This is a genomic window from Psychroserpens sp., from assembly GCF_047633235.1.
Classification (GTDB): domain Bacteria; phylum Bacteroidota; class Bacteroidia; order Flavobacteriales; family Flavobacteriaceae; genus Psychroserpens.
The window spans coordinates 115,344-156,185 of record NZ_JBLIET010000001.1; the positions used below are offsets into that span (position 1 = coordinate 115,344).

Consider the following 40,842-nt stretch of genomic DNA (forward strand, 5'->3'; position numbering starts at 1 on the left):
GGAATTCTGGATCACATCAACTTTCATTTTATAAAGGTGTAGTAATTTAAATATTTCACTGATATTTTCTTCAACGATATAACTAAAATCTAGCGATGATAAAGAAATCAATACTTGATTCTTTTTCACGATGAAGCAGGGCACGTTTGGTTCTATGCCTACCCCTTTGCCCACGCGTGTTCCTGCGTCTATAGGGTTTAAAAACGATTTCACAAACAAAGGAATTTCTTTTTGCTGTAAAGGTTGTAAGGTTTTAGGGTGAATTACTGAAGCGCCATAAAATGCCAATTCTATAGCCTCTCTATAAGAAATAGTATTTAGTAGTTGTGCGTTTTCAAAATAACGTGGATCGGCATTTAAAACACCTGGTACATCTTTCCAAATGGTGACACTTTCAGCATTTAAACAATAGGCAAAAATAGCGGCTGAGTAATCACTTCCTTCTCGTCCTAATGTCGTTGTGAAATTATTGGCATCGCTACCTAAAAAGCCTTGAGTTATATTTAGGACCTTAGTATCTAAGTTGGTTTTTATATTGTTTTGTGTTTGTTCCCAATCCACATTAGACCTGCGATAATAATCATCGGTTTTAATAAATTCACGCACATCTAACCACTTGTTTTTTAAACCAACCTCATTAAGATAAGCACTTATAATGGTGGTGGATGTTAATTCCCCAAAACCAATGACTTGGTCATAAACAAAATTATAATCTGGAGATTTATTCCGAAGAAAAAATCCGTCTAAATCTCCAAAAATTGAAGATACTTTTTTAAATGCAGGATGTTGTACATTTTCAAAAAGGTCTAATAAAATCTTGTTATGGAACTGCTTAATCTCTTGAATTGAGCTTTGTAATTCAGATTTATTTTCAAAATAATTTTTTATAACCAACTCAAGTGCATTAGTCATTTTGCCCATTGCAGAGACAACGACTAATGTGTTTTCATAACCAACTTGCTGTAATACACGAGCTAGGTTTTTTACACCTTCAGCATTTTTAACTGAAGCTCCTCCAAATTTGAATACTTGCATGTTATATATTTGATATATAATTTTTTATGGCGTCTTCATTAAGATGAACAACATCCCAATCACGTTTGACATCTGCGCCTTTCTTTTCGTAAAAAATAATAGCAGGCTCGTTCCAGTCTATAACCTCCCAGCTTATGCGTTTAACACCTAAATTATGACCGTATTTTACAACCTCATCTAAAAGTGCAGTGCCTAACCCTGAACCTCTTTTATTTTGGCTCACAATCAAATCTTCTAAATGTAAGATAGATCCTTTCCAAGTAGAAAAACGATTATAAACCAAAGCGATACCTTCTATAATACCTTCGCTTTCTGCAACAAAACAAACAAACTGTTTTGGATTTTCAAAGGCGGCTTGTTCTAAATCCTTTACAGTAACTTCTACAGCGTGAGGTTCTTTTTCAAAAACTGCTAATTCAAGGATGAGTTCTAGTACTCTCGGTAAGTCTTTTTTTGTGGCTTGGCGAATGGAGAAAGGCATATTTTTTCTTTAGCCCAAATATAGTTTAAACTATAGTATTACAGGATACAATAATTGCACGAAAACGTTGTAGTTGAACAAAAAAATAAGATATTTGTAAAAACAAACACATTATATGTCTCGACAAAACCAAACGCTAGGTGAATTCATTATTGAAAATCAATCCTCTTTTAAATATACGTCTGGTGAGTTATCCCGACTTATAAATTCTATTCGTTTAGCGGCAAAAGTTGTTAATCACGAAGTTAATAAAGCAGGACTTGTAGATATGATTGGTGCTGCAGGAGACACCAATATTCAAGGCGAAGACCAACAAAAGCTAGATGTATATGCTAATGAAAAGTTCATCCAAACCATGACTAAACGTAATATCGTTTGTGGTATTGCCAGTGAAGAGGAAGACGATTTTATTGCGATTAACAGCCAAGATGAGAACAATCAAAATAAGTATATTGTTTTAATAGACCCTTTAGATGGCTCCTCAAATATTGATGTGAATGTTTCTGTTGGAACCATTTTTTCTATTTATAGACGCGTGACTCCTGTTGGAACACCGGTAACTATAGATGATTTCCTTCAAAAAGGGAATCAACAAGTAGCTGCAGGGTATATTGTTTACGGGACGTCAACTATGATTGTATATACAACGGGTTATGGCGTTAATGGGTTTACACTAAATCCAGCTATTGGTACATTTTATTTATCGCACCCAGATATGCGCTTTCCAGACGATGGCAAGATTTACTCAGTAAACGAAGGTAATTATATTCACTTTCCGCAAGGGATAAAAAATTATATCAAATATTGCCAACAAGAAGAAGGGGATCGTCCATATACAAGTCGTTATATTGGGTCTTTAGTATCAGATTTTCATAGAAATATGATTAAAGGCGGTATTTATTTATATCCAAAAAGTTCAACGAATTCTAACGGGAAACTTCGTTTACTCTATGAGTGTAATCCCATGGCATTTATAGCAGAGCAAGCCCAGGGTAGGGCTAGTGACGGCTTTACGAGAATTATGGATATTGAACCTACAGAGCTCCATCAACGTGTCCCATTTATTTGCGGAAGTAAAAACATGGTAGAAAAAGCTGAGGAGTTTATGCGTGATGCAGCGGTTTAAAGATTTTTTTCCCTGCCTGCAAGTAGGTTTGGAAATTAGAAGTCTTACAAGGTTTTGGAGCGTTAAAATGATTTTAGTTTTACACGATATCCTGCTGGTGACGGTCTATGGCATGTGTTTTTAAATACTGCATTTAAAGAGTATATTGACAAATCAAATTATATTTCATAAAAAAACAGCTGCTATTTAAGTGGCTGTTTTTTTTTAATTTTTAAAATGTTCAATAGATAAACAAGTTATTATTGATTCATGGTTTTAATTTCCGCCATAAATGTATCTAAATCTACACCATTACTCACCAAAGTTAAAGCTTTATCAACCACATATTTTACGTTTTTCGAAGAGAAACCTAATCCAATAGCAATTTTACATAATACAATCTCTTCGTGGTCTCCCTTAATATGATCTACATAAACCATACGCGCTAAATCATATAAACGTTCTAAACGGTTATCATAAGATGTTGGTGGGTTAACAGGATGTGATTTGTAGTTTTTTAAGATCTCAGCATAATTATTTTCACCAATTTCTAAACGTTTCGCTGTACGGTCTAAAAACGCTTTTTCTTCTTCTGTAATAATTCCATCGTCCATGGCAACTCTAACTATAGAGGCAAAGTGGTCTTCGTTTCTTTTTTTGAATCCGCTATCAAATAAATCTGAAAATGACATAATTTTTTTTTAAAGTGGCACAAATATAGTTTTATTAATACATTTTTACGATGAACTTATCTTGACTTTTTGGATTTAATCAAAAATACAGTAAAATTTTGTCTACATGAGTTACTTTACGAACGTAAGAGCACCTCTATGCTTAAAAAAAAGCAACAAAAAAAGGGCGAATTATAGCTATTACTTCCAGCAGGTATTGAAGTATTAAGAAATAGAAAAAGTCAAGATGAGTTCACTAGGAAGTAAGACAAAAAATTTATCTTTGCACAAAATAAAATGTTTTGAGTAAATCCATTCTCTCGCAAACGTATGTAAAGGTTTTGCAAATGCAAAATCTACACGCTGCTATTGCCAATTCCCAAAACAAAGTACATCTTAAAGGTCTTGTTGGGTCATCATTATCACTGGTTATAAGCGAAAGTTTTAAATCTGCAGAGCTTCCATTTCTACTTATCTTTAATGATAAAGAAGAGGCTGCTTTTTACCTTAATGATTTAGAAGCGTTATTGAGCGATAAAGATGTGCTTTTTTATCCAGGAAGTTATAGAAGACCATATCAAATAGAACAAACCGATAATGTCAACGTTTTACTAAGAGCAGAGGTGTTAAACCGTATTAATTCACGTAAAAAACCATCAATAATCGTAACCTATCCAGATGCGCTTTTTGAAAAAGTAGTCACGCGTCGTGAGCTAGAAAAGAACACGTTAAAAATTGCAGTTGGTGACGAACTTTCATTAGATTTTGTTAACGAGGTCTTATTTGAGTACAAATTTAAGCGTGTAGATTTTGTAACTGAACCTGGAGAGTTTTCCGTTCGTGGTGGCATTGTAGATGTCTTTTCATTTTCAAATGATGAGCCTTATCGTATTGAATTTTTTGGTGATGACGTAGATAGTATTAGAACTTTTGACGTAGAGACTCAATTATCGACAGAGCAGATTAAAAAAATAAGTGTTATCCCTAATGTAGCCAATAAGTTTTTGGATGAAAATAGGCAGAGTTTCTTGAAATATATCGCTCAAAAAACGGTGATATTCTCTAAAAACACAGACCTTTTCTTCTCTAGAATTGATGATTTCTTCGGAAAAGCCGAAGACACATTTAAAAATCTTTCTTCGGAAATTAAACATGCGTCACCAAAAGAACTCTTCTGTAGCTCTGAAGAACTAAAACGTCAATTATTGGGGTTTAGTTTGGTTGAATTTGGGACGTCGGCGAATTTCAGTAAAAATAAATCAAAGAGTTCTGTCACATCGAGCGAAGTCGAGATGCACAACAAAGAGTTTCTCGACTCCGCTCGAAATGATAGTTACGTTATAACATTCAATACAACTCCTCAACCATCCTTTAATAAACAGTTTGATTTATTAATTGAAGATCTTAATTTGCATCATGATAGAGGATACACTAATTATATAGCGTGCGCAAGTGAGCAACAAGCCAAGCGTTTTCATGATATTTTCGATGACGTAGAACAAGATGTGCATTACCAAACTATTGTTTTGTCCTTATATCAAGGATTTGTAGACCATAATCAAAAAATCACCTGTTATACAGACCATCAAATTTTTGAACGTTACCATAAATTTCATCTTAAAAATGGTTATGCTAAAAAGCAGGCGATTACTCTTAAGGAACTCACTAATCTTGACATTGGAGATTATGTTACGCATATTGACCATGGGATTGGAAAGTTTGGTGGACTCCAAAAAATTGATGTTGAAGGCAAAAAACAAGAAGCCATAAAATTAGTCTATGGAGAGCGTGATGTGTTGTATTTAAGTATTCATTCGCTACATAAAATCACTAAGTTTAATGGTAAGGATGGGAAACCACCAAAAATCTATAAACTAGGGAGTAAAGCATGGAAAACTCTTAAGCAAAAAACAAAATCTAGAGTTAAAGAAATTGCTTTTAATTTAATTCAGGTTTATGCCAAACGTAAATTAGAAAAGGGTTATCAATATAAACCAGATAGTTATTTGCAGCATGAGTTAGAAGCTTCATTTATCTATGAAGATACTCCAGATCAAATCACGTCTACTGCAGATATAAAAGCAGATATGGAAAACGAGCGTCCAATGGATCGTCTCGTATGTGGAGATGTAGGTTTTGGTAAGACAGAAGTTGCTATTCGAGCGGCTTTTAAAGCTGTAGATAACGGGAAGCAGGTGGCTGTTTTAGTGCCAACCACTATTTTGGCGTATCAACATCATAAAACGTTTACTGAACGTCTCAAGGATTTCCCAGTAACTGTAGATTACTTAAATCGCTTTAGAACAGCAAAAGAAAAACGAGAAACTCTTGATAAATTAGAAAAAGGTCACGTAGATATTATTATTGGAACTCATCAATTGGTCAATAAAAATGTTAAATTCAGTGACCTAGGGCTGCTTATCGTTGATGAAGAACAAAAGTTTGGCGTAGCTGTAAAAGAGAAACTAAAAACGCTTAAAGATAATGTGGATGTGTTGACATTGACTGCAACACCAATTCCAAGAACCTTGCAGTTTAGTTTGATGGCAGCACGTGATTTATCCGTGATTACAACGCCACCTCCAAATCGTTATCCTATCGAGAGTCATGTGATTAGGTTTGGTGAAGAAATTATTAGAGATGCTGTGAGCTATGAGATTGAGCGAGGCGGACAAATCTTCTTTATCCACAATCGCATTGAGAATATAAAAGAGGTTGCCGGTATGATTCAACGATTAGTACCTGATGCTAAAATTGGGATTGGTCATGGGCAACTAGATGGTAAAAAATTAGAAACGCTAATGCTAGCTTTTATGAATGGTGAGTTTGATGTACTTGTAAGTACAACCATTGTAGAAAGTGGATTGGACGTGCCAAATGCGAATACAATTTTTATTAACAATGCGAATAACTTTGGATTGAGTGATTTGCATCAAATGCGTGGACGTGTAGGTAGAAGTAATAAAAAAGCGTTCTGCTATTTTATCACACCTGATTATTCTGCTATGACTGATGATGCAAGAAAGCGTATTACAGCATTAGAACAATTTACTGAATTAGGTAGCGGATTTAATATCGCTATGAAAGATCTCGAAATTAGAGGTGCTGGTGATTTATTAGGAGGTGAACAAAGTGGATTTATCAACGAGATTGGATTTGATACATATCAAAAAATTCTTAATGAAGCCATTGAAGAACTTAAAGACAATGAATTTAAAGACCTCTATCAGGATGATGGGAAAGAAAAAGAGTATGTCAAGGACATCACTATTGATACTGATTTTGAATTGCTCTTTCCAGATGACTACGTCAATAATATTAAAGAACGCTTAAATCTGTACACCAAACTCAATACATTCAAAACCGAAGAAGAACTTCAGAAATTTGAATCTGAAATCATAGATCGTTTTGGAGAATTACCAATTCAAGTGGTTGATTTGTTAAATAGTGTGCGTGTTAAATGGATTGCTGCAAAAATAGGGTTAGAGAAAATCATTATGAAGAAAGGGCGTTTTGTAGGCTATTTCATAAACGATCAAAACAGTGCGTTTTATCAAAGTCCTAATTTTACAAAGGTGCTTAAATATGTGCAAACGCATCCTGGGCAATGTAAAATGAAGGAAAAGCAAACGAGGAACGGGTTGCGTTTACTCTTAACATTTGAACAAATTAGATCTGTAAAACAAGTGCTGAGTAAATTAGAGGGCATATGAAAGATGCACATCTAAAGCATGTGCTATGGTTAACGTTAGCCACAATATGTATTAGTACTTCTGGAGCTTTAGGCAAATATATAGATATGCCAACACCAGTTATTATTTGGTGGAGATCTGCTTTTGCAGCTTTGTTTTTGTTCATGTATTGCAAATTTAAGGGGGTTTCATTGAAGGTTAATACAGGTCAGGATAAACTTACGTTCTTTTTAGGTGCACTTTTTTTAGGTGCACATTGGATTACTTATTTCTATGCGTTAAAGCTATCTAGTGTTGCGATTGGCATGTTGTCTCTTTTTACGTTTCCAATAATCACAGCTATTTTGGAACCTTTGTTTTCTAAAGTAAAATTTGATCCTATTCATATTGTTCTCGGAGTTTTAGTATTGGTAGGAATTTATTTTTTAGCACCAGATTTTGATTTAGAAAGTTCTCAACTTAAGGGCGTTTTGTTTGGATTGTTTTCGGCAATCTGTTACGCTATTAGAACATTGATGTTAAAACAGCACGTTTTAGTGTATAATGGCAGTACGCTTATGTTTTATCAGGTTTTAATTTTGGCTATAGTCCTATTGCCGGCGCTACCAATTCTTGGAACCTCTGAGATTAAAACTCAATTCCCATATGTGATTGTACTTGCATTATTAACGACTGCTATTGGTCATACGATGTTTATCCATAGTCTTAAATACTTTCAAGTAAGTACAGCTAGTATCATAAGTAGCACCCAACCAATTTTCGGAATTATTATTGCGTTTGTATTCTTAAACGAGATTCCAACATGGAATACATTTGTTGGAGGATCACTTATCATTTCTACGGTAGTTATCGAAAGTATAAGATCAAAAAGCAAAATGAAAGAATAAAATTCAGATATTTGATTTGATATTTTAAAATCTTATCCTAGAAGGTTTTCGAAACTTTGCAGGTTTGAAATCTAATATAACCCTTCACCTTGATGAAGATGAAAATAAAATTTTGATGAAAAAAATATTGTTTTTACTGGCCTTAATTCCATCATATATTGTTGCTCAACACAGTATAGGTGGTACGTTCACTCCTGTAGAAGAGTACTCTTACGCATTTTTATATCAAGCGACTCCAACGGGTTCAAATTATATAGATAGGGCACAATTGGACGAAGACGGAAGTTTTAGTATTCCTTTTGATTCTAAGTCCACACCTGGGGTTTATAAGATTGTTTATGCGCTTCCATCAGAAGATAATAACTTCGATTTTATTTATAATGGAAAAGAATCGGTTGTATTCTCGTTTAGTGTAGACGATGGCTTAGAATTTAAAGACAGTAATGAGAATAAATTGTGGGCCTCTTATATTAAAAGTATGGAAATGGTGAATAGGACCATAAGTAGCTTTTATGCCCAAGAGAGTGTCGATAAGAAAGGGTATTTAGAAATTATCAAAACATTGAGCGACACTCAAGCTGCCTATGAGGAGTCTTCAGAAGGAACAGTGGCTTTTGTGTTTATTAAGGCTAATTCACCTTATGTGCCAAAGGGATTTGAAGATTTGTCAACCTATTCAAAAAACTTAAAACATACGTATTTAGAGCATGTTGATTTTGGTAGTTCACTATTACAGAGTTCAGATTTTCTTGTTGATCGTGTTATGGCGTATATCTTCGGAATGTCTGCAAATACTAGTAATGAAATCTATAAAAGGGATATTGACGGATTGATGACAAGAATTGGTGACGGAAACCTAGAAATAAAAACCTTTCTATTCGAAATTGTTTGGAGACGTTTTAAAGGGATGGAGAATCCGGAACTTGCTAATTACGTTACAGATAAATACCTGTTACAATTGACAGAGCTTACTAAATACGATACGCTAAATGAGCAGTTGCTCGTGTATAAAAATAATACAGTTGGTAATACAGCGTCAAATTTTGATTTGTCATATGTAAAGGATGGAGAGACACTTACTTCTACATTGTATGATCTGGATCTTACAGATCAATATTTAGTGATTTTTTGGAGCAGTACCTGTGGACACTGCCTTGAAGAGTTACCTAAGGTGAAACAAATTGTAGAAGAGAAAAAAGAGCTCACAGTTATAGCGATAGGTTTAGAGGATGATGTTGAGAACTGGCAAAAAATGACTGCCAACTATCAAAATTTTATTCATGTTTTAGGATTAGGTAAATGGGATAACCCAATCTCTGGTGCTTATGGTATAGAATCAACACCTTCTTTTTTCTTATTAGATAAAGACAAGACTATCATTGCAAAACCTTACGATGCTGATGCTTTAAGAAGCCTTTTGAAATAAGGTACGCTTGATTGAATTGAGCTCATTTCCGAAGAAAATAAATTGACATATTTTAATAATAAAATCCTTTACTACAATTGAAAGGCTCTTTTTCCCACATTTAAAGTGTGACTTTACTGCTGGTTTAGAGTGATTATATCTTCAACATCACTCTCTTTGTCTCTAAATTTTGTTTGCAACTACATTTTTGATTTGATGGATAGAAAGAATAATCATTACAATTAGGGTAAAATTATTAATGTGCTATATGCAAATAGGACATTGGGGCCTATGCTAGGTTACATCTTCGTGAGTAATTAATTCAACGAAGAAGACTAAATCACTGTAGTGTATCAAGATGGTGTTAGAAAGTAAGTCTATAGTCTTCTTTTGCTGGAGGTTAAATACTAATTAGTAAAATTTTTAACAATATGTTAACTTTTTTAACATTTTTTTATGATATTTGAATACATTTAAGACATTTAATTAGGATAATTTAAAACAATCAATATTATGAACTACACTTTATCATTAAAGTTGTTTTTGTTTACATTTATTTTTATTCCGTTACTAACGTTTGGTCAAAACGTTACGGGTAAGATAATGGATGGGGCATCTAATCAACCTTTACCTGGCGCCAATGTTGTTATAAAGGGAACATCCACTGGTGCAAATACAGATTTCGATGGAAATTTCTCTATTAATATTGACAACTTCCCTGCAACACTTGTAATTTCCTCTATTGGGTTTGAAACTGTTGAAGTTGTCTTAACTGAAGCTCGAGAAGTGAATGTGTCATTAAAAGAATCTGCGACAGGCCTAGACGAGGTCGTTATTTCAGGTTTCGCATCTACTGTAAAAAGGACAAACGCAGCAAACAGTGTCGCTAGTGTTAGCGCTGAAGGTTTAGCTGGTACAACACCACCACAAACTCTAGATGGTGCTTTAGCAGGGAAATTCACTGGAGCATTAATTACTTCTAATTCTGGTGCGCCAGGTGGAGGTTTATCTGTTCGATTAAGAGGTATAACGTCAATTAACGGTAATTCTCAACCTTTATATATTATTGATGGGGTTTATATAGACAACAGTAGTATTTCTTCTGGAGGTTTAAATACAGTGTCTGCAGCAGCGGGAGGCGGAAGCCCTTCTTCTCAAGATAATGCAACTAATAGAATAGCAGATATCAATCCAGATGATATAGAAAATATTGAAATCTTAAAAGGCGCATCGGCCTCTGCAATATATGGATCTCGTGGTGCTGCAGGTGTAATTATTATTACAACTAAAAAAGGTAAAAGAGGTAAAACAAGATTGAATTTTTCACAATCTGTAGGGTATAATCAAGTTATTAATTTACAAGGTCAAAGAAATTGGACCGAAGAATTGGCTGAAAGTGAATTTGGAGAAGGAGCTCTTTACGCTGCCGCAGCAGCAAATGGTACTTTACGTGATTATGAAAAAGAAGTATTTGGGGAGAAAGGTTTTATAAGCAATACCAATTTGAGTATGTCTGGAGGATCTGAAAAAACAACATTTTATGCAGGATTGTCTAGGAATCAAGAGGATGGGATTGTTAAAAGAACGGGTTATGATAAAACTTCATTACGGTTAAATGTAGATCATAAATTCACAGATAACGTCAAATTATCATTAACGACTAACTATATTAACTCGTCTGCAGATAGAGGGTTTTTTAATAATGATAATTCGGGAACAACAATTGGAGTTGCGCTAACAGCGACACGTCCTTGGGATTTTTTATTACCTGATGCTAACGGTAATTATCCAGATCATCCAAATAATTCGTCAAATCCATTACAGACGAGAGATTTAATGACAAATAATGAAACCACAAAAAGATTTATAACTGGTGGAGCTTTGGATATTAACTTATATAGGGGTGAAAATTCTGATTTAAAATTTGTGGCGAAGGCTGGTGCTGATCATTATACGCTAACAGGTACTGTGATTTTTCCAAAAGAGTTACAATTTATGCGACCAGATCAAGGTGGACTCAACGGGGTCTCTGCTATTTCTAACACTACAAATACAAATTCTAACTATTCAGCATTTTTAGTTCATAATTATAAAACTCAAAATGATTTAAATTTCACAACTCAAGCTGGTGTGACTAATGAGCAGTTCTCACAAAATGTGGTTAGGGTTATAGCGTCAGATTTAATTGCTTCAGAAACTAACACAGATCAAGCAGCGAATCAAACAATAAATCAATTTAGACTAGAGCAAGAAGATTTCGGATTTTATGTCCAAGAGATGGTTAACTATCAGGATAAATTAATTGGTACTGTTGGAATTAGAGGTGATAAGTCAACAAACAATGGGGATATTAATGAGGTGTTTTATTATCCAAAGGCTTCACTTGCCGCTAACCTTCATAACTTTGGCTTTTGGGGAGATAATAGCACAATAAACAGATTTAAACCACGTATAGCTTATGGTGAAGCTGGTACTTTTGCCGCATTTGGTTCTCTTTATACTATTTATGGAAGCTCTTCTATTGATGGAAATGTAGGTATTTCAGTTCCTGTGATAAGAGGAAATGCAGATATAACGCCTGAAAGACAAGGAGAATTAGAGATGGGTATTGATGCTGGTTTTTTAAACGATAGGGTATCTCTCGAGCTAACCTACTATAAGAAAACAGTTGAAAATTTATTACTGCAAGCCAATATAGAGCCCTCTGCTGGTTTTGGTAGAGAATGGGTTAATGCTGGTACTTTAGAAAACAGAGGTGTTGAAATTGGAATTAATGTTTCAGCATTTGAATCTGAAGACTTCCAATGGGATTCAGGAATTAGTTGGTTTAAAAACACGTCTGAAATGACGGAATTAAATGTTCCTACTTTCAATCTTGGTGGTTTTGGAAATAGTTTAGGACAGTTTCAAATTGAAGAAGGTAAAAGTGTTACACAAATTGTTGGTACAACTGGACCAGGAACACCTGTTTCTGTTTTGGGTGATGCAGAGCCTGATTTTCAAATGATGTTTACTAATAAGTTTGTTTACAAAAACTTTGCTCTTTCCTTCCTATGGCATTGGAAAAAGGGAGGTGATAATATTAACCTAACAAAATTATTATCTGATTTTGGAGGTACAAGTGCAGATTTTGACGGGTTTGATGTTGATCCAGAAGGATTAATTAGAAACGGAGATTATAGAATTAATAATGGTTTATTTGCTGGTAATGCAAGACCCTTTGTTGAAGATGCATCTTATTTACGATTACGTGAAATAGGGTTGTATTATAATATTCCAAGTACAAGTTTAGATCAATGGTTTAAAGGGGCCGTGTCAAATGTGAAAGTTGGATTTTCTGGAAATAACTTAATAAATATTTTTGATTATAACAGTTATGATCCTGAAGTATCTAACTTTGGAGGTTCTGGTTTATCTACTGGCGTAGAAGTAACACCTTTTCCATCTTCTAAAAGATATATGTTCCATTTATCAGCTCAATTTTAAAATAAAAAACTAGAAAAATGAAAATATTAAGAAAATTTTATATTATAATTTTAACCATTAGTATCACGGTATTTACGTCTTGTGAGCTTGAAGGTGGTGAAAGTTTGAATGGTGCAAGTACAACCTCTATATCAGACGATTTGTCTAGAGGCGAATTACCACAAGCTATATCTGGTGTGCTTTCAGATATGAGAGGTAGATTAAATACACAAATTGATGTACTCAGTATTTTTGGCAGAGAGTATTACTACTTTACAAGTTCAGATCCCAGATTTGAAGGCGATGTAGTGACGGGAAATCTAGATAACAATACGTTTTATACCACTGGGCCTTGGGGTTCTAGGTATGCAGCGGTTAAGGATATTAATTTAACGTTGATAGGTTTAGAAAACACGACTTCTGATTTTTCTGTGGAAGAAATATCAGCTACAAGAGGTGTTTTAAATACGCTTAAAGCACATGAATTATTAGTGGTAGCAAATAATCAATTTGCTAATGGTATTAGAACAGATGTTGCTGATCCAGACAATTTAGGTCCTTTTGTTACGTATACAGAGGCTTTAAATACGATTAATGATTTATTAGTTTCTGCAGCAATAGATCTAGCTGCTGGTGGAAGTAGCTTTCCGTTTGCATTATCTTCTGGTTATGCTGGTTTTGATAGTCCAGATGGATTTTTACAGTTTAATAAAGGTTTGAATGCTAGAGTTGAAGCTTATAGAGGGAATTATGCTAATGTATTAACGTTACTTAATGGTTCTTTTTTAGACTTAAGCGGAGATATGAATACAGGTGTTTATCACACATTTTCTCTGTCTGGTGCAGATTTGGCTAATCCACTTTTTATAGCTTTAAATCAAGAGGCTAATGTTAGAGTTTCACATTCAAGCTTTGTGGAAGACGCGCTTACTGATGATACAAGAGTAAACAAAGTTGTTCTGAGAGATAGTCCAAGGGAAGCATCAGGTCTAGTAGGAACTTATGATGTTTGGATTTATCAATCTAATGTTGATAACATTCCTATAATGAGAAATGAAGAATTAATTTTATTATATGCCGAGGCCAATATTGTTATTAATCCAGGAGAAGCAGAAGCGGGTATAAATGTCGTAAGGAATATCGCAGGTTTAGGCGATTATGACGGACTTACAACTTCAGATGCCCTAGAAGATGAAATTCTTTTTCAAAGGCGTTATTCACTGTTTGGTGAAGGTCATAGATGGATTGATGTAAGAAGATTTGATAGAATTAGTGAGCTGCCTAATGATAGGGCAGGTGATACTGTTCCTGAGTCTGTTCCAGTTCCTGCAAATGAAAACCAATAAAACATAGGAGTACATATAAATGTAAAAAAGCCTCGATTTATATCGAGGCTTTTTTTTGCTATCAATCAAACCCTTAAAGAGGTCGTTCTTCATTTTAAGAATCCATAAAAGGTTTTGTTTGTATTTGATGTTCTGTAACAACCGCTTCTTTATTAAATTTTGTTCGCACCCACATTTTTAGTTTCATGGATAAAAAGAATAAAATAGGAACCACAATCAAGGTTAAGAAGGTCGCTATAAATAATCCGTAGATTACTGTCCAAGCTAGAGGCCCCCAAAATATTACATTATCTCCACCCATATAAACATTGGCATCAAAATCTGCAAATAGTGTAAAGAAATTAATGTTAAGTCCAATAGCTAAAGGAATTAATCCTAAAATAGTGGTAATCGCAGTTAATAAAACAGGACGTAAACGTGCTTTTCCAGCTTTGACGATGCTTTCAAAAAGATCTTCATTACTTAGATAATCCACTTTTTCTAAATTTAAATCATTCTTTTTTCTATCAATTAGTAGTTGTGCATAATCTAAAAGAACCACTCCATTATTAACGACAATACCTGCGAGGGAAATAATCCCAACCATGGTCATCATAATAACAAACGCACTTCCAGAAATAACGATGCCTCCAAAGACACCAATAAAACTTAAAAAAATAGCAATCATGATAATGGTTGGTTTCGAAACCGAATTAAACTGAAATATTAAAATAAAGAAAATCAATCCTAAACCTGTAAAAAAGGCACCTATTAAAAAGGCCATTTGTTTGTTTTGCTCTTCAATTTGTCCCGTATAATCGATATGAATATCCTCAGGTAATCCTTCGTAACTTTTCATTTCATTTTGAACTTGAGTCACAATTGCGCCAGCATCGGTAAAACCAGGAGCTAAAGCAGAATATACGGTTACGACACGCTTGGTTTCTTTATGTTTAATTGCACTAAAACCAGAGTTATTTTTTTGCTTAGCAACCGTAGACAAAGGGACTTCCTTAATTTGTCCTGTATTATCACGAAACGTAATGTTTTGATTAAATAAGGCGCTGGTATTGTATCTATTCGCTTCATTAAAACGCACATAAATATCATAATCATCACCATCTTCTTTGTAAATACCCGCTTTAGATCCAAAGATAGAATTACGTAATTGCTGTCCAACTTGAGAGGCTGTAATACCTAGCTCTCCAGCTTTTTCCCGATCAACTTCAACTTGCATTGTTGGCTTGCCTTTATTGACATCTATCTTAAGTTCGGCAATACCAGCAATATTTTTAGAATTGATAAATTCACGCATTTTCTCTGCAGTAGCTATCAACGCATTGTAATCTTTTCCTTCAATTTCAATATTAATTGGCGATCCCGCAGGTGGACCTTTAACATCTTTTTCTACGGAAATAAGCACACCTGGGTAAATGCCTACCATGGCTTCTTGAACTTTTTGTCTCAAAGCTTCACTATCTTCGCCACGTCTGTACTTATATTCACGCATAGACGCTGTGATTTTTGATTTGTGAGGCATTTCGGCAGCAGAACCACCATCGGTTTGCGGGTTTCCAGCACCCTCACCAACTTGTGATACAGCACTTTCTACTAAGAAATTTCTATCACCATCCATATATTGTTCTTGGTTGATGATGTCGTATACACGCTTTTCAATTTTTTTAGTAATAGCGTTTGTTTTTTCGATGGCAGTCCCTTCAGGATATTCTATGTAAACAATGATCTGGTTAGGATTATTATCTGGGAAGAACTCAACTTTTGTTCGTTTCGTATCTAGAGAAATTCCGAAGGCAATAAAAGAAGCTATCAGTAATAAAAACGTACCAATGCTCAATATGTAGGGACGGTTTTTAGAAAGAGCTTTTCTCAATTGACGTTCATACCAATTTTCTAATTTTACTAAGGTGCTGTTTTGAAAATTATTTGCCCATTTTCTAATAAAGAAGCGATAAGCCCAAAGCATAATCGCAGTGAAAATCATAACGGTTCCTAATCCGCGATATGCTCTTCCAAAAATTAGAATAAGCACACCTATGGAAGCTACAATAATAGTGGTTTTAATGATTTGCTTTAAAGGCATATCTTTATCCTCAATGGTCATAAATCGAGAAACTAAAACCGAATTAAAAAAGATAGCAACTACCAACGAAGACCCTAAGACAATGGATAAAGTGATTGGTAAAATCTTCATAAATTCTCCCATTATCCCTGGCCAAAGTCCTAAAGGCATAAAGGCAGCAACCGTTGTTGCTGTAGATATAATAATAGGGAATGCAATTTCTCCAATACCTTTTTTGGCGGCTTCAATCCTGCTCAAACCTTCATCTTCCATTAATCGGTAAACGTTTTCAACAACTACAATACCGTTATCTACAAGCATTCCTAGTCCCATAATTAAACCAAAAAGGACCATAGTATTTAGACTGTAACCAAGGAGGTTTAAAATCATGAGAGACATAAACATTGACATTGGTATAGCAAAACCAACAAATAGTGCGTTTTTAAATCCTAAAAAGAACATCAAAACAGTGACAACCAAGATGACACCAAAGATGATGTTGTTGACCAAATCGTCAACTTGACCAATGGTTTTTTCAGATTGGTCATTAGTGATCGTAACCTCTAGGTCTGCTGGAAATTCATTGGCAATTGCCTTTTCAACAATGATTTGAATTTGCTCAGCAGCATCTACCATATTTTTACCTGCACGTTTTTTAACATCAAGCATCACCACGGGTTTACCAGACTTTCTTGCAAAAGTGGTATGATCTTCTTCTTTAAATGATACGCTTGCAATATCTTTTAGGTAGATGGCATTACCGTTTTCAGCTTTTACGACGAAATTTTCTAATTCTTGAGGATTTTCTATTTCTCCTAATATCCTAATGGTACGTCGTTGTCCGCTAGTTTTTAAATTACCAGCAGACATCGTTACATTGCCGCCATTTATTGCGCCAATAATATCATTGAATGTGACTTTTGAAGACATCATTTTATAGATATCTACAGCAACTTCAACTTCTTTTTCTTGGGCGCCTCTAATGTCTGCTTTCTTTATTTCCTGTAGATCTTCAATTTCATCTTGCAGGTATTCTGCATATTCTTTTAATTTACCAACAGGATAATCTCCAGAGATATTAATATTTAATATCGGAATTTCTTCGGAAAGGCTCAGTTCAAAAACATTGGGTTCTACTTTGGCGCCATTAAACGTCGGCCAATCTTCACTTGCCGTTTCACTGTCAACCTCGTCCTTTACTTTTTGTTTGGCTTGCTCAACTGTAATATTCTCATCAAATTCTACAATAATCATAGAGTAATCTTCTTGGGATGTTGAGCTGATCTCAACTTTATTACTCACGATATTGAGTTTATCTTCAAGAGGGTCTGTGACTAGTTTTTCAATGTCTTCTGCAGTGTTTCCAGGATAAATTGTACTTACGTAAATTTTGGTTTCGTTCACCTCAGGGAAATCTTCTCTCGGCATTTCAAAAAAGGCAGAAATACCCAAATAGAAAAATACAGCAATCAAAACATACATAGTTGTTTTGTTGTCAATGGCCCACGATGATAAGCCAAACTCTTTGTCTATGTTTTTTTTCTTTTTACTTTTCATTAACTTTGGTGTCTTCATAATTAATTACCTCAACAGATTGGTCGTCTCTCACACTTCGAGCACCTTCCTTGATGATTTCTGCACCATCCTTCAATCCTTTGAGAACTTCAATAATATCGCCTTGTGTTCTGCCTGTTTCTATAATCATGCGTTTTGCTGTACCAATACCATTGGAGTTTTTATCTATTATAATATAAACATATTGTTCGCCTTCTGCATTTTCTGAAATAACACTCTGTGGAATTAGAAGCGCATTTTCATTGGTATAATCGTTTATTTTTAGTCGTGCAGTTAAATTTGGTTTAATAGTTTTATCCTTGTTGGGTACCTCAATTTCCGCTTTAAATGTGCGATTGGCAGGATTTATAAAGTCACTGGTTTGACGTACTTTAGCATTAATCGTTTTTCCTAATACAGGAAGATCAACGAATACACTTTTACCCTTAACAACGTTAGAAACATAACGCTCTGGCACTTCGGTCTCAATGTACATGTCATCTAGATTTACAATACGCATTAGTTGAGTTTGACCAGCAGCAACAACACTTCCCTGTTCTGTAATTACATCGTCAATAGTGCCGGTAAAAGGCGCTCTAACAATTGTTTTAGAAATTTGCTGGTTCATTTGATTGACCGCTTCCTTTTGTGATTCATAAGTTGATTGCGCTTGTAAAAATTGAATTTCACTACCAATCTTTTGATCCCATAGTCTTCTTTGACGTTCAAATGTTGTTTTGGCTAATTCTGCTTGAATTTTAAATTGTGCTAACTGTTGACTCAATCCGCCACCATCAATTTTAGCTAAAATTTGGCCTTTAGTTACATTTTGGCCATCCTTGACGTATACATTGGTTAAAATTCCGTTATATTCTGGAGTGATCGTCAATAAGTTTTTTGTAGTGACATTCCCTTGGAGTTCTAAAACATGTTTAAAGACTGTAGGATTGACCTTAAATGTTGTGATTAACGGGATATTTTTTGTGGTATCTAGAGTTTTTATTTTTTTATCTAAAAGTTTGATTTGATCACTAAGTGTTTGTTGTGAGTTCACAAGTTCACCACGCTTTTTTCTAATAGTTTCAATATTTTCGCTTTTTAAAGCTTTTTCCACTGAGTTTTTTTTATTTCCGGAACAGGAAACAAGAAGAAGTGCTATTAATAGGATGTGATAGATATATTTCATGTACTCTTATTTTTAATTGTTGATTGGTGTGTTTAGGACGGTTTCAAGTTCTGCTTTAGAATTCACCACATCAAGCATGGCTTGCAATAACTCCTGTTGTGCAGTATATAATTGAGTTTGTGCCTGTCTCAGTTCAAAACTAGAACCTATTCCTTCAAAAAATTTAGTTTGATTTTTGTTTTCAATACGCTCTGCAAGTGCTAAGTTTTCTTTCTTATTTTCATAATCTTCAATGGCGAATTGATAATTGCTTTTTGCCGAAGCAATTTGAAGTTTAATTCTTTGTTCAGTCTCTATTAAATTTATTTTTGATTTCTCAAAGTTTATTTTAGCGCGCTGCGTAGCGGCACTTCTCATTCCAGAACTAAAAATCGGAATATTTAAATTGATTCCAATTAGTGAAGATCCAAACCAATCTTGACTACTGTTTGTAAACGTAAATTGGTCACTAAAGGCCGAATAACCTCCATTAATAAAGGCCTCTAAAGTTGGTAATGCCTTACTTTTTTCAAGTTTCATCATTAAGCCTTTAGCCTCGGTATCATTTTCTGCAATTTGATAATCGACATTGTTTTGAGGATTCCCTTCTATATCTAAGAGACTGAGGGACATATTATTTTGTGCTAATGTTTCTAGAGTATCAGTTAGTAGCAATGGATTATAAACATCTAAGCCTAAAGTGATATTTAGCATCTGATAAGCCAACGTTTTTAACCTGCTTGTATTATTAAGCATACTTTGTACGCTAGATAAGGTGATTTGGAGTTGCTCAACACTTTCTTCCTCACCTAAACCATTTTCATAAATTTTGGTAGTTTCGTAAAGGTTTTTTTCTAATACAGCTATGTTTCTTTCTAGTATGATGACACTTTCTTCTGCTAGAAGCACATTTCCGTAGGCATCAATAACGGCTTTCCGGACTTCTAGATCGGTTTTAGTTTTTGCGTTTTTAGAAATCTCTAAAAATACTTTTGCAGATTGGAGACCAACTAAATAAGAACCATCAAATATTTTTTGATTTAATATAGCAAAGGCATTGATACTTTGTTGAGTTCCAAAAACGACCTCTGCGAAATCTCCAGGATTACCTCCAAAAAATTCGGCAGGTATCACTTGAACTTGTTGCTTTAAAAAATTTTGGTAATCAATTTTAGCGCTAATTTGTGGTAAGCCAGAAGCCGTGGCTTCCCACTTTTGTTGTTTTGCAGCCTCTATATCACGTGTTGCATTTTGTGCCTGTCTATTATTCTCTAGAGCATAATCTATAGCTTCTTGCAAACTAAAACTCGATGTTTGCTGTTCTTGAGTAAAGCTAAAACTAAAACTTAAGAGTAATAGTATTAATGAAATATGTCGCATTTTTAAGATTGATTTTTAATAAAATTATTTAGTATGGTCATTCCTTGGTCAGATACGATAGCGCGCAAATGATATTCTAAGTAACTTTCCATCAAGTATTCCATTTTATAGTTTTCTGGAGGAAAAAACATATTGTCTTTAATCCCAGTCATACCTGTAAAGTACATACGCGAAATAAAATCAACATCAATGGTGTTTCTGAAAACATCAGTTGATATTCCATGTTCTAAACTTTCTTGAACAGATTGGTGCATTTTTTCAAACTGTTTAAATTGCAATACACCATATATTTGAGGATAATATTTCTTTAATTGATAATGAGGTGAAGACGTTTCATTTTTTAGGTGATGCATCACAAACATTTTTATGGAATACAGTTCTTCAATAGGATTCGCTGCCTTTTCGCAAATGTCATCAATACCAGAGCAGATTGTATCAAAAAGGTTAAACGTTACCGCTTCTACTAATTTTGTCTTATTAGGAAAATGAACATATATTGTTTTTTTAGAGATAGCCATTTCACTAGCAATGTCATCCATGGTGACGCTTTTAAACCCAAGGCTTAAAAATAATTCTGCCGATTTATCTATAATTTTTTTTCTCATAATGAAGTGCAAAAGTACAACAGGAAACTTTAAAAACAAAAATAGTTTCCAAAGTTTTAATGATTTTTTAACATTGCGTTAAAGTGTTGCGGTAGGTTTATTCATTTACATTATTTTTGTACAATGCAACACATTTCATCATATCGAAAGGCATTTGTAGATTATTTGAATGCCTACATAGAACTTAAAGAACCCCTAAATCTTTATGAACCTATTAATTATATTTTACAACTTGGTGGTAAGCGCTTACGACCTGTCTTAACTCTTATGACTGCAGAGATTTTTGCTTGTGATTATAAAAAAGCTTTAGATGCTGCACTTAGTGTTGAGGTGTTTCATAATTTTTCATTGGTTCACGATGATATTATGGACGATGCACCTCTGCGACGAGGTCAAATAACAGTTCATGAAAAATGGGATATTAATACTGGGATTTTATCTGGTGACGCAATGCTCATTATGGCCTATCAATTATTTGAAAATTATGAGCCTAAACAGTTTTTGGACTTAGCTAAGTTATTTAGCAAAACAGCTTTAGAGGTTTGTGAAGGGCAACAATATGATGTTGATTTTGAGACTCGTGACGATGTGACGATTCCAGAGTATTTAAAAATGATAGAATATAAAACGGCAGTTTTAGTTGGAGCTGCTATGAAAATGGGAGCGATCGTAGCCAACGCGTCGCAAGATTGTCAAGATTCTATTTATAACTTCGGAAAGTATTTAGGAATTGCTTTTCAACTTCAAGATGATTATTTAGATGCTTTCGGGGACCCACAGACTTTTGGCAAACAAGTAGGGGGTGATATTATTGAGAACAAAAAGACCTATTTGTATTTAAAAGCTTTAGAGTTTTCTAACGATGAAGATAAATTGCAGCTCGAACGTTTATATAGTGTCAACCCTAATGATCCTAGTGATAAAATTGATACCGTGAAACAGCTATTTGTAGCTAGCGGTTCGGCGGAAGCCACAAAAAAAGAAATTGAAAATTACACTAAAAAAGCCTTTTCGGTCTTGGACTCACTTAAAATTTCAGAAGAAAACAAAAACGAACTGAAAACTTTTGGGAATGATTTAATGAATAGAAACACGTAATGCAAGTACCCGCAAATTTTGAAGAACTCATCTCGAAAACCGAAGAATTAGAGCTCTATTCAAAGTTGATAATTCAGATTAATAAAGACTTCTTATTGGCCAATATTGATCTCGATTTTGATGAGGCTATTTTGCCGTCAAGTTTAAAATACTTACTTCACGAAGTTGTTTTTAAATTGATACAAGAGAAATTTGCGGAGTACTTAAACCTACTTTATATCGTGGATGTTTCCGAAGAAAAAATCAGAACATTAGATATTTGCGACACATTGAAGTTGTCTGAGCAGGTTACTTTTTTGATTTTACAACGCGAGTGGCAAAAGGTTTGGTATAAGAATCAATATTCATAAGAAGATACAAATAGACGCTTCTCTATTGGCGTGAAACTAGTTCCAAAACCTGAAGCTAATGGGGTTTTAAACGGTGTTGTTTAGCTTGTCTAAATTAGAAAAAAACGGTTATAAAAGGGGAAATCGGATTTGCATAAACACTTTTGTTTTCATTGTATAAGACATCATACCGTAAGCTAAAAATAATATTGTTTGTTCTATATACTAATCCAACAAAAAGTGCTGGTACCCAATAGCTTTAATCTTGAAATGCACGATCACTAAATTTTTGATTTACGTTTGAATATTCAAATTCAACTGCCGCCTGAAGTTCATATATAGGGTTAAAGATACTTATTACGCTTGCTCCTAAAATTGTGGAGCTATATGATTTTTTTAGTCTGTTATACGTTCCGTTCACTCTCATTCTAAACCCAAAATCTTCATTAAATTGGTATATTGCATCAGGGGTGAGTGTGCCACTAAACAAGCCATCACTCAAACTCAAGCCAATAGCTGCATTAAATCTCACATGTTTCCAAAACTCATTTCCAGAAGCTTCGTCTTGTGAAAATGATTGAAAGGGGCTTAGGGCACATAGACTTATTAAAAGCAGGTATTTAAACTTTAAATGCTTTCAAATTTTTATAATTCTAAATTTGAGTTAAAAATGGCCCATAAATATACCAAAAACACATCTATTTTTAGTAAATGTTGTATTTTTGAATAAACTTTGTTGAAGCGAAAACGACAGCACCCATTTTATGGATAAATATTCTTTTTTAAACGCAGCACATACAGCATATTTTGCTGATTTATACGACCAATACTTAAAAAATCCCGATTCTGTTGAACCAAGTTGGAGAGCCTTTTTTCAAGGTTACGACTTTGGTAGCGAAAGCTATGGCATGGATGGAGATACTGTAGAAAGTGTTTCTGTACACAATAAGACGGAGTATGTACAAAAGGAATTTCAAGTTGTTAAATTAATTGACGGCTACAGAAATCGCGGTCATTTGTTTACCAAAACTAATCCAGTTAGAGATCGCAGAAAATATGAACCAACTCTTGATTTGGTTAATTTTGGTCTGTCAGAATCGGATTTAGATGAGACTTTCAGCGCTGGTGAAATTCTAGGGATTGGTAAACAATCACTCAGAGAAATCATTAGACATTTAAATAGTATTTACTGTGATTCTATTGGTGTCGAATATATGTATATTAGAAAGCCTGAAGAAATTCAGTGGATTCAAAATAAGCTTAATGTCAACGATTTTCAGCCTAATTTCTCTTCAGAAGAAAAAAAACATATTCTAAAAAAATTAAATGAAGCAGTCTCTTTTGAGAGCTTTCTTCATACTAAATACGTAGGTCAAAAACGGTTCTCTTTAGAAGGTAACGAGTCGTTGATTCCTGCTCTGGACTCTTTAATTGAAAATGCGGCACAGCATGGTGTTAAAGAATTTGTCATGGGAATGGCGCATCGTGGACGTTTGAGTACATTAACAAATATATTCGGAAAAAGTGCTAAAGACATATTTAGTGAGTTTGATGGAAAAGATTACGAGCAAGAAGTTTTTGATGGAGATGTAAAATATCACTTAGGTTGGACAAGTAATCGCAACACTGAAGGTGGACATAAAATTAATTTAAGTATTGCTCCAAATCCATCACACTTAGAGACCGTAGGCGCTGTAGTTGAAGGAATTGTAAGAGCAAAGCAGGATGATAAATATCCAGAAAATCCTTCACAAGTATTACCAATAATAGTTCATGGTGATGCTGCAATTGCAGGTCAGGGAATTGTTTATGAAGTTGTGCAAATGGCACAATTGGATGGATACAAAACAAATGGTACTATTCATATTGTTGTGAATAATCAAATTGGTTTTACCACAAATTATTTAGACGCTAGATCGAGTACGTACTGTACAGATGTTGGTAAAGTAACATTGTCACCAGTACTTCATGTTAATGCAGATGATGCAGAAGCTGTGGTACATGCGATGTTGTTTGCATTGCATTTTAGAATGAAATTTAAGCGCGATGTATTTATTGATTTGTTAGGGTATAGGAAATATGGCCATAATGAAGGCGATGAGCCTCGCTTTACACAACCAAAATTATATAAAGCTATTGCTAAGCATAATAACCCTAGAGATATTTATGCTGAAAAGTTAATATCAGAGGGGATTATTGATGGTAATTATGTCTCTCAATTAGAAAAACAATACAAAGATAAACTCGAAGAAAATCTTGAGGATTCTCGCAAAACAGATAAAACGGTTATCACACCATTTATGGAAGATGAATGGGTAGAGTATCACAATGTGATTGAAGATAAAATGCTTCAAACTATTGATACAACCTATTCAAAGGAGGGATTAGCTAGGATCACAAAAGTGATTTCAAATTTACCAAAGGATAAAAAATTCATTCGTAAAATTGAACGTTTAGTGCAGTCGCGTCAAAACATGTTTGATGAAGACAAATTGGATTGGGCAATGGCAGAGCATCTTGCTTACGGTACATTGTTAGAGGAAGGTTATGATGTTAGGTTTTCTGGTCAGGATGTGGAGCGTGGAACATTTTCACATAGACATGCCGTAGTAAAAGTTGAAGATAGTGAAGAAGAGATTTTGTTACTTAATGAATTAAGTGATCAACAAGGGAAATTCTTTATTTATAATTCTTTACTTTCAGAATACGGTGTTGTTGGTTTTGATTATGGTTATGCTATGGCAAGTCCAAAGACGTTAGTGATTTGGGAGGCACAATTTGGAGATTTCAGTAATGGAGCTCAGGTCATGTTAGACCAATATATTTCGGCAGCAGAAGATAAATGGAAACTTCAAAACGGATTGGTAATGTTATTACCTCATGGTTATGAGGGTCAAGGTGCAGAGCACTCATCTGGTAGAATGGAGCGTTACTTACAACTATGTGCAAAAGATAATATGTTTGTGATGGATTGTACAACACCTGCCAATATGTATCATTTGCTACGTAAGCAGATGAAGGCACAATTTAGAAAGCCATTAATCGTCTTTACTCCTAAAAGTTTATTACGCCATCCACTAGTCGTGTCATCTGTAGATGAATTTGCTAACGGAAGCTTCCAAATGGTCATTGATGACAGTACAGTAAAAGTAGATAAGGTTAAAACTTTGGTATTTGTTACTGGTAAATTTTATTATGACTTATTAGAACAACGCCAACAACTAGAAAGAGATAATGTTGCTTTGGTGAGAGTAGAACAATTATTCCCTGTACCAGAAAAGCAAATAAAAGAAGCTATTGCTAAATATAAAAACGCAGATGATCATGTTTGGGCTCAAGAAGAACCACGGAATATGGGGGCTTATAGTCACATGCTAATGAATTTAGATGCAGCTAAAACGTTTAGAGCAGCAACACGAAGACCTTATGGAGCACCTGCAGCAGGAAGCAGTGTTCGCTTTAAAAAACGTCATCAAGAAGTTATTGATTATGTATTTGATAAATCAAAAAATAACCAACGATAAATAAAAGAAGATTACCTTCCTTTAAAGGAAGATTTTATAAGAAATATAAACGGATACAAACGCTTAAAAATAAAATTTCAGAACGATGATTTTAGAAATGAAAGTTCCTTCACCAGGAGAATCAATCACAGAAGTAGAAATTGCAGAATGGTTAGTTGCCGATGGTGATTATGTTGAAAAAGATCAGGCCATTGCAGAAGTTGATAGTGATAAAGCTACATTAGAGTTGCCTGCAGAAGCAAGCGGAACAATCACACTCAAAGCCGAAGAAGGCGATGCTGTTGCCGTTGGAGCTGTAATATGTTTGATTGACACTAGCGCAGAAAAACCAGGAAGTGGAACTGCTAAGCCAGCTAAAGAAGAGAAAATTTCGACAGACTCGGCTAAAAAAGAAGAGGCTCCAAAAAAGGACGTATCACAACCTGCTGCAATTGAAACTAAAACGTATGCTGCAGGAGCAGCTAGTCCCGCAGCTAAGAAAATTCTAGATGAAAAAGGAATGGATGCAGCATCTGTTTCTGGAACAGGAAAAGATGGTCGTATTACTAAAGATGATGCTGTAAATGCAAAACCTTCTATGGGAACTCCAACTGGCGCAAACCGCGGAAGTTCACACAGTAAAATGTCAATGTTACGTCGTAAGGTTGCAGAGCGTTTAGTAGAAGCTAAAAATACGACGGCAATGTTAACGACATTCAACGAGGTTGATATGTCTCCAATTTTTGAACTGCGCAAACAGTATAAGGAAGACTTCAAAGCGAAGCATGGTGTGAGCCTTGGCTTTATGAGTTTCTTTACTTTGGCAGTTGTGAGAGCGCTAAAGATGTATCCAGCTGTGAACTCAATGATTGATGGCAAAGAAATGTTAACTTACGATTTTGTGGATATTTCCATAGCCGTCTCAGGTCCTAAAGGATTAATGGTACCAGTAATGAGAAACGTAGAAAACTTGAGCTTTAGAGGAGTAGAGTCTGAGGTAAAACGTTTAGCGATTCGTGCTCGTGACGGACAAATAACCGTTGATGAAATGACAGGTGGAACATTCACGATTTCAAACGGAGGTGTGTTTGGAAGTATGTTATCAACACCAATTATCAATCCTCCTCAAAGTGGGATTTTAGGAATGCACAATATTGTTGAGCGTCCCGTAGCTATTAATGGTCATGTAGAAATTAGACCAATTATGTACGTTGCTTTATCTTATGATCATAGAATCATTGATGGTAAAGAATCTGTAGGTTTCTTAGTTGCTGTTAAGGAAGCTTTAGAAAATCCAGCAGAATTATTAATGGACAACGATGTGAAGAGAGCATTAGAAATGTAATTATTTCTTTTTTTCTTCGGAAATATTAAAACGAGCGCAATTCATTTTTTGGATTGCGCTTTTTGTTTGGATTCACTTGTCGTTAGCGCTCGACTCTAAGGAGTGCTTGATTGATAACGTTTATGTATCATAACAGTTGCGGGTTTGCTTGCGAAAATTTTTTGGATGAAAATTAGTTGAAAAAAACACATAATGGGCTTTTTTTGAGGACTAAACTAGAATTATTTTTATAAGGGATTGTACCTGATTTTTGTTTTTCAGAGTATGGTTTAGCAAAATAGTATATCAAAAATATAGTCAAGATGATGATTAATATTAAAGTGGTTAAGGCAATGATTATTCTTTCCTTTTTTCGTTCTGACTCCGCTTTTCGTTTAATTCTTTTTTTAAGATGAATAAGTTCATGCTTTGAAACTTTTTGAAAAATTTAAATCTCTATTATTAGACTTAAATTTTGGCTTTTTTGAAGCTTTCATAGAACGATTTTGTTTCATTCTATTGTTCATATCCGCAATATGTCCAGCGCCTCCGCTCATTTTATAAATATTTTATTTCTTATTTAGTTTTACTAATTCAGTTTGACTTTCTCAAATGGCATACATATAATAGATATTCCTTCTGTTAATAACTGATAAAAGTTGCTCATAAGCCGACTGTCATAAAAGGTTTTACATTAACAAAACAACCGACAGTGTTTTCTTTAGTCGTGTAAATTAATGGTATTTGGTCTATAGGGTTTTGACATTGGTTATGGTTGCTATTACGACTAGTGAACAATAAAAGTGCAATACAAAATAACTGTGGGTGTTTTATTGAGGTTTGATTTGAATATAAAGTTATAGGTTTTTCTTTTAGGAAGAGTGAAAGTATCGTAAAGTCTATAGAGTTATATCGCATTTTATTAAATTGATAATACAAAAAAGCGCAATTCAAAGACTGAATTGCGCTTTTTATCCCTAATAAAAATAACTAACTAATGACTAAAAGAAATTAACAAGAATGTTAATTGATATGATTAAAATGGCGCTAAAAATTAAGCCAACAATAAACAACTTGTTTGTAAGGCTTTGTTTGTTTTTCATTGTTTCCATTATTATATATTTTTAAATTGTTTCTTCCTATTTCAATAAAGCTCTGAGATTATGAGGAGTCTCAGAGCCCTATATTCCCTAATTAATAGAGTAGTATTAAAAATCCCTATAATCTTAATAACTCTGGTGTAAATTTCGTCAATTAAGTTATACCAAACAATACGTAGTTCTACGTATATTTTGACTTTAAAGTGTTAAAATTTAGTTTTAGGCACAAAAAAACTGCAGAACAAAAAGTTGTAGGGCTGTAATTCGTTTTATTATAAAACACAATTAATTAGTCTCAAGCAATAAGCACGATTTGAGTTTTTAGTTAAATAAAAAACTCTGGTTCATATTGAACTAGAGTTTTTTGATAAATGAAAGTCCTCTTATAGAAATTATTAACACTGTAAATGTCATCATTTAAGCACGAATAGATAATTGTTATTTAATAAAAAACTCTGAATTGATAAACAATTCAGAGTTTAATAACTTAATTCTTCCCTACAAGAATTAATAACTTCACGAACAACAGTGTTAAATTAAAGTTGATCAATACGGAGTTCTGCATATATTTTGATTTCAGATTGTTGAATTTTCACTGTTGTGAAACAAAAAAGCTCTAGGCTAAAATAACTCTAGAGCTTTACTCCTTTTTTGCAAAAGGCAATTGATTAATAGCATTACAAACTTACAGTATTAGGTAGTACCAAACAATACGTAGTTATACGTATATTTTGATTTTAAAGTGTTAAAATTTCGATTATTTTGAATGCATATGAGTTGGAATAAATTACGTTAACAGAGTTAATGTTCTATAAATAAGAGTATTGAATGAATATGTCGCAGTTTTTCACGATAAAGAGAAAGTAGGCTAAAGAAATTTATATGAATTTAAAAATTCTTTATACTCTTTAGCATAGAGTAGAATGCTATTTGATTTGGACTCTAATTTGAGCTTAGTTCGGATATTGCTTTTATGCTTTTCTACAGTTCTATTAGATATGGACAAGTCTTTTGCAATTTCTTTCGCAGTTTTATTATCTGCAATACCCTTAATTACTTTCATTTCGGAGTCTGTTAAGGTTTTTAATGCTTCTGGTGTTTTCTTAATTTCGATATACTCTATGAGTTCTGGACTAAAATAATGGTATTCTCTTAAAATACAGGTTATACAATATTCGAGTTCGGCAATGGCGAACTCTTTTAATATGTAGCCATAAATACCTAAAGATTTTGCCTTATTATAAATCTCTTCACTTTTCTCAAAAGTGATAATAATTATTTTGGTATCGAGATTAGCTTCTTTGCATTTTTCAGCAACTTGTAAACCCGTAAGAATAGGCATTTGTATATCTAATATGGCAATATCTGGTTGGTGTGCATTTATTAGTGTGAAGGCTTCTTTGCCATTTTTTGCACTTGCAATAACATTAAATCCTTTTTCTAATAAGAAGTCTTTCAGGCCTTTTAAAATAAGCGGATGATCATCTGCTATTATGATTGAAGTTGACATTTTGCTATTAATAAGGGGGTTCAAGTATAAAGATAAGAGAATTTACAATTCTCTTACAATTTTAAATACAAGTATTTTTTCTCATAATCAATAACTGCTTTTGATTTTTTTAGAATGTCTGCTCCAATAATACCATCTACAGGTTTAGCATTATGGGTAGTAAGTGCTGTGTTAACATGAGTAAGGTTAAATAAAACTAAAGCAACTTTATTGTTTTTCCATGTTCCAATTTTAACTTTATTTTTTTTAGATACTTTCGTAAGCATATCTATCGCACCAGCCCCAGCTGCTTTTATGGCAGAGTCTTGAGCGATAAGCTTAAATGTTTTAATAGCCTCAAAACCAACACAGGAATTGGATGCACCAGTATCTAAAATAAACCGTCCTTTCACACCATTTATTGTAGCTTTAATTTCAAAATGATTAGTCTTAGTTAACTTCAATTTGATTTTAGTATAGCCTTTATCTAAAAGGTAGTCTTGTAAAGATTCCATAATGCGATAATTTATACAAATATAATCCTATAAATCAAGTATTTTTTATGGAACTCATTTTAGATTCTAGTTTTAAACCGAAAAGTATCCCTTTTGCACTATTATGAGGTTATTCTTTGTCGACATAGGAGCACTACGTTTGTAAAAAAGAATAAAGTTAGACTGTAAAATGGTAATTTTGCAGTGAAACCAAAACTCAAGTCGAGTTCACAATGATAATTACAGATACACATACACATTTATATAGCGACGCCTTTGATGACGATAGAAGTCAGATGATAGAACGAGCTATTTCTCAAAACGTTTCTAGATTTTTTATTCCAGCCATTGATTCTAGTTATACTAAGGCGATGTTAAAACTCGAAGCAGAGTATCCCGAGCACGTTTATTTGATGATGGGTTTACATCCAACATCTGTAAAAGATAATTATAAAGAGGAGTTACGACATGTTGAAGAGTTGTTAGCAAAACGACAATTTTATGCTGTTGGTGAAATAGGTATTGATCTTTATTGGGATACCTCTACACTGGCTATTCAACAAGAGTCATTTAGATATCAAATTAATTTAGCTAAACAGTATGGCTTACCCATTGTTATTCATTGTAGAGACGCGTTTGATGAGGTTTTTGAGGTTCTTGAGGAAGCTAAGGATGACAAGCTCTTCGGAATATTTCACTGCTTCACGGGAACTTTAGAGCAAGCACATAAAGCCATATCATATAATATGAAACTAGGTATTGGTGGCGTTGCAACCTTTAAAAACGGAAAAATAGATCAGTTTTTAAAGGTCATTGATTTGAAACATATTGTTTTGGAGACAGATGCTCCTTATTTAGCACCAAAACCTTATAGGGGAAAGCGTAATGAGAGTAGTTACATTATTAAGGTTGTTGAGAAATTAGCTGAAATTTATAATGTTTCCGAAGAAAAAATTGCCGAAATTACCACAGAAAATTCTAAAGAAATCTTCGGATTATAACTTATGCCAGCAACTCAACCTAATATATTATTGATTTATACAGGAGGTACCATTGGGATGATCAAAGATCCAGAAACTGGTGCTTTAAAATCTTTTGACTTTAATAATCTTCTAAATAATATACCAGAGCTTAAGTTGTTAGATTGCACAATAGAAACAATATCTTTTAAAGATCCTATCGATAGTAGTAATATGAATCCTAAATATTGGGTTCAAATTGCAGAAATAATTCAACGTAATTATAATGATTTTGATGGTTTCGTAGTGTTACATGGAAGTGATACGATGAGTTATTCTGCTTCTGCATTAAGCTTTATGTTTGAGAACCTTGCGAAACCAATCATATTTACAGGATCACAACTACCTATTGGGGATTTAAGAACAGATGCTAAAGAGAACTTAATTACCTCAATACAGATGGCATCTTTACATAAAGGAGGTAGGCCAGTTATTAAAGAAGTGGGCTTGTATTTTGAGTATAAGTTGTACCGCGGAAACAGAACTACAAAAATAAACGCTGAACATTTTGAAGCGTTTGAATCTCTAAATTATCCCCATTTAGCAGAATCTGGAGTTCATTTAAAAGTGAAATATGATGATTTGTTTAAACCCAATGCGCGCAAAAAATTAGTAGTACACAAGAATTTTGAAACTGATATACTATTAATTAAGCTATTCCCAGGAATTAGTGAGTTGGTTTTGACACCACTATTTGATAATCATTATGTGAAGGGAGTTATTATAGAAACCTATGGTGCAGGCAATACAACTACAGAGTTGTGGTTTTTAGAGCTGTTAAAAGCGACTATTAAAAGAGACATACCAATTATTAATGTCACACAATGTTCTGGAGGGAGTGTATCAATGGGTCAATATGAGACCAGCACACAATTAAAAACTATAGGTGTTATCTCTGGTAAAGACATCACTACAGAGGCTGCATTAACCAAATTAATGTTTATGTTGGGAGAAAAAGTGTCAATTAAAACATTCAAGACCATTTTTGAAACGGCATTACGAGGAGAAATGACATAGAAACTCTTAATTACCTTTTTTTAGTTTGATATGAGTTGTATGTTTGCAAACTTAAAATAGAGAGGTGGCCGAGTGGCTTAAGGCGCACGCTTGGAAAGCGTGTATACTTCACGGTATCGAGGGTTCGAATCCCTTCCTCTCTGCAAAAAGCCTACTAAAAGGCAATAAAAACCCTGTAAATTAATGATTTACAGGGTTTTTTATGATTTCTACTATGAGCTAATTAACCAATATATACCTCAAATTATAATTTGCGGTATATAAATTATCAGTATATATTAATTGTAACCTTCACCAGTATTTTTGTCTAATAGATGATATAGTATTTTTCGCTTAGTAGTAATTTTTATCGCTATGAAAGGCAAAGCTGTCGCTTTGTGTCATAGATATAATCAGTTAGAAAGTAGCTTCGATTTAAAAAAAGAATATTGAGATGGATTAGAAAGACTAAATCTATACGTATAAAATTAAAGATACTTATTGATGGTAGGATAGGGTTCTATTAGAAAGGCTCGATTCACCGTCATTAACTTTCCATCGCACTTCAATGACTTCATTTGCAGATAAAGTAGTAACCATGGCCTGAAGATGCACTATCGATCCTAACGTATTAATTGATCTACTAGAATTAGCGACCTCAATACCATTTTGATAAAGACCATAAGTCGTCATCGTATTTAAATTCGTCGATGCTGTTCCAGCTGGGTATTGTGTGCCAGAATGTGTGCCTGTAATTGTCAGGACCCCTAATGCAGTGCCTACATCTCCTGTGATAGAAGACGTTGGAGCATCTGTAATCGCACCAGCAGAACTCCACATCGCAAATGTGGAGAGGAAACCTAAGTCAATATAAGAGGTGCCAGACGGTATTGTGAGAATACAGTCAGCAACAATGCTCACCGCTCCTGCTTTTGTAAACATCCTTCCTTCGAGGTTTGTAGTTGCGCCTAATGAAATCGCTCCAGAAAGAGAGACTAAGGATCCTTTTAGTGCTGTACTAGCACCTGTAGAAATAGCAACATCTGAAACCCAGAAGATGTTATTGGAGCTCGCTCCATTAGTTAAATTTACAACGGTACTAACTCCTGTAGTAAATGCTCCGGGACCTCTAATAATAAATACTGAATTTGTGTCTCCGTCACCATCTAAAGTAAGAGTTCCTGCAATCGATGGAGCTCCAGCCACGTCATAGACTCCTGGCAACAAAATCTCTCCATTCCCAAAAACAAGACCATGAGTTGCATCGGTGACTGGTATTGCCATTAAGTCTTGATATATTTTGTCCATATCGGTAGTGCCTTGGGAAGAGCTAAATGTTTGATTGATTATTTTCTGAGCATTAAATGAAACGTCAAATCTACCCAAAGGAGGCGAAATGGTCATACCTTGTACCAATACATTAGTAGTGGATGTGGTACTAATCTCATTGCCAAAAACAACACAATCTATTCTAGGGTCTACGTTTCCTTTAATACCTATCCAACTAGGCGTAGAGGGTGATCCTATGTTTAATTGACCATCATTTAATGTTGTATTATAAATCATTAAGCCTGTTGCTGGAGAAGCTATTCCATCTCTTTCTAAAGTCGTTAAGCGCGGCATTAAAAGGCCTTTACTATTGGATGAAACATCTAAAACAGAAGAAATATCAGGAGTGGTTGTCCCTATACCAACTTGAGCATAAAGGCCACTTGAAGACAGTATAACAAACGGTATTAAAAAACACTTAATAGTAGTCGTTATTAGTGTTTTTTTTATTGCAATCCAGTAATAACACTTGGTAAGTAATACTGCTTTCATGATATTAGATATTTGTAACACAAAAGTATACTTCAATTAAAAGTTATTTCAAAATTTTCGATTGATGTAAAATATATGACGTTGGTTTGCATTTTGCTGTCGATGAATGGTTTTTATCTTAAGCATTGATTCATGTAGTTTCATTAAAAAAACAAATATAAGGGCCGAGATGTTACTCGATCATTAAACTAAAACTATTTTATGGAGGCAGCCGTTATTTATGGGTACATGAAACTATTAATTTAGGGAGCGAAAAACTGCAAATGAGTTTTTTGTGCTCTATATTAATAGCAGTGTATATTGACATAGTTGGTAAAATTTTTAATTCAATTATATATTTTAATTTATTTGAGAGGTATTCATGATTTGAAATTTCGCTCTTAAAAGTTATAAAGTCAAAAGTTTACGTATTGGGTTGATACCAAAATTCTCATGTTCTCAGTCCTAAATATTATTTTATCTACACTTTTGTTATATGCATAGCGATATTATTGATAGAAACACCAAAATTTATTAGTCTAAAACATACGGTAATTAAAATACAGAGCGAATCAATAATAAGTTTCTATGGTCCAGCGTAGCTTCACCAACATCAACTTTCCAGCGTACTTCAATGACTTCTCCAGCGACTAGTGTAGTAACTTTAGCTTGCAATGATACTACCGAGTTCAGTGAAATAATGGTTCTGCTAGAATTCGCTACCTCGGTCCCATTTTGATAAATACTATAAGTCGCCGTCGTTTCTGAACTTGATATTGTGCCAGCGGGGTATTGTTCTCCAATATGTGTTGCTGCTATGGCTATAGCGCCTAATCCAGTACCAACATCTCCAGTAACGGTAGAACTTATATCAGCTGAAACTGCACCGCTAGAGGTGAACATTGCAAATGAAGAGAGACTCCTTAAGTCAATGGGTGAAATGCCAGTAGGGATTGTTAGAATACAGTGTGCTCCTACACTTAATTCTCCTGCTTTTGTAAACACTCTTCCTTCAATGCTCGTACTTACACCCAATGAAACTGCTCCTGCGCGAGAAATCAAGGTTCCTTTGAATATTGAGTTAGCGCCTGTAGACATGGGTAGTTCCGATACCCAGAATATATTATTTGAGCTAGCTCCATTAATCAAAGTTACAGTTGTGCCAACTCCTGTAGTAAATGGACCTGTGCTTCTTATGATAAATTCAGAATTTGGGTCGCCACCGCCGTCTAATACAAGTGTTCCTGCAATTGATGTTGTTCCAACGAGGTCATATACACCCGGAGGTAAATTCTCTCCATTACCAAAAACAAGAGAGTGAGCGGTATTAGTAGCTGTTATGGACATTAAATCTTGGTATATCAAGTCGATATCAATGAGGCCTTGGGTCGTATTAAAGGGTTGATTGATGGCGGTAGTGGTGTGTTGGCCATTAAATGAAACAGCATAGGTGCCAATTTCAACCGATTTCGTCATGCCTGGTACTAACAAATTGTCAGTGGATATAGTGCTGATATCATCTCCAAAAACGACAGAGTCAATCAAAGGTTCTTGAGGCCCTTTGAGGCCTATCCAATGCGATGTCGAGGGAGTTCCAATGTTTAATTGACCATCATTCAATGTCGTATTGTAAATCATTAAACCCGTCGCTGGAGAGACTATTGCGTCCCTTTCTAATGTGGTTAAGCGTGGCATTAAAAGTCCTTTGCTATTAGAAGAGACATCTAGGATAGAAGAAATATCAGGTGTTGTTGTGCCTATACCAACCTGAGGATAAAGAGCATTTGAAAACAGCAGAATAAGCTGTATTGAGAAACATTTTAAAATAATTTTCATAAGTAAGTTTTTTGTTTTGGATGGCGCAAGATACATAATAATTGCATTTCATCTAACTTTTTATACATTTAATCGATTAAAATTGTAATTATAATTATAAATTTACGACATGTTCAGCCTATTAAAGTGAACTATATCAAAAAAAAATAGACTATTAAGACTGCTTTTTTTTAATGAGAAACATTGAGCAAACTGATAATCAAATTTTTATTTTCTTATCTATAAAGCATAAAATGACCTATAGTAAAGCTCAGTGTTTTTAATTAAATTTCTCTTGTTTTAGTTATCAATATGCGGTAATAAAGTGATGGATATATTTATGACAACTACAATCATGTTTTACGACGGGATTTGATGCACGAAATTTAGTTCTACCTGTTTTATATATTCTGATTTTAGATATGAAAAACGATAATTTTCTTAGTTCATTTTGAGGATGTTTTCTATTACGGTAGTAATCTCTTTTATCCGTGTTTCTCCTTTATTTATATCTTTTACAGAATGTTATTCATGAAGTAATGCCACATCATAAATCTTTCTTTTAGTTTTTTCACTGATCTTGATAGACGATAATTCGCAGTTAAGACTATATGTTTATGAGTTAATTTGTTATCTGAAGTTTTTCAAATGTTCTAATCTTTACTATTAAAAAACTACTAGAGATTGAGAATTTTGGGTCTACTTCAAACGTATTTAGTACATAATCATAATTTGATATGTTGATTACTTCGAACAAAGTGTTTATAATTTAAAACGCATCAAATTGGTGTTTTTTGTGTTTAAAAAAGACCATAATTGGTTAAAAGAGGCTCCTTAAGGTGTGATTTGCAAGATTTAAAGTGCTTTTAAATTAGTTTAAATCAATAAGATTGGGTATCATAGACTTAAAATAAAATATAGATAAGGGCTAAATCAGTTTATTAAATTTATTTCAACCGTAATTTGAGTAAGAACTATCAATTTACGTGATAAATATTAAGGGCTAAATATTCTGAAGCTTAATTGTTTGCAAGTTTTAATGTTTCCGAAGAAAGAAAGAGATTTATACTCATCTAAAATAGGAATATATCAACAAACTATAAGTTTTTCATTTTATAGCTAAATAATCCAAAACATTTTATTTAATTTCGGCATTATTAATAAATGTTAATTGATTAAAACAAGGTTAAAACGTTACAGTCAATTTGTATTTTTATTTTTTAATTCCATTTTTTTTTTATCTTTAACCCTTTAACTAATAAAATTAAGAACAATCACGATGAAAAGACTTTTTTCAATCTTAGCCATAGTAGGTATCATGGCTTTCGGTACTGTTAGTGCAAGTACAAATGCAAACACAGTTGAGACTGCATCAACAGCAGTTACCACTACATTTCAAGACGATATGGCAGCAGACGCTGACAAATCATTTACTCAAGAAGTAAAAGAACGTTTTATTGAAGGTGGTCCATTTTTTATGGGAATTGTATTATTATGTTTAATTCTAGGTTTAGCAATTGCTATTGAAAGAATTATTTATTTAAATCTAGCAACAACAAATTCTAAGAAATTAACTCAAAACGTAGAGGATGCTCTTAATTCTGGTGGAATTGAAGCAGCTAAGGAAGTTTGTAGAAATACAAAAGGACCTGTTGCATCAATTTTTTATCAAGGATTAGATCGAGCAGACGAAGATATTGATGCTGCTGAGAAAGCTGTTGTAGCTTATGGTGGTGTTCAAATGGGACAATTAGAGAAAAATGTTTCTTGGATATCTTTATTCATAGCTTTAGCGCCGATGCTTGGTTTCATGGGTACTGTTCTTGGTATGATTGATGCTTTTGATAAAATTGAAGCTGCAGGTGACATGAATCCTTCATTAGTAGCAGGTGGTATTAAAGTGGCCTTATTAACGACTGTATTTGGTCTTATTGTTGCTATTATATTACAAATATTTTATAATTACATCATCTCTAAAATCGATAGTATTGTTAATGATATGGAAGATTCGTCTATCACATTGATAGATTTGTTAGTAAGACACAAGAAATAATAACCTAATTATTAAATCAAACAGAACATGAATATTCAAAAAATAGTCAAAATTGTTGCTTTAGTAATAGGTCTAATTGCAGTATTCTTTTTAGTGAGAATAATGATGTTAGGAGATGAGGCTATTAAGACAATTCCTGAAAATCAAGGTATTTTATCTGGATTCGCTAATCTTGCTTATATAGTCTTAGCAATAACAGCAATTACTGCTATTGTATTTAGTTTGGTTAACTTAGTTAGCCATCCTGATAAGCTAAAGAAAGCATTAATGTCTTTAGGTGTTTTTGCTCTTGTATTGGCGGTTGCATGGTTTGCATCTTCTGGACAAGAACGATTACTAAGTGACGGTACAACTTTAACTGCAGGTCAATCGCAAATGATTGAGGCTGGAATCAAGGCATTTTATATCTTAATTTTATTAGCAGCAGGTTTAATGTTGTTTTTTGGAGCTAAGAAGATGCTAAGCAAATAATAATGTAATTATGGCAAAACGATCAGCACCAGAAGTTAATGCAGGTTCTATGGCGGACATAGCATTCCTTCTTCTTATATTTTTCTTAGTGACTACAACGATTCCTAAAGATTCTGGAATTAATCGTAAGCTACCTCCTATGGAGCCGCCTAACGATGATGAAGTTATTATTAAGCAGAAGAACATTTTTACGGTTTTAATTAACGGTAAAGACCAATTATTAGTTGAAGATGAGCTCATGGAGCTCAAGGATTTACGTAAAGCTGCTATTGAATTTTTAGATAACGGAGGTTCAACTGACGCTCAAGGTAATAGTTGTGACTACTGCAAAGGCGCGAGAGACCCTAAGTCATCAGATCACCCTGATAAAGCTATTATCTCTCTGAAGAATGAAAGGGAAACATCCTATGCTACTTATATCTCTGTGCAAAATGAATTAGTTGCTGCGTATAATGATTTACGTAATATTAGAGCTTTAGATATAGGATCAAGAAAAGGATTTAGCAACATGGACTTTGTAATGATGGAAAAAAATTATAAGGATACTAATTTCAACGGAAATAAAGAAAAACTTAAGGCGGTCATTGACCAAATTAGACAAGAATATCCTGAGAAGCTCTCTGAAGTACAATAAATAAAAACACGAAAAACTTATGTCTAAATTTAAAAGTAAAAAAGACAATGCCTTACCAGCGGTAAATACGGCATCATTACCAGATATCGTTTTTATGCTATTGTTTTTCTTTATGGTAGTGACAGTAATGAGAGAAGATACTCTCCTCATTGAAAACAGATTACCGCAAGCAGATCAGGTTGAAAAGCTAGAAAAGAAATATCCTATTAGCTATATATATGCTGGGAAGCCTGCGAAAGGGTACGAAAAATTTGGTAAAGAAGCTAGGTTACAACTCAATGATAAGTTTGCCGATATTTCGGATATTAGAGCATTTATCAATGCCGAGAGGGCTGGTATTGCTAGAGAAGAGTTAGTCGATTTTCTAACAGTATCTCTCAAAGTTGATAGAGATGCTAATATGGGTATCGTTGGAGATATCAAAAAGGAACTTAGAGAGGCTAATGCATTAAAAATTAATTATACGGTAGGTACAGGTAGTGCTCTAGATAATTAATATTTGTAGACATCGCACATTATATTTAAAAGCATCCAATTTGGATGCTTTTTTTATGTCTGGAAGAGAAATGTTTTAATACGTATTACGTTATATTTGTACTATGAGGCAGCTTATTTTTTTATCCTTCCTATTGTACTTGCTTCCTGTTTCGGCGCAGATTAGTGAAAACTCGTTTTCTAATGGTAATGACAACGATAGTATTGAGATTGTAGATGAGAACTATAGAGAAGATCAATTTTATATTGCAGTTACTTATAATTTGTTAGGTAATAAGCCAGAAGATGTGTCTCAAAATGGATTCTCAAGTGGATTTCATTTCGGTTTTATTAGAGATATGCCTCTAAACAAAACACGTAATGTAGCTCTTGGATTAGGAGTCGGGATTTCTAGTAACTCCTACAACCAAACCTTATTAATTTCCGAAGATAATAACACTTATAATTATGATGTTTTAGGAGCTGTTTCATTTAGTAAAAATAAGTTTACTACATATTTGGTGGAGTTCCCTTTAGAATTGAGATGGCGAACATCTACTGCAAAAGACTTTGACTTTTGGAGAATATACACAGGAGTTAAATTGGGTTATGTTATCTATAATACTTCTAAATTTAGAGGTAGCCCTGAGGATATTCTGTTATCCAATATTGGAGACTTTAATAGTTTACAGTACGGTATAACACTTAGTGCAGGATATTCGAACGTTAATTTTCATTTCTACTATGCGCTTAATACTATTTTTGATACTAATGCGACATTAAGAAGTAGTGGAGAAAATATAGACATGAACGTTATAAAAATTGGGTTGATTTTTTATATTCTTTAATATTTCAGCTTGTAAACAATATTATATCCAGTAATTAAGTACTATAAGTTGTGGCATCAATCCCACAAGGAAACCGGCTGTTAGTTCAACGGGTGTATGAGCTTTCATGTGAAGCCTTGATGTTGCAATAGCTCCCAAAATGATACACATAAGCGCTAAAGTACCGTTAATATTTATTTTAAAGTGAATTGCTAGAGCCATAGCAAACATAAAAAAACCTGCAGATGCAATCATATGGATACTCGCTTTAAACTTAACAAGTGCTAGCGCAAAACACGTCATTGTAGAGATTAGAATGCCTATAAAGAAGAAATATAGTTCTGGGATTTCATTTTTAGGTAATACTCGTATTACAATAAGAATTATTATAATACTATTTATAAGTAGTGGTATTCTTCGTTCTTTGACTGTTTCGAGATGAAACGTATCTACTTTATTAATTGTTCTTAGTAAGTAGAATAGTAGAATAGGTAATACAATGGTTAAAATTGTAATGGAAAACACTTTGGCTTTCATCACAGATTCTGGAATGAAACGTGGTGTTT

The 40,842-nt window shown here is 33.9% G+C and carries 30 protein-coding genes and 1 tRNA gene (1 of these 31 cut by a window edge); 18 read left to right on the forward strand and 13 right to left on the reverse strand.

The window, feature by feature from the left end; genetic code table 11:
• Positions 1–1,035 carry the 5' portion of an aspartate kinase gene (locus ACJAZK_RS00475; RefSeq protein ID WP_415222070.1) on the reverse strand. 216 nt of this gene lie to the left of the window's left edge, so only the first 1,035 of its 1,251 coding nucleotides appear in the window; its start codon is at positions 1,033–1,035; its stop codon lies off the left edge, out of view.
• 1 nt (position 1,036) lies between these two features.
• The gene (locus ACJAZK_RS00480; protein ID WP_415222071.1) at positions 1,037–1,516 is read right to left on the reverse strand and encodes a GNAT family N-acetyltransferase; all 480 of its coding nucleotides are present in this window, start codon (positions 1,514–1,516) and stop codon (positions 1,037–1,039) included.
• A gap of 115 nt (positions 1,517–1,631) precedes the next feature.
• Between ACJAZK_RS00480 and fbp the strand changes: the two genes are divergently transcribed.
• On the forward strand, positions 1,632–2,642 hold the full coding sequence (fbp, locus tag ACJAZK_RS00485; RefSeq protein WP_415222072.1) for a class 1 fructose-bisphosphatase: 1,011 nt from the start codon (positions 1,632–1,634) through the stop codon (positions 2,640–2,642).
• Positions 2,643–2,881: 239 nt separating this feature from the next.
• On the opposite strand, the gene ACJAZK_RS00490 is transcribed toward fbp, so the two are convergent.
• On the reverse strand, positions 2,882–3,313 hold the full coding sequence (locus ACJAZK_RS00490) for a TerB family tellurite resistance protein (protein WP_415222073.1): 432 nt from the start codon (positions 3,311–3,313) through the stop codon (positions 2,882–2,884).
• 326 nt (positions 3,314–3,639) lie between these two features.
• On the opposite strand from ACJAZK_RS00490, the gene mfd reads away from it, so the two are divergent.
• The 5 genes from mfd (at position 3,640) to ACJAZK_RS00515 (ending at position 14,087) form a co-directional block, all read left to right on the forward strand.
• Positions 3,640–7,005, forward strand: a complete 3,366-nt coding sequence (gene mfd / locus ACJAZK_RS00495; protein ID WP_415222074.1) for a transcription-repair coupling factor — start codon at positions 3,640–3,642, stop codon at positions 7,003–7,005.
• Positions 7,002–7,871: a DMT family transporter gene (locus ACJAZK_RS00500; protein WP_415222075.1), complete on the forward strand. Its 870-nt coding sequence runs from the start codon at positions 7,002–7,004 to the stop codon at positions 7,869–7,871. Before mfd ends, ACJAZK_RS00500 begins: the two co-directional genes overlap by 4 nt.
• A gap of 115 nt (positions 7,872–7,986) precedes the next feature.
• Positions 7,987–9,297 (forward strand): TlpA family protein disulfide reductase, encoded by a 1,311-nt coding sequence (locus tag ACJAZK_RS00505; RefSeq protein ID WP_415222076.1) that lies wholly within the window; start codon positions 7,987–7,989, stop codon positions 9,295–9,297.
• 492 nt (positions 9,298–9,789) lie between these two features.
• The gene (locus ACJAZK_RS00510; RefSeq protein ID WP_415222077.1) at positions 9,790–12,762 is read left to right on the forward strand and encodes a SusC/RagA family TonB-linked outer membrane protein; all 2,973 of its coding nucleotides are present in this window, start codon (positions 9,790–9,792) and stop codon (positions 12,760–12,762) included.
• A gap of 17 nt (positions 12,763–12,779) precedes the next feature.
• A complete protein-coding gene (locus tag ACJAZK_RS00515) occupies positions 12,780–14,087 on the forward strand; it encodes a RagB/SusD family nutrient uptake outer membrane protein (protein ID WP_415222078.1) in 1,308 nt (435 codons plus the stop codon).
• 94 nt (positions 14,088–14,181) lie between these two features.
• Here ACJAZK_RS00515 and ACJAZK_RS00520 read toward each other — a convergent pair whose 3' ends face one another.
• From ACJAZK_RS00520 to ACJAZK_RS00535, 4 genes are read right to left on the reverse strand one after another with little or no spacing between them, the layout of a single operon-like run.
• A complete protein-coding gene (locus ACJAZK_RS00520; protein ID WP_415222079.1) occupies positions 14,182–17,721 on the reverse strand; it encodes an efflux RND transporter permease subunit in 3,540 nt (1,179 codons plus the stop codon).
• On the reverse strand, positions 17,693–18,886 hold the full coding sequence (locus ACJAZK_RS00525) for an efflux RND transporter periplasmic adaptor subunit (RefSeq protein ID WP_415222080.1): 1,194 nt from the start codon (positions 18,884–18,886) through the stop codon (positions 17,693–17,695). Before ACJAZK_RS00525 ends, ACJAZK_RS00520 begins: the two co-directional genes overlap by 29 nt.
• Before the next feature lie 12 nt (positions 18,887–18,898).
• Positions 18,899–20,245 (reverse strand): TolC family protein, encoded by a 1,347-nt coding sequence (locus ACJAZK_RS00530; RefSeq protein ID WP_415222081.1) that lies wholly within the window; start codon positions 20,243–20,245, stop codon positions 18,899–18,901.
• A gap of 2 nt (positions 20,246–20,247) precedes the next feature.
• Positions 20,248–20,850, reverse strand: a complete 603-nt coding sequence (locus tag ACJAZK_RS00535) for a TetR/AcrR family transcriptional regulator (RefSeq protein ID WP_415222082.1) — start codon at positions 20,848–20,850, stop codon at positions 20,248–20,250.
• Positions 20,851–20,973: 123 nt separating this feature from the next.
• Between ACJAZK_RS00535 and ACJAZK_RS00540 the strand changes: the two genes are divergently transcribed.
• Both ACJAZK_RS00540 and ACJAZK_RS00545 read left to right on the forward strand, forming a co-directional pair.
• Positions 20,974–21,948: a polyprenyl synthetase family protein gene (locus ACJAZK_RS00540; RefSeq protein ID WP_415222083.1), complete on the forward strand. Its 975-nt coding sequence runs from the start codon at positions 20,974–20,976 to the stop codon at positions 21,946–21,948.
• A complete protein-coding gene (locus tag ACJAZK_RS00545) occupies positions 21,948–22,298 on the forward strand; it encodes a hypothetical protein (protein WP_415222084.1) in 351 nt (116 codons plus the stop codon). Before ACJAZK_RS00540 ends, ACJAZK_RS00545 begins: the two co-directional genes overlap by 1 nt.
• 238 nt (positions 22,299–22,536) lie before the next feature.
• Here the strand turns inward: ACJAZK_RS00545 and ACJAZK_RS00550 are convergent, their stop codons facing one another.
• On the reverse strand, positions 22,537–22,809 hold the full coding sequence (locus ACJAZK_RS00550) for a hypothetical protein (RefSeq protein WP_415222085.1): 273 nt from the start codon (positions 22,807–22,809) through the stop codon (positions 22,537–22,539).
• Positions 22,810–23,041: 232 nt separating this feature from the next.
• Here ACJAZK_RS00550 and ACJAZK_RS00555 point away from each other — a divergent pair, with 232 nt between their 5' ends.
• Positions 23,042–25,801, forward strand: a complete 2,760-nt coding sequence (locus ACJAZK_RS00555; RefSeq protein WP_415222086.1) for a 2-oxoglutarate dehydrogenase E1 component — start codon at positions 23,042–23,044, stop codon at positions 25,799–25,801.
• Positions 25,802–25,886: 85 nt separating this feature from the next.
• Complete coding sequence (gene odhB / locus ACJAZK_RS00560; RefSeq protein ID WP_415222087.1) at positions 25,887–27,125, forward strand: 2-oxoglutarate dehydrogenase complex dihydrolipoyllysine-residue succinyltransferase; 1,239 nt, start codon at positions 25,887–25,889, stop codon at positions 27,123–27,125.
• A gap of 1,947 nt (positions 27,126–29,072) precedes the next feature.
• On the opposite strand, the gene ACJAZK_RS00565 is transcribed toward odhB, so the two are convergent.
• A complete protein-coding gene (locus ACJAZK_RS00565; RefSeq protein WP_415222088.1) occupies positions 29,073–29,714 on the reverse strand; it encodes a response regulator in 642 nt (213 codons plus the stop codon).
• Positions 29,715–29,767: 53 nt separating this feature from the next.
• The gene (locus ACJAZK_RS00570; RefSeq protein WP_415222089.1) at positions 29,768–30,208 is read right to left on the reverse strand and encodes a retropepsin-like aspartic protease; all 441 of its coding nucleotides are present in this window, start codon (positions 30,206–30,208) and stop codon (positions 29,768–29,770) included.
• Between the two features lie 212 nt (positions 30,209–30,420).
• Between ACJAZK_RS00570 and ACJAZK_RS00575 the strand changes: the two genes are divergently transcribed.
• The 3 genes from ACJAZK_RS00575 to ACJAZK_RS00585 all read left to right on the forward strand — a co-directional run bounded on the left by ACJAZK_RS00575 (position 30,421) and on the right by ACJAZK_RS00585 (position 32,366).
• Entirely contained in the window at positions 30,421–31,188 is a 768-nt protein-coding gene (locus tag ACJAZK_RS00575) for a TatD family hydrolase (protein ID WP_415222090.1), read from the forward strand.
• 3 nt (positions 31,189–31,191) lie between these two features.
• Complete coding sequence (locus tag ACJAZK_RS00580; RefSeq protein ID WP_415222091.1) at positions 31,192–32,223, forward strand: asparaginase; 1,032 nt, start codon at positions 31,192–31,194, stop codon at positions 32,221–32,223.
• 58 nt (positions 32,224–32,281) lie between these two features.
• Positions 32,282–32,366 (forward strand) — tRNA-Ser (locus ACJAZK_RS00585).
• Between the two features lie 334 nt (positions 32,367–32,700).
• Here ACJAZK_RS00585 and ACJAZK_RS00590 read toward each other — a convergent pair.
• Both ACJAZK_RS00590 and ACJAZK_RS00595 read right to left on the reverse strand, forming a co-directional pair.
• Positions 32,701–34,023, reverse strand: a complete 1,323-nt coding sequence (locus tag ACJAZK_RS00590; RefSeq protein ID WP_415222092.1) for an ice-binding family protein — start codon at positions 34,021–34,023, stop codon at positions 32,701–32,703.
• A gap of 534 nt (positions 34,024–34,557) precedes the next feature.
• On the reverse strand, positions 34,558–35,838 hold the full coding sequence (locus ACJAZK_RS00595) for an ice-binding family protein (RefSeq protein WP_415222093.1): 1,281 nt from the start codon (positions 35,836–35,838) through the stop codon (positions 34,558–34,560).
• A gap of 1,258 nt (positions 35,839–37,096) precedes the next feature.
• Here ACJAZK_RS00595 and ACJAZK_RS00600 point away from each other — a divergent pair.
• The 5 genes from ACJAZK_RS00600 (at position 37,097) to ACJAZK_RS00620 (ending at position 40,297) form a co-directional block, all read left to right on the forward strand.
• The gene (locus ACJAZK_RS00600; protein ID WP_415222094.1) at positions 37,097–37,870 is read left to right on the forward strand and encodes a MotA/TolQ/ExbB proton channel family protein; all 774 of its coding nucleotides are present in this window, start codon (positions 37,097–37,099) and stop codon (positions 37,868–37,870) included.
• A gap of 27 nt (positions 37,871–37,897) precedes the next feature.
• Positions 37,898–38,341: a hypothetical protein gene (locus ACJAZK_RS00605; RefSeq protein WP_415222095.1), complete on the forward strand. Its 444-nt coding sequence runs from the start codon at positions 37,898–37,900 to the stop codon at positions 38,339–38,341.
• Positions 38,342–38,351: 10 nt separating this feature from the next.
• A complete protein-coding gene (locus ACJAZK_RS00610) occupies positions 38,352–38,975 on the forward strand; it encodes an ExbD/TolR family protein (RefSeq protein ID WP_415222096.1) in 624 nt (207 codons plus the stop codon).
• A gap of 19 nt (positions 38,976–38,994) precedes the next feature.
• The gene (locus tag ACJAZK_RS00615) at positions 38,995–39,471 is read left to right on the forward strand and encodes an ExbD/TolR family protein (protein WP_415222097.1); all 477 of its coding nucleotides are present in this window, start codon (positions 38,995–38,997) and stop codon (positions 39,469–39,471) included.
• A gap of 103 nt (positions 39,472–39,574) precedes the next feature.
• Positions 39,575–40,297: a porin family protein gene (locus ACJAZK_RS00620; protein ID WP_415222098.1), complete on the forward strand. Its 723-nt coding sequence runs from the start codon at positions 39,575–39,577 to the stop codon at positions 40,295–40,297.
• 21 nt (positions 40,298–40,318) lie between these two features.
• Here the strand turns inward: ACJAZK_RS00620 and ACJAZK_RS00625 are convergent.
• The coding region (locus ACJAZK_RS00625; protein WP_415222099.1) for a hypothetical protein at positions 40,319–40,842 on the reverse strand (524 nt) is incomplete at its 5' end.

Bases quoted from the DNA above. Each gene is read 5' to 3' on its own strand.
- ACJAZK_RS00480 (WP_415222071.1), bottom strand. From the start codon at position 1,516: ATGCCTTTCTCCATTCGCCAAGCCACAAAAAAAGACTTACCGAGAGTA.
- fbp (WP_415222072.1), top strand. From the start codon at position 1,632: ATGTCTCGACAAAACCAAACGCTAGGTGAATTCATTATTGAAAATCAA.
- ACJAZK_RS00490 (WP_415222073.1), bottom strand. From the start codon at position 3,313: ATGTCATTTTCAGATTTATTTGATAGCGGATTCAAAAAAAGAAACGAA.
- mfd (WP_415222074.1), top strand. From the start codon at position 3,640: ATGCAAAATCTACACGCTGCTATTGCCAATTCCCAAAACAAAGTACAT.
- ACJAZK_RS00500 (WP_415222075.1), top strand. From the start codon at position 7,002: ATGAAAGATGCACATCTAAAGCATGTGCTATGGTTAACGTTAGCCACA.
- ACJAZK_RS00505 (WP_415222076.1), top strand. From the start codon at position 7,987: ATGAAAAAAATATTGTTTTTACTGGCCTTAATTCCATCATATATTGTT.
- ACJAZK_RS00510 (WP_415222077.1), top strand. From the start codon at position 9,790: ATGAACTACACTTTATCATTAAAGTTGTTTTTGTTTACATTTATTTTT.
- ACJAZK_RS00515 (WP_415222078.1), top strand. From the start codon at position 12,780: ATGAAAATATTAAGAAAATTTTATATTATAATTTTAACCATTAGTATC.
- ACJAZK_RS00520 (WP_415222079.1), bottom strand. From the start codon at position 17,721: ATGAAGACACCAAAGTTAATGAAAAGTAAAAAGAAAAAAAACATAGAC.
- ACJAZK_RS00525 (WP_415222080.1), bottom strand. From the start codon at position 18,886: ATGAAATATATCTATCACATCCTATTAATAGCACTTCTTCTTGTTTCC.
- ACJAZK_RS00530 (WP_415222081.1), bottom strand. From the start codon at position 20,245: ATGCGACATATTTCATTAATACTATTACTCTTAAGTTTTAGTTTTAGC.
- ACJAZK_RS00535 (WP_415222082.1), bottom strand. From the start codon at position 20,850: ATGAGAAAAAAAATTATAGATAAATCGGCAGAATTATTTTTAAGCCTT.
- ACJAZK_RS00540 (WP_415222083.1), top strand. From the start codon at position 20,974: ATGCAACACATTTCATCATATCGAAAGGCATTTGTAGATTATTTGAAT.
- ACJAZK_RS00545 (WP_415222084.1), top strand. From the start codon at position 21,948: ATGCAAGTACCCGCAAATTTTGAAGAACTCATCTCGAAAACCGAAGAA.
- ACJAZK_RS00555 (WP_415222086.1), top strand. From the start codon at position 23,042: ATGGATAAATATTCTTTTTTAAACGCAGCACATACAGCATATTTTGCT.
- odhB (WP_415222087.1), top strand. From the start codon at position 25,887: ATGATTTTAGAAATGAAAGTTCCTTCACCAGGAGAATCAATCACAGAA.
- ACJAZK_RS00565 (WP_415222088.1), bottom strand. From the start codon at position 29,714: ATGTCAACTTCAATCATAATAGCAGATGATCATCCGCTTATTTTAAAA.
- ACJAZK_RS00570 (WP_415222089.1), bottom strand. From the start codon at position 30,208: ATGGAATCTTTACAAGACTACCTTTTAGATAAAGGCTATACTAAAATC.
- ACJAZK_RS00575 (WP_415222090.1), top strand. From the start codon at position 30,421: ATGATAATTACAGATACACATACACATTTATATAGCGACGCCTTTGAT.
- ACJAZK_RS00580 (WP_415222091.1), top strand. From the start codon at position 31,192: ATGCCAGCAACTCAACCTAATATATTATTGATTTATACAGGAGGTACC.
- ACJAZK_RS00590 (WP_415222092.1), bottom strand. From the start codon at position 34,023: ATGAAAGCAGTATTACTTACCAAGTGTTATTACTGGATTGCAATAAAA.
- ACJAZK_RS00595 (WP_415222093.1), bottom strand. From the start codon at position 35,838: ATGAAAATTATTTTAAAATGTTTCTCAATACAGCTTATTCTGCTGTTT.
- ACJAZK_RS00600 (WP_415222094.1), top strand. From the start codon at position 37,097: ATGAAAAGACTTTTTTCAATCTTAGCCATAGTAGGTATCATGGCTTTC.
- ACJAZK_RS00605 (WP_415222095.1), top strand. From the start codon at position 37,898: ATGAATATTCAAAAAATAGTCAAAATTGTTGCTTTAGTAATAGGTCTA.
- ACJAZK_RS00610 (WP_415222096.1), top strand. From the start codon at position 38,352: ATGGCAAAACGATCAGCACCAGAAGTTAATGCAGGTTCTATGGCGGAC.
- ACJAZK_RS00615 (WP_415222097.1), top strand. From the start codon at position 38,995: ATGTCTAAATTTAAAAGTAAAAAAGACAATGCCTTACCAGCGGTAAAT.
- ACJAZK_RS00620 (WP_415222098.1), top strand. From the start codon at position 39,575: ATGAGGCAGCTTATTTTTTTATCCTTCCTATTGTACTTGCTTCCTGTT.